Origin of the sequence: Catellatospora sichuanensis, from assembly GCF_007483665.1 — a bacterium.
Taxonomy (GTDB): Bacteria; Actinomycetota; Actinomycetes; order Mycobacteriales; family Micromonosporaceae; genus Catellatospora; species Catellatospora sichuanensis.
The window spans coordinates 55,597-111,141 of record NZ_VIQO01000033.1; the positions used below are offsets into that span (position 1 = coordinate 55,597).

The following is a 55,545-nucleotide window of genomic DNA, read 5'->3' on the forward strand; positions in this document are numbered from 1 at the left end:
GCCCGGTGCCGATCGTCATCGCCGAGAACGGGGTGGCCTCCCCTGACCAGGTGGGCCCCGACGGCCGGGTCGACGACGCGGGACGGGTCGCCTACCTGCACGCGCACCTGGCCGCGCTGCACGACGCCATCACCGACGGCGTGGACGTGCGCGGCTACGTGATGTGGTCCCTGATCGACAACTTCGAGTGGGTGTACGGCTACAGCCAGCGCTTCGGCCTCATCCACGTCGACCGGGACACCCAGCACCGCACCATCAAGAACAGCGGCCACTGGTTCCGGCAGGTCATCGCCGCGAACGCCATCCCACCCCTGGACCCGCCCGCAGCCGGCTGACGGGCGTAGCAAGGAGCGGACCCGGGGACGCCTGCGTCCGTATTGGTTCAAAAATGCGCATTAATCGAAGCACGTCGCGTTCGGGGCGCCCGGCCCCGGATGCGGCGCTCCCCCCAGAGCACCAGGAGAGACACAGGTAGGAGACCTGCATGAAAGCTCTTCGGCTCAACCGGCTCACCATCCCGTTCGTGATTGCGATGGTCCTCGCCGTGGTGTTACCACTGATGGTCGGCAACAAGGCGAACGCCGCCCCCGGCTTCGTCACCACGTCGGGCACGAAGTTCATGCTCGACGGCAAGCCCTTCTACGTCGCGGGCACCAACAGCCACTACCTCGGCTGGGGCACGCGCGGCGAGGTCGACTCGATGCTCGGCTACGCCGACGCGAGCAACTACAACGTCGTACGCGGCATCCTGCACTCGGTCACCGGGTCGCTGGACGGCACCACCAAGCCGCACATCTGGAACCCCGCCAGCACCGGTGACGCGTCCAACATGGGTATGCACGGGACGTACCTGATCTACTGGGACACCGCCACCAACACGTACGCCTTCAACCCGAGCACCACCAACGGGCTCGGCCGCTGGGACTACGTCATCGCCAGGGCCGCGCAGCTCGGCCTGAAGCTGAACATCGCGATGATGGACTTCTGGCAGTGGGCGGGCGGCACCCAGCAGATCAACTCGTGGTACATCCCGGGCTACAACGGGTCGAGCCACGCGCAGCGCTACACGTTCTTCTACAGCGACCCCCGCACCAAGCAGCTGTACAAGGACTGGGTCAGCTTCGTACTCAACCGCACCAACAGCATCACGGGCGTGAAGTACAAGGACGACCCGACCATCTTCGCCTGGGACCTGATGAACGAGCCCGAGGTCAGCTCGGTGTCCCTGGCGCAGGGCTGGTACCAGGAGATGGCGTCCTACATCAAGGCGCAGGGCGCCCAGCAGCTGGTCACCACCGGCAGCGAGGGCTTCTACGGCGGGCAGGCGGGCTCCGACCCGAACACCGAGGCCGCCAACGTGCCGGCGATCGACTTCCAGACCTGGCACACCTACCCGACGTACCACAACGTCTCCCCCGCGCAGGTCAACAACCTGATCAACCAGCACTGCGCGACTGCGGTGGCCAGCGGCAAACCTGTGCTCATGCAGGAGTTCGCCTACCCGGCACGCAGCGCGGCGGAGAAGGTCACCCGGTCGAACATCTACAGCGGCTGGGCCGACACGATCTACAACAACAACGACTGCGCCGGCTGGCTGTCCTGGCGGGTCGAGGGCAAGGTCGTGCCCCCGGCGACCAGGCCGCACCCGCAGGACGACAACGTCAACCCGGCCACGTTCATCTGGCCGCCCGACAACGGCGAGGGCTTCTCCATCTACGGCGAGCCCGACACGTCCAAGGTGCAGTACGACCCGGCGTACCAGATGTTCGCGACCCAGGCCGCACGCCTGATCGCGAAGAACGGCGGCGTCCTGCCGTCGTCGCCGCCGCCGGCCTCTCCCTCTCCCCCGGCCTCGCCGTCGCCGTCGGCCAGCCCGTCGCCACAGCCCCCGGGCACCGTCAACGTCGACGACTCGGTCCAGGGCACCGGGCAGAACCAGTGGAACTACAGCGGCTGGAACCACTGCACCGCCTGCAACGAGACCGCCCCGGCGGTCTACTACAACGCCAGCCAGAGCTGGAGCCTCAACGCCGGTGAGACCGCGACGCTGGCCTTCAACGGCACCCGGGTCGTCTACCGGGCCGTGACGGGCTCACACCACGGCATCGCCGCGGTGTCGATCGACGGCGGCACCGAGGTGAACGTCGACCTCTACGCCACGACCAAGACCGGCGACGTGGCGGTCTGGACCAGCCCGGTGCTGTCCGCGGGCAACCACACGCTGCGGATCCGCAACACCGGCACCAAGAACGCCAGCGCCGCCGGCACGGTCGTCACCCTTGACCGGGCCGTCGTCACCGGCGGGTCCACCACCTCCCCGTCGCCGTCCGCGCCGCCGGCCTCGCCGTCGCCGCAGCCGTCGACCAGCCCGCCGGCCACCGGTTTCGTCAAGGGCATCAACCTCAACGGGCCCGCGGTCGTCGTCGAGGGCAACCAGTGGGTCAGCCAGACCCAGGCCCAGTCCACCGGTTTCACCGTCTCCGGTGGCACGGCCCACACCAACACCGTCACGCCCAGCCCGCTGCCCGACGCCGCCACCGTGGACATGCTCCACACCGGGCTGCTCGGCACGGACCTGGGCACCATCACCATGAGCCAGACCGTGGCCAACGGCACCTACCAGGTGTACGTCTGGGAGATGGAGTCGGTGCAGGGCAACACCCGCCGGTTCAACGTCACCCTGGAAGGCATCCTCAAGGCCAGCAACCTCGGTGACCTGGCGCTGGGCCACTGGCGTGAGAACGGCGCGTACACCGTCACGGTGTCCGACGGCGTCCTCAACGTCAACGTGACCGGCGCGTACGGCAAGCCCGCCATCATGGGCCTGGCCATCTACCGCATCTGACCCCTCCCCGCCGGCCTGCTCCCGCAGGCCGGCGCCTACCCAGGATCGCCGTCTCGTATCGAAACCTGAGGTCCGACCTCGTTTTCGCCACGAGACGGCGATCTTTCTGGTCACCGGGGCGGGTCAGCCGCGCTCTCGCCGCGCGGTGCGGCAGAGGCCGCCAGCCATCGTCCGATGGCGGCGAAGTCCGCGCCGGTGAGGCCTCGGCCAGGGTCGACACGGTGCAGCAGCGCCCGGCCGCCGTGGTTCTCGGCCACCCACACCCGGTCCCGGTCGGTGAGCTCGTCGTCGACCCAGACGAACGCGCGTCCGGCGGCCCATTCGACCAGGCCACGGGTCTTCCAGTGCAGGCGCTCGTCCGGCTCGTCCTCGTCCGGCCAGTGCACGACCGGCAGGTCGGGCAGCCCGAGCCGTGGTGCGATCACCTCGTTGGCGTCGGCCATCCACGTCGTGGCCCAGACCAGGTCGCACGGCAGCGCCGACAGCAGACGGCCGTGCTCGGGATCCAGCCGGGCGAGCAGGGGGTGTGCATCGTCGTGCGGTGGCTCCGAGCGCGCGGGCTGCGGCGTGCTGCCGCCGAACGGGATCAGCGGTCCGTCGACGTCGAGGAACAGCAGCGGTCGGTCCACGGAACCCGGCATCAGCGCAGGATAACCGCTGTGGCGACCGAAGCGGTCGGCACCGGTGCGCGGTCGGTCTCCGTGCTGCGTCCCGCCCCGCGGACCGGCCCCCGGTCCGACGCAGCGCGGACCATTTCGGCCGCGCAGATCCGGAACGAGGACGTCGAGCCGGTATGCGGCATTAGGCTGAATGTGGTCCGCGACATCGGGAAATGCGTGGCATGGCGGGATGTGATGGGTCGCCACCTCAGCAAGGATGTCATCGATGACGTGACCGAGGTCGCGGCCGGCTGCGACTCGGTGGCACGCGCCTGCAACGCCGCGGTGTCCGTGCTGCACGGGCACACCGGCGCCGCGGTGGACGTCCTGCTGCTCAGCCCCGGCCAGCTCTCGGTCGTCGCGTTCAGCGGCGCCTGGCAGGCCCCCGCCGCGGTGCCGAGCCACTACGGCGTCGTGGGCCATGTGCTGGCCACCGGCAGGCCGGCGGCGATCGACGACGCCTCGATCGCGTATGCGGGCCTGCACACCGGACGCCCCGTCGGCTCCGTGGTCTGCGCCCCGCTCAGCGAGCCGTCCGACCTGCCCATCGGCGTGCTCAACATCGAGTTCGACCACGTCGTCACCGACCCCGTGCTGTGGGCGGACGAGCTCGCCGAGGTCGGCCGGCGGCTCCGGCAGCGCATCGACGAGCTCGGCGGCCCGCCCGCCGAATCGCGGGAGGAGCTGCTGCTACGGCATACGCTCGGCTTCGCCACCGCACACAGCGGCGTGCAGCTGGCCGGGATGGCCTGCCGCGCCGCGATCGAACTCACCGGCCTCGGCAGCGCGACGGTCCTGACGCGGCGCATCACGCCGCCGGGCCAGGCACAGCACCCGCTCCGGCAGACCGCCGCCCACACCGCCGCCGGGGCATGCGACCTCCCCGCGCAGGTCACCGAGCTGCCGACCCACCTGCTGTCGGCCCTGGTTGACGCGGTCTGCCGGCACGGGGCCTCGCGCACCCTGGGCGACCCGTCCGGGGAGGACGTCCGGGGCTTCGAACCTCTCGTGCAGGCCGGGGTGCGGACGCTGCTCGCCTTCCCGGTGCGGGGAACGGCGCCCGACCCGCGGCTGGAAGTGGCGATGCTGGTCATGGACGAGCTGGAGGTGCGCGTCGACCCGGGCACCGTCACCGTGCTGGAACTGCTCATGGCCAACGCCGCCGAGTGCTACGACCGCCTCGGGGCGCTGCACCAGATGCAGGCGCTGGCCGAGACGGATCCGCTGACCGGCCTGCGCCACGTCGGCCCGTTCACCGAGCAGCTCGCCGCGGCCCGGATCGGGCGCACCGCGCTGCTCGTCATCGACGTGGACAACTTCAAGCAGATCAACGACCGGCTCGGCCACGCCGCCGGCGACAAGGTGCTCGTCGACCTCGCCACCGGGATGCGCGAGTGCCTGCGAAAGGGCGACGAGCTGTTCCGGGTCGGCGGCGACGAGTTCGTCGCGATCGTCGACGTCCCCGACGACGCCGAGGCCGTGCGTGTCGCCGACCGGCTCGTCGCCGCGGCCCGCGACAACGGCAGCGCGGTCAGCGTCGGCGTCGCGTTGCGCCGGCCCGCCGAGCCCGCCGAAGCCACCCTGCGCCGCGCCGACCTGGCCATGTACAGCGCCAAGCAGGACACCCAGTACGCGGTGTGCTCGGCGGAGTGACCGCCGCCGCCCGAGTCCGCACCCGAGCGCGGGCCGACCGTGGAGACTGGATTCATGGCCGACGTCCCGTCCCCGACGCTGTATCACCGGTGGCTGGGCTGGCACGCCCCGGCGCTGCGGCGCGCTGCCGTGGTGGCGTGCCTCGGCATCGTCACGGGGGCCGCACTGGCCATGATCACATCCTGGGAGCTGGCCGCGATCGGCGGCTGGAACGTGATGGCACTGACCTTCCTGGTCGCGACCTGGCCGATGATCATCAGGGCGAACGGCGCCACCACCCGCAAGCTCGCCGTACGCGAGGACGAGAGCCGTGGCTCCGCCACGCTGCTGCTGCTCGCGGCGAGCGTGGCCAGCCTGACCGGTGTCTTCGTCGCGTTGCGGCTGGCCGGGCTGTCCAGCGGCTCGCTACGGGGACTGTTCGTCGCGGTCGCGGGGTCGACGGTCGTCGTCTCGTGGGTCGTGGTCAACACCGTGTTCACACTGCGCTACGCGCACCTGTACTTCCGCTCGCCGGGTGGCGCGATCCAGTTCGGAGCGCAGCAGCAGGAGCAGCCCGACTACCGCGACTTCGCGTACGTGGCCTTCACCATCGGGATGACGTACCAGGTGTCGGACACGACGTTGCGCGACCGGCGGGTACGGCGGACCGTGCTGGTGCATGCGCTGGTGGCGTACCTGTTCGGGGTGGTGATCGTCGCGGGGGCGATCAATCTCATCGCCGGGCTGGTCCGCTAGCCGAAGCAGCTCGAGCAGCAGGCAAGCCGCCAAGATACGCCCCGTACCCGGACCTGCTGTCTCCCCGGAGTGCTGGTGCGCTATTCGGGCAAACGATGCGCTTTGGGATGGTATGTATGAAACGTGATGATCATCGAGGCGGGCAGAGCCCGTCCACACCATGTTCACAGCGCCCGGTGTCCCAACGGACGATCCAGGCCGGGCGCCGGACGTAGCCGGGTCGTCTGGACCGGCCTGGTCGCCGGACTGATCCTGTGGCCCGGCATTGCGGCGGCCGCCAGCCCGCTTGCGCCGGGGAGCACTCCCCAACGGTGGATCGCCGCGGTGGCGGCATCCGGTCATGGCGGTGCCGCCGGCCCCGCCGCGGGCGGCGACCACGGTGATGGTCGCGGCTGCGACCTCGACCCGCGGCCGGGGCATCCGTCCGGGCAGCCAGCCGCGGCCGGGGCCGCCCGGACACGGGCCAGTCAGGATCCGCCGGCTGCCGCACCGGGACGGCTGCTGCCGCCGACCGCCACGCGCGTGCAGGCCGGGCGCGTCTCCTACTGCCGGTACGACGGCATCTTCGAGGGACGGACGTCCACCGGCGCGTTCCGGGTGCCGTACCGGCTGTCGACCAGCGGGCACCCCCGCCACGGCGACGGGACCGTCATCGTGGAGCCTTCGCACTTCGCCATCGGGCTCGGGCTTCTCGAGCAGCGCCTGCAACCCGACCTGATCTTCGGCAACGGGTTCACCCATGCGGGGATCGGCTGGAGCACCGCATCGTTCGGGCCGGGCGCGGACCTGCGCATCCTCGATCCGACCGTGCCCGGAGTGTTCATCGAAGGCGGGTTCGTCGAGGAGAACGGGCGCACCGACCACGAGATCATCGCCGAGTTCGCCCGTACCCTCGCGGTCGACGATCAGGCGCGCGCCGTCCTGGGCTCCATCAAGCGGAGGTACCTGGCCGGGCTCTCCGACTCCACCATCCCCGTGCTCGACCTCGTCACGACCGGCCGCGCCACGGGAGTGTCCGATCTGGCCCTGGCGGTGACCACCGAGTTCACCGACCCGCAACTCGCGCTGCAGGCCGGCGCATACCCGGGCAAGGTCATCATCGTCAACTCCGAGATCGACGTCTCCGGCAACCTCATCGACAGGGGTGTCGTCCCCGGCCAGTACCGCTTCTACGCCGTGGCCGGCACGCCGCACATCCCTGACGACCTCGACGTGTCCGATGAACTCGACCGGACGACACCCGCGTCGTACGTGCCGGCGCTGCGGGCGCACTTCCTGCAGGCTGACCGGTGGGTGCGGCACGGCACGCCGCCGCCGGCGAGCTACCACCTGCAGAAGGACGGCAGCGAGGTGGTCCGCGACGCAAGCGGCAACGCGTTGGTCCTGGACACCCAGAACCGGCCCGTGCCACGGCTGCCGTTCCTCGAACTGGGCGAGGCCCGGTTCGTCGGCGACTTCATCGGCGGCTACGACAACGTGAGGTCCATCGCGGAGATCGGGTTCAGCTCGCACCGCGCATACCTCGACGCGTTCGCGCAACGGCTAGCCGACTACGCCGCGGCCGGGTACATCACCAAGAAGGACGCCGCCGACATGCGCGCCCGTGCGGCGCTGTGCGCGCCGTCGACGTTCACGCAGACCTACCGCGACCACTACGACAACTTCGTCACGATCACGCGCTGCCCATACGGCGACGGACGCTGATCGACGTCTCGGGGTCATGAGCTGCGGTCGACCGCAGCTCATGACCCCGACGGCAGCGCCTACAGGTAGTACGTCTGATCATTGACCGATCTGTCAGCCCCAGATCGCGGTGGCCCACTCCGGGTGGTCGATGAACGGGTTCCGGTTGCGCTGCCAGCTGTCGTAGATGACCTGGTTGCGGCGCTTCTCGAAGGCGTCCGGCGGGTCCTGCAGGTTCCACTGCAGCAGCACTGACAGCTTGCCGATGTAGGGCACCGACCCGTTGCTGGTGGAGTTGTTCAGCTCCAGGTTGGGCCAGCCGTCCTCGCCCTCGTACCGGATGGCCATGTACATCAGCATCCGTGCGACGTCGCCCTTGACCGCGTTGCGCGGCTCCCACGAGTCGGTGTCGGTGTAGTTGCCCGGCGCCTCGCCGACGGACGAGCCGCCCAGGTCGAAGTCCTTGTTGCCACGCGTCGAGTTGACCGTCACGTCCTCGGGGCGCAGGTGGTGCAGGTCGGTGCCGGGGCCGGTGGCGGTGCCGAAGTCACCGTGCGACTGCGCCCAGACGTGCTCGCGGTTCCAGTCATTGACCCCGCCGCCGTTGGTGGTCTTGCTCTGCGAGCGCCCGCTGTAGATCAGGATGACGTTGGCCGAATTGTTGGGATCCTGGTCGGTCGCCTTCAACCCCTCCCACACCTGCGCGTAAGTGATCTTCGTCTGCACCTTGATGATGCTGTGCAGCGCGGTCCGCAGCGCAGGGCCGGTCTTGCCGAGCGCACTCGCGTAGTACGTGGGGTCGTATGGTCCGCTCGACGAGCTGGGCGCGGGCGATGGCGTCGAGCCGCCGCCGAGGCTCATCGCGGTCGGGTCCTTGAGCCCGCCGTGTGAGAAGTACGCCGTCAGCGTGCCGGTGACGGTCACCTGCCGCCCCATCAGCCCGGGGTTGCTCTGCAACCCGAAGGTGCTGCGGTATGCCGCGGTGACCTGCACGTACAGCATGCGCGAGGTGCTCGACTCGGCCGCCGAATCGGCGATGGCGATCGCGGTGTCACCGGTGAACCCGGACTTGATCACCGTGTTCGTCGCGGTCGGCTGGCCGACGATGTAGCCGGCGACCGTGGCGGACCGGCCGTCCTGAGCGGACAGTGCTGCGGCGACCGTCAGCGGGGCCGCCGCCGAAGCTGACATGGTGGCGACGCCGGTGGCGACCGCGACCGCGGCGGCCAGCGCCACGGCGAGCCGCTTGCCGCCGACGGCAGTCAGCTTCGATGCATTCATGGCCAGAATGCTATGGGTCGCGGCGCGCGGACAGAAGAGGCGTGCTGTCGCATCGCGACAGTTCACTCTCCCGGAGCGCGTCCGCCCTGCCCAGCACGGTATTCCAGTTTGGTCATAACACCACGACCGGACCCTGCGGTATGGCGTCCGCCCGCTAGGGCAAGTGCTGGCTCCAACTGCCGTTGACCACGTCCAACGTCAGCCCATAGGGCATGAGATCGGGCAACCGGTCCGCCAGGCGCCAGCGGGTGTCCGTGGCCGCGAGCGCCAGCTCGACACACCCGCCCGCCTGCACGTGCGCGACCTTGCCCACCCAGCTGCCGCCGATTCGCAGCAGCTCGGCGGCGAGCGCCGTCGGAGGTTGCGGCACCGTGAGAACGGCGTCCGCCTCCGTCCCCTCCGGGTCCGCGGCCTCGATCAGCGCCGCGCCGGCCTGACATGCGAGCAGTCTGGCCAACAGCAGCGGCGGGAGGTCGGCCGACGTCGCCTCCAGGCTGAGGTAGCAGTCGTCGTGTCCGCTGAACCAGAGGCCCGCACCCGTCAGCGCCGGCAAAATCGGCGCCTTCCCGACATCGTGGGTGTTGACGGCCAGCGCCAGCTCCTCGACCTCGGCCGACGTCAGCGGCCCGGCCACATCCAGGACCTCGATGTCGTACGGATACCAGCCGTCGAGGAACCGCGGCATCCGCGACCACGGCATCACCAGCAGATCGTCGGACCGGTACCGGGAGGCCGCCCACCGGATGTCGTGCACCTCGGCGGTCACGCCCTGCTCCCCGGCGATCCGCCCGAGCGGCAGATCCTCGTCGTCACCGTCCCGCCAGTCGTTCGTGCCCACGTTCAGCACGACGGCTTGGCCTCGGGCAAACGCCGCCAGCAGGTCCACGAGCTCGGAGATGCTCGCGGCGGTCGCGTCGACGCAGTGCACGCCGCCCGTGGACGTGGCGTGGAAAGACAGCGGGAACGGGAGCGTGCCCTCCCGGCTCCACACGCCGTTGGCCCGGAACGCCGCACTCCGGTCCACCCGGACCGTGCCGCCCGTCTGGTCATTCATTGGCGAACACGTGCGGGAACCGCACCCACCTGCCGTCGTTCTGCTGCCAGGACTGGGTGCCGAGGGGCAGGTCGCCGAGCGCCACGACGTGCGGCTGCCGCTCGACCACGTGCCGCAGGTGGACCAGGACCGCGTCCCCGTCCTCGGTGCTGCCGCCGTCGAGGAACTGCCAGTCGCCGTCCGTGTCGTGCACGACGCCCGTCACCGTCGCCTCCCCGGCCATGACGCGTTTCGTCGTGTACACCATGTCGTCCGGACAGCCGCCGCTGAACAGCCACGGCTCCCTGTCGCGCAACCGCCGCCACGGTCCGTCCGGATGCTCGTCGTACGGCAGCCACAGCTGCGGCTGGACGTCGCGGCAGTGCTCGTCGACGCCGTCGTCCCAGGGGAATCTGTGCTGCTTGTCCGGCCACACCAACTGCAGGAACGCCAGCGGTGGCTGCTGGTAGAAGTCGAGCGCCTGCCCGAACAGGTCGCCGTACCAGCTGTTGTGGATGTACCTGACGGCCACCGGGTAGTTGTTGATCACGTCGTCGACCCGGTCGCCGGGGTGGAACTCGCGGCCGTCCTTGACGAGGTCACCGGCCGCGTTGATCAGCTGCATGCAGGTCTGCGCACGCAGGCCGAAGACGGCGAGCTCCAGGCTGCGGTGCGTGTGCCAGAGGCCGATCGAGTATCCCCATGCCGGCAGGGGCTCCTCTTCCCGGACGCCGACCACGTGCCAGCCGTGGGCGCTCACGTCACGGGTGATGCGGGCTTGGCGCTCGCTCGTCTGCGCGGGCGGGTCGCAGACGTGGCAGTGGCACGGAAGGTCGCGCAGGTCGCGGGGCATCGGTGCAGTGTAGGCGGGGCATCGGCGGGGCGGGCACCGAGCTAGGCGACCTTCAACTGCTCGTCGCCGAAGTCGGCGATCAGCTTCAGGGTGCCGCCCAGCGCGGCCACGTACCGATTCAGGACCTCACGAGTCGAAACGTCACCGCTCTCGATCTGCGAGACCCGCGCCGTCGACACGCCCATGCGCTCGGCCACCTGTTCCTGCGTCAGGCCGCGACGCCTGCGCATCTCGGCCAACCGCCAGCCGCGCACCTCGTCGAGCATCGCGCCCATGGCCGCGTCGAAGGCGTCCCGCCCGCCGGCCGACTCCACCGCGCGCTCGAGATGATCGGTGTCGCGCCAACGCCTAGCTTCTGTCATCACGGCTCTCCTGTTCACGTTCCTTCAGGTAGGTCGCATAGGAAGATTCGGCATCAGGTATCGCCGATCGATACCACCCGGCCCATTCGCCGGACTTGTCACCTGCGATGAGCAGGATGGCCGAGCGCCATGGGTCGAACACGAACAAAATCCGAATCTCCGACCGGCCGGCCGAGGGCGGTCGCAACTCCTTCATGTTGGCGATCCTCGACGACGTCACCGTATCGACCAGTGGGCGCCCTTCTGCCGGACCGTTGCGTTCCAGCACGAGAATGGCCTGATTCACGAGACGATGGCTCTCCCGGTCACTCGAATATAGATCATCCAGAAATCCTTCGACCTGCAAGGTCATCAGAATCTCCCACTGCATACGCCCTCCCCAGGGTTAAGGAAATTCTAAACCCCGGTTGCTGTCGCGTCCAGGCGACCGAGCGTCGGCGTACGAGGTGAAGGGCGGCTCCGAAACTGGTGGTGGTGGCCGGTGGGTTGCCGTACCTTGCCGCGGTGACGGATTTCCCCGGCAGGTTCAGGCGCCGCACCCGCTTGCGCAGGCGGCTGCCCTGGTTGATGGTCAACCTGGGAGTCGCCGGGAAGCCGAACGACGACTGCGGTGACCACGAGTGGTACAACTCCGACAACGTGGTCGAGCACTGCTACCACTGCGCGGCCGGACAGCGCCCCTACGATGCCGCGCACTTTCACGATCCGGCTACCGGCTGAAGCCGCACTCCGAATACCCGGTGTCTGCGGGTACGCGAAGCCGGAGACCTCTATTTTGACACCATTAGCCAGGTGCGCCTCGACACCTGGTCCCGAGGGCGCATCGGGCTGCTCGGCGACGCCGCGTCCTCGGTGTCGCCGTTCGGCGAGGGGTCGAGCCTGGCGATGGCGGGGGGCGTACACGCTCGCGCGGACGCCGGCCGAGCACCGCGACCACCCCGAGCAGGGCCTGAAGGCCTACGAGTACGAGCATCGCAAGCTCACCGCGCCCAAGCAGAAAGGGTTTGCGACGGCCGCGACGCTCATGGTGCCGGCCACCCGGTTCGGCGTGACCCTGCGCGACAACGGCGCCCGGCTGATCGCGCAGTCCGGAGTCTCCTATGAGGCGCTGGCACGGTCGGTGTGCCACATCGCCGCGGAGAACGGGGACCACAGCCTCAGGGCCGACAAGTCGTCGGTGGCGCACTGGGTCGCCGGGACACGTCCCCAGCCGCGCACTGCCGGCTACCTCGCCGAAGCGCTGTCGCGGCGGCTCGCGCGTCCACTCACGGCGGCGGATCTCGGGCTACGCTCAGGCGATGAACCGATCTACGACCCGGCAGCCCTGCCCGGCGATCCGGTCGCAGCCGTCGCGCAACTCGGGCGGGCGGACGTGGACCGCCGCATGCTGATCTCGGGCGCCGCGTACTCGGTCGCCGCGCTCGTGCTGCCGTTGCAGCAGCCGGAGATCGCCGCACGCCCTGACGCTGCACGCACCCGTCCGGCTGTCGCGGTCGGGCAGGGCGAGATCGACGCGGCACGGCAGATGACGGTCGCATTCAACACCGCCGACGAACGCCTCGGAGGGGGTCACGCCCGAAGCGCCGTCGTCGAGTACCTGACAACCGATGTGACGGCCTACCTGCGCAGCTCGTTCGCCACCGAGGCCCTGCGCAAGTCGATGTTCGGCGCAGCCGCGCAGCTTTCGTACCTGGCCGGTTGGAAAGCCCACGACCTAGGGCTCTCGGGCCTGGCGCAGCGCTACTACCTGTACTCCTAACAGTTGGCGTCCGAGGCCGACCCGCATGCGCACGCCGCGTACGGGCTGCGCATCCTCGCCCACCAAGCGATGGACCTCGGACTGCGGGAACACTGCGTGGACCTGGCCGATGCAGCACTCGACCGGGTGAAAGATCGCGTCGACCCCGACACCGAGAGTCTGTTCCGGCTGACCGCCGCCCGCGCTCACGCCGCCGACGGCAGCAGCCGCGAAGCACGCTCGGCGCTGTCGACGGCCGAGCGGCTGCTCGACCGCAGCCTCGGCGACGCCACTCCGGAGTGGGCGTCACTGGGCGGACCCGCCGAAGCACGCCTGGCCAACCAGTCGGGCAAGGCACTGCAGGCGATGGGCGACCTGAAAGCCGCCGAGGAGCAGCTACGACGCTCGGCCCGGTGCTGGAACCCAGCCACCCACCCGCGCATCCACGCCCTCACCCTGGCCGACCTCGCCGAAACCCAATGCGCCCAAGGCAAGGTCGAAGCCGCCTGCCAGACATGGAACACCGCCTTGGACGGCATGACCGGCATCCACTCCGCCCGCACCCGCGATGCGATCACCTCCATGCGAGTCAACCTCGCCATCTATCGCCGACGCGGACTCACCGCAGCCCAGCGGCTGGAGACCCGTGCCGCCAGCCTCCGCTGAACAGGCTCCGCCCGAGTTCCGACAAAGACGGTGCCGGTGCTATAACCCCAGCGGCGCTGCACCGCATAAGTAGGATGGCCCGATGCAGATCACGCACGAGCCCACCGGATACCAGTGTCCGTTCTGCAATCTTCTGGCAGGCCAGGGCGATGGGATCAATGCCCCTGAGGACATCGTGCGGCGCACCGAGTACGCGGCGGCCCTGATCGCGCCACGTTGGTGGCCAAACAACCTCGGGCATGTGCTCGTCGTCCCGACAGGCCACCACGAGAATCTCTATTCCATTCCAGCCGACGCCTACCGCGCCGTAGGTGATCTCGTGTGCGAGGTGGCTATCGCGATCCGGGAGACCTACGACTGCGAGGGCGTCTCCACCCGGCAGCACAACGAACCTGCCGGATATCAGGACGTTTGGCATCTGCACGTGCACGTGTTCCCCCGCTATGAGGGAGACGAACTCTACCAATCGCGGGCACTGGCCGGCTGGGCGTCGTTTGAGGAGCGTCAGGTCTACGCCAAGCGGCTGACTGCATTCTTCGGTCAGCTGACCGCCGCGTAGTGCCGGCTGGAGGCGTGATCTACCCCAAGAAGCAGGACACCCCGCGCGCGCTACCGGGTCGGGAGCTGAGTCAGCAGAGGGTCAGGGAACCGGCTGACTGCAGTCCGGTCCGAGCGCTTCCAATCGGTAGGAAGCACACCCAGATCCAGCCGCGTTGACGGCCCGGCACCAGCTCCTCATCGACAACCGCGACCAAACTCGCCCGAGCTGCTCCGCTGGTCTGCAGAGCTTCCGGATCTGTTCAGATCAGTGCATCAGCGCCCAGGCATGTTCGGCGTCAAGATCTACGCCGAGACGACCTCGTTCGTGACCGGCTGCGACGCCGGCACCGGGTGGATGCTGCTCGAAGGCTTCCGAGAGTGGCTTCAGGTCCGCCTCGATGAGCGTAGTTCGTTCGCTTGGCCGGCGTTGGTTCTACAGCTCGCCTCGGGCTCCGCGCTCCAATCGATCCGACACCTGCCGGCGGAAGCCGAAGTCGCCGCTCATGACGAGCTGTTCGACCTGCTCGACCAGTTCCTTGTCCTCAGGGAGCAGCATGACGGCCTCCGCCAAATCTTCGCTGAGTACGCGGACCGTCAGGCGGATTGGGATGCACAGCTGATGGCTGACTTGGACGCAGACACCATCCCGTAGCGTGCCCGATCCGTGCCCGTTGCCGAGGGAAAGCGGCGGGAACGGCGGGTGCCATCAGCCATGGCCGCACGCCCGTTGAGCTGCGCAGGAAGATCAGGCGGCAGGCCGATCGCGACGGGATCCGGCTTTCCGAGCTGATGCCACTGGCTGCGCCTTCACGCATCCACGCCGACGCCGCGGGCGACGAGGTTACGCCGTAGCAGAGCGCGTCCCAGCCCAGCCGCGTAGGCCATGCCGACCGCAAGGAACGGCAACGCGATCCACCGGCCGTCCACCACGAGGGTGAAGGCTACAGGGCCGGCGCACCCAAAAATCCCGAGCGGCCATGCCCAGAACGGGGTCTTGTCGATCGACTTCATGCCACGGTTATACGGGAGTGCGCGCATCGAATCTAGGCCATGTGGCGGGCCGTCCACGGGCCATGAGCCCGGGTGAAGGAGAGGGCACCCAGGCCGCTCGGGACCACGTTCATCCAGGCGAACCGAGGTCAAGCGCGTTGATCTGCCCGATTCCCGAGCTGACGGCCAGTCAGCCGTTGGTCACCTCGACCTGGTCCTCACGCACCCGGAACTCGTCCAGCCCGTCACCGGTCTCGACACCATCGATGGCGGTCGAGACGATCAGTACGGCGCGTCCGTCCTCAAGCAGTTCCCTACGAAGCACATGACAGCGGACCATAGCCGGCACGGGCAACGTCGTGCTCGACGTCGGCACGTCTCCGGCGAAGAAGATCGGAAGCTTGCCCTCGAAGATCCTCGGCACACCGTCCGCGTCGACCAGGCGCACACGTACCCATCCCGGCCAGTCTTCCTCGATCAGTTCGATGGCTTCGACATTCAGTGAAGACCAGGTCTGCGCACTCGCGTTCATGCGGTGCATGATGCCGGAATCCCGGGCCATCAGCGGGCCATTAAGCGGTGCCGTGGATGGGCACGAGCAGGAATCAGCGGGCGCGCGGTCAGGAGTAGGCCGCGCCTTGCTGGTCCGGGCGGGTCTGCACATCCCTCGTGATTCGAGCCCGGTGCGAACTTCTTCCCGCGTCCACGGGTCCGGGCTGTAGCGACGTGCAGGACGTGGTCTCATACACGCTGTGAACCTCACCGCGGCCGAATTCCGCGAGCGGCTCAGCGGGTTGCGGTCCGCGGACGGCTCGCTGCCCATGCGCGAGATCTTCAAACTCGCCAAGGAGTACGCCCACCTGCCACCGACCGAGATCGAGAAACTCCTCGACGGGGCGACCCACGAGGAGCGGGTCGGCGCGGTCAGCGTCATGGGCCACCAGGCGCAGCGCAAGCAGACCACGCCGGACCGCCTGCGCGAGTTGTACGAGCTCTACCTGCGCCGCACCGACCGGATCGCGACCTGGGACCTGGTGGACGTGAGCGCCCACCACGTCGTCGGCCGCCACCTGTTCGACAAGCCCCGCGACGTGCTCTACGGGCTGGCCCGGTCGCCGCTGCCGCAGGAGCGCCGGATCGCGATCTTCTGCACGCTGCACTTTCTGCGCCACGGGCAGGTCGACGACACCTTCGCGCTCGCCGAGATCCTGGCGGACGACGACCATCTGATGCTCGCCTCGACCACCGGAGGCATGCTGCGTGAGGCCGGCAAGACCGACCGCGCCCGGCTGCTGTACTACCTCGACCGGTACGCCGCTACGGCGCCGCGCGTCCTGCTGCGCGCGGCGATCGAGCACCTGGAGCCCGAGCAGCGACGCCACTACCTGGCCTTCGGTCGCTGAGCCGCGACGAAGTGGCCTGCGAAAGAGCGGCTCGGACCTGGCTGGCTTTGGCGCGCTCGCATCACCTCAGGTCGACAGCGACCGGATGAGGCCTCGTGCGCCGATGATCTCGATACCCACGAGGAAGCCGTCCCCGTCGAAGTCCAGGACGACGTCGCCTCTGCCCTTCCTCTCCACGACGACGTTCTCCCGCACGCCACCGGCCGGTACGGGAAGCAGCGACACGTAGGCGGCGTCCGCGTGGGCGTCATGGTCGAGTTCGAGCGCTCGGGCGCCCAGGTGAGGAATGGTCACGAACCCGTCGGTCCAGTGATCCTCGTCCAGCTCGTATGGCGTGACCAGGAAGCAGTCCGGCTCGTCGACGAACCCCGGAAGTCGACGTGCCCGCTCGATACGCTCTCGAGCACGCTGGTCGGATGAGTAGACGCCGAGAAGCGTGATTTCGTCGCCGCTCTGCTCATCCCAGATCAACTCGCCACCTTCGGTGTGCACGACCGTGCCATCAAGGTTCCTGGCGTGTCTGACGTGATGGAGGAGGCATACCCGCATGGCGCAGGACGCTAGTCCACGGCGCGGTCAGAGGACGGGTCTGCTGCACCGATAGGTGACAGGCGTAGTCACGCGGACTCACCGCTGCTCAACGCCTGGAGGCCCGCGCCGCCAACCTGAACTGAACATGCCACACGCGCCGACCAACGCCACGCGAATCAGGCCGCCTCCCTGGCTGATGCGGTAGTCGGCAGGGCGGCCTCACCGCGCTGACGACGACCCGCCGCTCCTGGGAGACGCCGCACCCCCGTTATGGATCTTCATTAAGCCGCATTCCGTGGTACGGCTGGGCCGGACGCTGGAAGCAGGCGCCAGAGGCCCGGCTGGCAACGGTACGGACGTGCTCGAATCCGAGCGCGGCGTAGTAGGCGTGCAGATCAGTGTTGGTGGTCCAGGCGTCGAGACGTAGCCAAAGGACTCCGGCATCGTAGGCACGGCCAGCGGCCCAGTCGAGTAGCTCGGAGCCCAGCCCGGCACCGGAGTGCGCAAGGGGAACCATCATCTTCGACGCGTAGAGTGCGTTGGCGGGATCGTCGGCGGGGTGCCAGAGGGTGTCGGCATCCGGTGTGCGGTCGGACTTCCACAACCCTTCGAGATCGGTGTGTGCGGTCAGCGTTATCGACGCCGCCGCATTGTCACCCTCGCAGGCCAGCCAGGTCTGCCCGGCTTGGATAGCAGCGGCGACGGCCCAGCGCGGCCATGGTGTCTGCCACTGGGCCTTGCCGCGTCCAGCCAGCCAGGCCGCGCGCTGGGTGCGCCAGTCGAGGATGGTGTCGATGTCAGCCACCCTCGCGCGCCGAATGTTCATCGACGGAACCGGGTGATCTTCTCGATGTCGCCGTGGGCCGAGACGAGCCGGACCTTGTCCGCGGCGAACGCAGCGGCGGAGATGCGCAGCGGCCGGTCGGCGGTGTAGCCGGTCAGCACGTTGTGCAGCACAGGCGTGCCTGCCGCGACGGGGATCTGCAGCAGGGCGGCTTCGACGGGCGTGGGCATGCGGGCACTGGTGGTGGTCAGGGCGGCAACCTGGTGGTAGCCACGCTCCCTGAGGAGTTTGGTCGTGCCCTGGGCGATGTTGTGCGGGCTGAACAGTTCCGGGACCTTCTCACACAGCCACTGCGGGTACCACGAGTCCTGGATCGAGTGCGGCACGCTGTCGACGAAACGCAGGCAGCGACGCACCGCAGCCGCACTGCCCGTCTCGACGTGCAGCAGAGCGGCGAAGTCGGCCGGCATCGGCTCCACGCGAGTGGAGAACTCCTGGCTGGGCTCGTGGCCCTGCTCGCGCACGGTGCGGAAGAACAGGTCGGCCTCCGACGTGGTGCTCATCGGCTGGTCGTCGCGCCACGCGTACGCCTCGATCATCACCTGTTCGCGGACGAACACCCCGCCACCGCGGCCAGGGCGGCGCTCGACCAGCCCCGCTGCCTGGAGCACGTCGGTAGCGTCGCGCACGGTCGGCCGGGACACGCCGTATGCGGCCTGGAGCTCCTCCTCGGTGGGCAGTTTCGCGCCGGGCGGCAGGCCTCCGTCATCGATCTGACGGCGTAGTTGTTCGGCAATGCGCTGGTACTTCGGCTGGCCTGGCACGTCGACCTACCCCTCACGCGAAAACGTCCTAACCAATCTAGCGCCAACGCTTGACTCACCAAAGAGGACGATGAAAAGGTAATTACCAATCTGATGTCACAGTGTGTCGATCATCGGTCGACGAGGAGTCGTCATGAGCAACCCCGTGGACCTTGCCCACGAAATGCAGACAGTCCTTCGTGCCCTTGAACAAGCCCGGCTGCTCGTCGCTGGACTGGACCAGGCGGACACGGCTCGCAAGCTTGCGAGCAGGGTCGCGTACTCGCCGCTGCGGACCATGCTCGAACACGCCGAGCGGGCCGCTGCACGCGTCATCGCCCATCTCGGCGCGCAGACGCCGTCTCCTCTGGACCAGCCCTGCGTGGGCAGGGATGGCGGACCGCTGTAGGAGCCGGTGCCGGGACGGCCCATGGCTCGCATCCCACACCGTCCCGGCACCCCACATCTCGGGAAGGCAGGCACCACATGTTCGTCCTGGACACCATCGCCGGACTCATCGTCGGCCTCCTGGCCGGGGTGCTGTCCCGTCCATGCCGGTCCCGCGAACCCGACGGCGTTCCCATCACCTGGTGCGGCAACTGCGGCCAGCCGACCGCCGCCCTGTGCTACGAGCACAAGCAGCAGGCCGCGAAGGTACGCCACGACAGTTGAACGGAGAGACCCGATGTCGATGCACTTGCCGATCCGGCCCGATCCTACTCAACCGGAGAGCTGCACCCGGAAGCTCGCACCCGACAACACGGGCACCGACCGGCTTGCCCCGACCTCGGCCGCGATCGCGACATCCTGCGGGTACCCGTTCCCGATCAGCTCACGGCCGCTGGCGCAGTCGTGCAGTGCAGCGGGCAACCGGCCGGCCACCCGCTGGTACGCGGCAGCAGCGGCCTCCGCCTCCGGCGACAGTGCACCGAACCCGTGCGCGTCCAGCGCGTCCACGAACGCCCCGGCACCCCAGAAGTCCTCCACCGCCGGCCGCAGCGACTCGTCGGCACGCCACCGTTCGCCCGCCGCCACCACGGCCACCACCGTGTCCGGCTCGCCGGACAGCCGGGAGGCGGTCCACGCCGCGGCCGCAGCGGCATTGCGCAGCGATACCCCGATGACGGTCGCGCCTGCCTCGGCGAGGCGTTGCGCGATCGTCGAGCCGTTCGGCGACGGCAGCACCAGCCTGCTCACCCCGGACGCCGCCCGGATGGTCACCGGCGACAGGCTCACCGGATGCTCCGCGTCAACCTGGGAGCGCCCGACAGCCAGCACCGCGTCATGCCGGCGGGCGTACTCCTGAGCACTCGCATCGCGCCACCGGTAGGGGAAGACCTCGATTCCCTGGTCGGCGGCGACGGCGAGCGCAGTGGTGAACGACAGCACGTCGACGACCGCCACGACACTCGCGCCCGCGCCGACCACATCAGCGCCGCTCGGCCCCCAGTCGAAGCGCACGCGATGACCGGCCTGCGAATACGGGTTGATCATCAGCTGATTCTGCCGCAGCGCGAAGCCGTCTCAGGCATTGGGTGTCGGCTCAACCGGTCGTGCCGCGTTCGGCCGGGCGGCCGACGAGGGCGGCGAAGTCGGCCTCGTTGCGTTCGGCGAGCCGGGTGTAGACCAGGCCGGCCCCGGCCAGGAACGGAAACGACAGGACGCCGAGCAGCAGCCAGGGCAGCGGCATGCCGGCCACGGCCACGTGGGTGCCGGCAGGCCACAGGGTGAACAGCAGCGGCATCCCGCCGAGCGCGACCGCGACGACGGCGGCCAGCCGCAGGGCGAGGCCGAGCTGCACGCGCATCAGTTCACGCACCAGCGCGTCGCCCATCGGTGTCTGCTCGACCAGCTCGTCGTGCGCCCCCGGACGCGGCCGGACCCGGCGGTGTGCGGCGAGGTCGACCCGTACTCGATCACTCACGTCGGCCACGCTACAGCCGCGATGTTTCGGATTTGCGCTGCGTCTCCGGGGTGTGCAGGGTTTCCGGCGCGTGCAGCCGCAGCAGCATGGCGCCGACGGCCCCGGGCACGCGCCTTCGGGTGGCCAGTGACACCGACACCATGACCGCGAACGCCAGCGGCACCGTCCACGCGGCGGGCTGGGCCAGCAGGTCCGCCGTGAGGCCCGGCGAGGGCGGCACGAAGATCGTCCACAGTACGGCGACGACGGCGCTGCCGCCGCCGGCCAGGATGCCCGCGGCCGCGCCCGCGGCGGTCAGTCCCCGCCACCAGATGCCGAGCACCAGCATCGGGCAGAAACTCGACGCGGCCACGGCGAAGGCCAGCCCCACCACCTGCGACACGTTCAGCCCGTGCACGGCCAGGGCGAGCCCCATCGGCACCGCGCCCGCGAACAGCGCCGCCGTGCGGAACAGCGGCAGCGGCCCCCACGACGACAGGCGTCCCCGGCCGAGCACGTCGTTGGCGAGCACCCCGGCGACGCTGGTGAGCAGGCCGTTCGAGGTGGACAGGAAGGCGGCGAAGGCGCCCGCGGCGACCAGCGCGCCGAGCACGTCAGCGGCCAGGCCGGGCCCGAGTGCGGCCGCGGGCAGCAGCAGCACCACGGTGTCGTTGCGTCCGGTGGCCAGTTCCGGGGTGTAGACCCGGCCGAGCACCCCGTACACGGTCGGGAAGAGGTAGAACAGGCCGACCAGGCCGAGCACGATGGTGGTGGTGCGCCGGGCCGAGCCTCCGTCGGGATTGGTGTAGAAGCGGGCCAGCACGTGCGGCAGGCCCATGGTGCCCAGGAACGTCGCCAGGATCAGCGAGTACGTCGCGACCAGGCCACCGGCCGGGGCCAGCCACGCGTCGTCGACGGGTATCGCGGGCCGCCCGTCGTCGTTCCAGCGGGCCAGCAGGAAGAACGCGGGCACCGCGATCGCGAACAGTTTCAGCCAGTACTGGAACGCCTGCACGTAGGTGGCCGAGCGCATGCCGCCGAACGCGACGTTGCCGGTGACCACCGCGCCGACCAGCACCACGCCGACCCAGCTCGGCGCGCCGGTGACGATGCGGAACGTGAGGCCCGCGCCCTGCAGCTGCGGCAGCAGGTAGAACCAGCCGATGAACAGCACGAACGCGGTGGCCAGCCGCCTGAGCCTGGGCGAGGCGAGCCGGGCCTCGCAGAAGTCGGGCAGGGTGAACGCGCCCGAACGGCGCAGCGGCGCGGCCACGAACAGCAGCAGCGCCAGGTAACCGGCGGCGAATCCGACCGGGTACCAGAGCATCTGCGCGCCGTACGCCAGGATCAGCCCGGCCACCCCGAGGAAGCTCGCCGCCGACAGGTACTCCCCGCCGATCGCGGCGGCGTTCTGCGTCGGGCTGACCATCCGCGACGCGACCAGCAGGTCGGACGTGCCACGTACGAGCCGTATCCCCCACGCGCCGATGGCGACCGTCGCCACGGTGACGGTCGCGATCGCGAGCAGGGCGTAGGCATTCACGGCCGCTGGATCGTACCCGAACTCACTCCCCGGGTCAGCAGCTCAGTCGGCGGCATCGGGAATTACGCCAGGCCGGCTTCGATTCGGGAACGGAGCCAGCGCAGCGACGCCTCGCCCTGGGCGCGCTGGAAGGCGCGGACCGTCGGCAGTCCGGGCGGGGCGGGGTTACGGCAGGCGTCGAGGAAGTAGCCGGTCATCCCGGCGAGCAGGGCGGTCAGGTCCGCCGATCGCGCACCGAGCGGGTGGGCGTGCTCGGCCAGCAGCGCGTCCACGTCGTGGCCGCCGAACAGGTTCACGTTCACCATGATCATCGCAGTGTCCAGCCAGGCCGGGCCGACACAGGCCCACGGCCAGTCGACCACGGTGACCCTGCCGTCCGGCCCGACGAGCAGGTTGTCTGCGCGCAGGTCGGTATGCACGACGGTGTCACCCGCCAGCGCGGCCACCCCCGCGGCACCCAGCGCGACCAGCTCGGGCAGGCGCGCGGCGGCCCACGGGTCGAGGTCGCCGGGCGTATCGGCGGCCAGCCGCTCCCACCCGGACAGATCCCTGCCGATGGAGGCGGCCACCGTCGGCAGCTCCGGCATCGGGCACGGCGTCGTGCCCACCGCGAGCGCGCCCAGTGTGGCGAGCACGGCGTCGAGTTCGGACCGGATCCACGGCGTCGTCGGGTGACGGCCCTCGACATCCTCCAGCACCAGGGCGATCCACTCGCCGTCGTCGTGGCAGCCGAGCAGCCGCGGCGCGGGCACGTCCGGCGGCAGTGCGCCGCTGACCACCGCCTCCTGGCGGTGCAGCTGCACGGTGCGCTCGTTCTGTGCAGGGCTGACGGCCTTGACGAAGGCACGACGGCCCGCGGCGGTGCGGACCCGGTCGGCGGTGCCCGGCGAGAAGCCGCCCTGCTGCGAAACCGCTTCCACGACCCGGTCGCCGAGAATCGTCTCCACTTGCGTGCGGACGTGCTCCGGCACGTCCGCCTACCCGATGCGTACCCCGCTAGCCACTGCCATCGCAGGATCCTCGCACCGACCCGACCTGCACCGCAGCCCGTTATTCCCCCGTCGGGGGACGGCTGCGCGAGGCGCACTGATCATCGGACTTGTCAGGCGACCGGCCGTATCGCGGCTCGAGATACGCACAGCTGCCTGGCAGGTCCGATGGTCTCGCGGGAACCGGTGGGGTGGAGTGCGGCGGCGGGGCGTGGCACGATCGCAGCCATGTACCCAGCGCTGGGCGCCGCCGCCGTGGCGGCCGTCATCGCCGCGACCGCGGTGGTGATGATGCGCGGCCGGCGCAGGGTCGTCACGCCGGAGGAGCGCGCCACGTACCAGGTGCTGCACCTGGCGACGCTGGCCAGCGAGCCGCTGCGGCAGGGCCTGCGGGACGAGACCGCGGCGGCGGCGCTGAAGCATCTGCGCACCCTGGTCGGCGCGGCCGGGCTGGCGCTGGCCGACGGTACCGGTTTCCTGGCCCACGACGGGGCGGGCGGCCACCACCGCGAGGCGCTGCTGGCCGCGGCGCAGCGGGCGCTGTCCAGCGGGCGGCCGGTGCTGCTGCGGCCGCAGGAGCTGACGTGCGTGCGGCTGGACTGCCCGGTGCGCGGTGCGGTCGCGGCACCGGTGTCCAAACCCGACGGGGGTACGGGCGCCGCGCTGGTCGCCGTGACCGAGGCGCGACCGACACCCGGCCTGGTCCGGGTGGTGCTGGAGACCGCGCACTGGGTCGGGTTGCAGCTGGAGCTGGCCGAGTTGCAGGAGGAGCGGGCCCGGTCGGCGCGCGCCGAGGTGCGGGCGCTGCGGGCGCAGATCAGCCCCCATTTCGTCTACAACGCGCTGACCGCGATCGCCTCGTTCGTGCGCACCGACCCCGAGCGGGCCCGGGAGCTGATCCTGGAGTTCGCCGAGTTCACCCGGTACTCGTTCCGGGCGCACGGGGAGTTCACCACGCTCGCCGAGGAGCTGCGCTCGATCGACCGCTACCTGACCATCGAACGTGCCCGGTTCGGCGAGCGGCTGCAGGTGCGGCTGCGGGTCGCGCCCGAGGTGCTGCCGGTGGAGGTGCCGTTCCTGTGCCTGCAGCCGCTGGTGGAGAACGCGGTGCGGCACGGGCTGCACCCGAAGCCCGGGGTGGGCACGATCCGGATCATCGCCGCGGACGCGGGCGCGGACTGCGAGATCATCGTGGAGGACGACGGCGTGGGCATGGATCCTGCGGTGCTGCTGGACGGTGACGGCACGGCCGACGGCGACGGCGGGCAGCACGTCGGGCTGAGCAATGTGGACGACCGGCTGCGGGCGGTGTTCGGCGACGCGTACGGCCTGGTCGTGGAGACGGCGCCGCAGGCCGGCACGCGGGTGAGCCTGCGCATCCCCAAGTTCCGCGGTGGCGCGGTCATGAGCGAGCCGGCCACGAGCGCGCGCCCCGCCGCCGGGCGCGACGGGAGGCGGGCATGACCGGCCGTCCAGCCGTGCCGCCGCGGCTGCGGGTGCTGGCCGTCGACGACGAGCCCCCGGCCCTGGACGAGCTGCTCTACCTGCTGCGCAACGACCCGCGGGTGGAGTACGTGCACAGTGCCGCCGACGCCGCCGAGGCGCTGCGGGTGCTGCACGAGAACGACGTGGACGTGGCGTTCCTCGACATCCGCATGCCGGGCCTGGACGGCATGGACCTGGCCCGGGTGCTGCAGCGCTTCGCCCGCTCCCCCGCCGTCGTCTTCGTCACCGCGTACGACGACCGGGCCGCGGACGCCTTCGACCTGGGCGTCGTCGACTACGTACGCAAGCCCGTGCGCGCCGAGCGCATCGCCGAGTCGCTGCGCCGGGTGCTGTCGGAGCGCGCCGCCGTCGAGGACCGGCCCGCGACCCCGCCCGAGGCGAGCCCGGCCGGCGGGGATCCGATGATCCCGGTGGAGCTGGGCGGCGTGGTGCGGCTGCTGCCGCGCTCGACGGTGTGCTGGGTGGAGGCGCAGGGCGACTACGCCCGCCTGCACACCACCGACGGCTCGCACCTGGTGCGCGTGTCTCTGACGCAGCTCGAGGAGCGCTGGACCGACGCCGGTTTCCTGCGCATCCACCGCTCCTACCTGGTCCGCCTGGACCTGGTCACCGAGCTGCGGCTGACCGGCTCCGGATACGTCGTCACCATCGGCGGCCACCAGCTCCCGGTCGCCCGCCGCCACACCCGCGTCCTCAAGGACCGCCTCATCCGCCCGGCCAAGCAGCACTGGGGCTGACGGGGTCGAACTCCCTCGTGCAGTCCCTGCCGCGACCGGGAGTCAGGTGACCCGACAACGCCTGGATACCGGCTGTGGTGGTGCGCGTCTCAGGAGGGATTGCCCTGCTGGAGGATCCGGACAGGGTTGCCGAACGGGTCGCGGATGCCCATGTCGGTGCCGTAGAAGTGCTCGGTCGGCTCCTGGGTGAAATCGGTGAAGCCGCCCGCCTTGAGGTTCTCGTACAGTCCCCGCACGTCGTCGGTGCTGAGGACGAGGCCGGTCAGCGCCCCCTTCGTGATCAGCTCTCGAAGCTGCGCGGCCGTCGCTTCGTCGTGCAGTGGCGCACCCGGCTGCTCCAGGGCGATCTCGGTGCCCTCGGCGCCGGGGACGCGGACGGTCAGCCAGCGGTAGGAACCCTGCTGGACGTCATTGCCCTTCTCGAGGCCGAGCTTGTCGACGTAGAAATCCAGCGCCTCGTCCTTGTCGAGCACATAGATGGACGCGACGTTCAGCTTCGTGATCATATTCGGTTCCCCTCGGTGCGGTGATCGACGTTTCGCCAGGCTAGGCGAAAGGAGTCGGCCTCGGCTTATCCAGAACTGCTCGATCAGGCCGCGGCCGAGGCAGCTGCCGCCCGAGGTCGGGTGTTGGCCATCAGGGCACAGTTGGGCACGCCCACCGGTCCGTGGCCGCTGCGGTATTCCGACGGCGTCTGCCCGACGATCTCCCGGAACGTGCGGCTGAAGGTCCCCAGGCTGGCGAAGCCGACATCGAAGCAGACGTCGGTGACGCTGCGACCGGTCTCCCGCAGCAGGGACATCGAGCGCTCCACACGTCGCCGCTGCAGGTAGCGGTGCGGCGTCTCGCCGAACGTGTTGCGAAAGCAGCGGCTGAAGTGCGCCGGCGAGAGGTGGGCCACGGCCGCGACGGCACGAACGTCGAGGGGCTGGGCGTAGGCGCGGTCCATCGCATCGCGGGCCCGGAGCAGGCGCCGGTTCAGCTCCTCGACCTCTCGGCTCACCCCGCAATGCTATAAGGCCTGGTCCGGGGGCACTGGAGCCGGCACGAACGGCTACGGGAGGCGGCTCATGCAGGACGGGGCCGCCGCGCCGTTCTCGACGCCGGTCGGGGTGGGAGCGCTGCCGTTCGGCGCGCCGGCATGCGCCGCTGGGCGCGTACGGGCGACCGCTCGGCGCGAACGCCGCGCATGTCCGCTTCGGCCGGTTCACAGATCGACACACCGGTCCCTAGCCTGCGGGCAACCGCACTGTGGCGCGCCGCACACTCCCGGCGGCGCGCCAAGTCGCACCCTCCCCAAACCGAGGCTGGTGATATATGAGCACCGACGCTCCGGACCGCTACGAGCGCATCGCGGAAAGCCCCGAGTTCGCCGGGCTGCGCCGCTCGCTGCGGCGCTTCGTGTTCCCGATGACGATCGCGTTCTTCAGCTGGTACGCCCTGTACGTGATCCTGTCGGCGTACGCGCGCGACTTCATGGGCACGATCCTGTTCGGCAACATCAACGTGGCGCTCGTCTTCGGCCTGCTGCAGTTCGTGACGACGTTCCTCATCGCCTGGCTGTACGCCCGCTACGCCGACCGCAAGCTCGACCCGGTCGCCGAGGACCTCAACACGCGCATCCAGGCCGGCGAGTTCGACGCCGACCCGCAGCCCGAGGAGGTCAAGGCATGAACGAGCGCAGCGAGCGAATCATGTTGTCGGCCACTCGTGCCGCCGACGAGCGAAGCGAGGAGAAGGCATGAGCGCCCGTACCCTGACCATCGTCCTGTTCGTGGTCTTCGTGCTGTTCACGCTGGCCATCACGATCTGGGCCAGCCGGCAGACGAAGACGGCGACCGACTTCTACGCCGGTGGCCGGTCGTTCTCCGGCTTCTCCAACGGCATGGCGATCGGCGGCGACTACATGTCGGCGGCGAGCTTCCTCGGCATCGCCGGCATCATCGCGCTGTCGGGCTACGACGGCTTCCTGTACTCGATCGGCTTCCTGGTCGCCTGGCTCGTGGCCCTGCTGCTGGTCGCGGAGCTGCTGCGCAACTCGGGCAAGTACACGATGGCCGACGTACTGGCGTTCCGGATGCGCCAGACGCCGGTGCGCGTGGCCGCCTCGATCTCCACCATCGTGGTGTCGATCTTCTACCTGCTGGCCCAGATGGTCGGCGCGGGCGCGCTGGTGGCGCTGCTGCTGGGCATCAAACCCGGGGCGCACTTCCTGGGCATGGACGCCGACACCGCGAAGATCGCCACGATCATCTTCATCGGCATCCTGATGATCGTGTACGTGACCGTGGGCGGCATGAAGGGCACCACGTACGTCCAGATCGTCAAGGCGTTCCTGCTGATGGTCGGCGCCGCGGTGATGACGATCCTGGTGCTGGCGGCGTTCAAGTTCGACCTGTCCGGGCTGCTCGGCGAGGCCGCGGCGAAGTCCGGCAAGGGTGCGGCGTTCCTGGAACCCGGCCTGCGCTACGGCAAGGAAGTGGCCGGGGACGCGACGCAGACCTTCTACAACAAGATGGACCTGCTGTCGCTGGGCATCGCGCTGGTGCTGGGCACCGCCGGCCTGCCGCACATCCTGATCCGCTTCTACACGGTGCCCAACTCCAAGGCCGCGCGTAAGAGCGTGCTGTGGGCGATCGGCATCATCGGCACCTTCTACCTGATGACCCTCGCGCTGGGCTTCGGCGCGGCGGCGCTGGTCGGCGGCGAGGCGATCACCGCGCAGGACAAGGGCGGCAACACGGCGGCGCCGCAGCTGGCCCAGGTGCTCGGCGAGAAGTTCCTCGGCGGCGCGAACGGCGGCGCGGCGATGCTGGCGATCATCGCGGCGGTCGCGTTCGCCACCATCCTGGCCGTCGTCGCCGGTCTGACGCTGGCCTCGTCCAGCTCGCTGGCGCACGACATCTACGCCAGCGTCATCCGCAAGGGCCAGGTCAGCGAGGGCAGTGAGGTGCGGGTGGCCCGCATCTCGGCGTTCGCCATCGGCGCGGTCGCGATCGTGCTGGCCATCTTCGCGCAGAGCCTCAACGTGGCGTTCCTCGTCGCGCTGGCCTTCGCGGTGGCGGCCTCGGGCAACCTGCCCGCGATCCTGTACTCCCTGTTCTGGAAGCGGTTCACCACCGCGGGCGCGACCGCGGCCATCTACGGCGGCCTGATCACCGCCGTGGTGCTGGTGTTCTTCTCGCCGGTCGTGTCCGGTAGCCCGACCGCGATGTTCCCGAACTCGGACTGGCAGTGGTTCCCGCTGTCGAACCCGGGCATCATCTCGATCCCGGTCGGCTTCCTCTGCGGCTGGCTGGGCACCATCATGTCCCGCGAGCCCGCGGACCCGCAGAAGTACGCCGAGCTCGAGGTGCGTTCGCTGACCGGCGTCGGCGCGCACTGACCCGCGCGCATCACGAGGGGCGCCCCAGCCGGGGCGCCCCTTTCCCGTGCGTCAGCCGCGCGTCGGCGGCGCCGCCGTGATGGTGGAGACGAAATGCGCCAGCTTCTCGTTCGACAGGTGCTGGGCCAGGTCCGCCTCGCTGATCATGCCGATGATCTGGTGGTCCTCGATCACCGGTACGCGGCGGATCTTGTGCTGCTCCATCAACTTGAGCACCTCGTCCTCGTCGGCCTTGGCGTCGACCCAGATCGGCGTGCCCTTGGCCATCTCCTTGCAGGTCGTCGTGTTCGGGTCGCCGCCCGCCGCGATGCACTTGATGACGATGTCGCGGTCGGTGATGATGCCCCGCAGCTTGTCGTCGCTACCGCAGACCGGCAGCGAGCCGACGCCCATGTCGCGCATCAGCTGGGCCGCGCGAGCCAGTGTCTCGTTCTCGGGCACGCACTGCGCGCCCAGGTGCATGATCTGCTTAGCCGTGGTCATGATCTACCCCCTGTAGCCAGTCCCCTGGGGCCATCGTGCGCCCCAGCCTCGGGACGGCGCTGCCTAATCGACAGACATGATCGCGGGATGGCGCGGATCGTTGACCGTCACGACCACGTCGGCGAACGCCTGCGGGGCCACCTCTGCGGCATAGCGGGCGTACGCGGGCAGGGTCCAGGCCAGCTCGGGCGGGGTGTGCCGGGCCAGCGCCGCCGGAGACATCACCAGGTGCGCGGCCAGCTCGAACGGCAGCCCGGAGCCGAGCAGCAGGTCCCCGCTGAGCAGCAGGACCGCGCCCGGCGGCAGGGTGAGGTAGCCGGCCCGGGTGGCCCGGTCGCGGGTCGCGTCCCACAGGGTCGGCAGCACCCGTCCGGTGCCGCCCGGCCCCAGCGGGTCGAGCACCTCCCGCCGCAGCCCGGCCTCGTCGAACCAGCCCTCGTAGTAGGCGTCGGGGTCGGTGCGGCCGAACTCCAGCCGCACCGACTTCGGGCGCAGGAAGTCGGCAGTCCGCACGTGCAGCACCTCGTGCCCGAGCGCGCGGAGCGGGACGACCAGTGCTTCTGCCAGCCGGTCCGGCCCGGTCGCGGGTGCGCCGTCCAGCGCCACCCGGGTCCACCCGTCCGGTTCCGAGACCTTGGCGATCCGCTCGGCCAGCTCGCTCACCAGGCCCTCAGGCGTCACCGGCCGCACACGCATCCGCCCACCCTACCGACGGCCACTGTGGAGCATGGGACGATCACCGGCATGGAGATCACGCGCGAGGTCGTCCCCGTGTACGCAGGCGAGACGCCCCCGGACTCCTGGGAGGCGGCGCTGTTCCTGGCCGGGCCGACCCCCCGCTCACCCGACGTGGCGTCCTGGCGGCCGGAGGCCCTGCGCCTGCTGGCACAGCTGTGGACGGGCCCTGGGCGGCTGGTGGTGTTCGCGCCTGAGCGGCCCGAGGGCGGCATGCCGCACGGCTGGCTGCACCAGGTGCAGTGGGAGGACTCCTGCCTGCACCTGTCCGACACGGTGCTGTTCTGGGTGCCGCGCGACCTGGCCACACTGCCCGGATTCACCACGAACGTCGAGTGGGGGCGCTGGGAGTCCAGCGGCCGGGTGGTGCTCGGCGCACCCGCCGACGCCCCCGGCATGCGCTACCTGTCCCACTACGCGCAGCTGCACGGCGCGCCCGTCGCCGACACCCTCGACGAAGCCCTGGCCGCGGCGCTGGCGCAGCTGCGCGGCGGGGCCCACCGCGCGGGCGCGCACCGTGAGCTGCCGCTGGCCCTGTGGCGCGATGCAGGCGTGCGGACCTGGCTGGCCGGGCAGGAGGCGGCCGGCAACCGGCTGCGCTCGGCGCAGGTGGCGTGGACGTGGCCGGGCGTGGACGGGCGGCCGTTCTGGTGGGCGGCGCACGTCGGTGTCGAGGTTGCGGCGGAGGGTCGGGTCAAGGACAACGAGGTGGTGATCGGCCGCCCGGACGTCAGCGCGGTGGTCGCCTACCTGCCCGCCGACAGCATGTCCGAGACCCGGATCGTGCTGGTGCGCGAGTTCCGCTCCAGCGCGGTCACGAGTGACGGTCACGTGCACGAGTTGCCGGGCGGGTCGCAGCCGGGCGCGGCGGATCCGCGGCAGGTCGCGCTGGCGGAGCTGGCCGAGGAGACGGGCCTGCGGGTGGACGCGGCGCGGCTGCGCTCGCACGGTGTACGCCAGCCCGCGGCGACGGTGTCGGCGCACCGGGTGCACCTGTTCAGCGTGGAGCTGACCGGGGCCGAGCTGGCGGCGCTGGAGGCGGGCCCGCAGCGGCACGGCGTGGCCGCCGACGGCGAGCACACGGCGCTGGAGTTCACCACCTACGGGCGGCTGCTGGCCGACCCGGACGTCGACTGGACCACGGTCGGGCTGGTCACCGTGGCCCTGTCGGACCGCTGACCCGAACGGGGACTCGGCCGTGGCAGGCCCAAGGCCTCGCAGACCGGGAACGGCGGCTCGGGCCGAGGCCGCGTTGTCCGCGTCCGGGTCCGGCGGGTCACCCGGTCGGGCCGTCCGCGGCGGGAATCAGTGCCGACAGCACCAGCCTGGCCGTCTCGGCGTCAGGGGCGACCAGGAACGGCAGCGGGTTGCCGCCGCCGATGCGGAAGGGGCTGCCGTCGGCGGCCATGGCCACGCCGCCGGCCTCGGCGTGCAGCAGCAGCCCGGCCGCGTGGTCCCAGGGCAGCTCCCAGGTGAGCACCATCGCCGTGCGCCGCCCGCTGGCGAGCTGGATGTACTCCAGCCCCGAGGTGTCGAAGAAGGACAGCGCCACCCCGTGCCGGCTGAGCCGGTGGAAGCCGGCGCGCTGCGCGGGCTTCCACCAGATCGGCGGGGAGACGCTGACGTCGAGGTGGCGCAGCACGGGCTCGACGGGCCGCACCCGCACCCGCTGCCCGTCCACGTACGCCCCGCCGCCCGCGGTGGCCACCGCCATCAGGTCCATCACCGGCGCGTACGTCCACGACGCCAGGAGCCGCCCGCGGTGGGCCAGGGCCACCAGCGTGGTGAACCGGGGGCTGCCGCTGACGAAGTTGTGCGTGCCGTCGATCGGGTCCACGATCCACACCGGGGCGTCGCCGTCGATCGTGGCCAGCAGCGCCGGGTCGTCCGCGACGCCCTCCTCGCCCACCATGACCGAGCCGGGGACCAGCGCGGTCAGGTGCTTGGCCAGTTCCTCCTCGGCGGCGCGGTCGGCGACGGTGACCAGGTCCGTCTCCGAGGACTTGTGCGCGATGTCGGCCGCGGACAGCCGGCCGAACCTGGGCAGGATCTGCTCCTCGGCGACGCGCCGCACCGCGCGCTCGACCTCGGCCACCTCTGTCGCGTCAAGCATGGGCCCACCCTGCCATCCGGGTCGGCCCGGCCGCCGCCCGGCCCCGGCGCGCAGACCGCGGTCTGCGCGCTGCGCTCACAACGAACGCACAGGTTGGCCGTTCGGAGGAGTCGCTCTTTCAAGGTCACGATCGTTATTACGGCGTGATCTTCCAGGTGCCCCGACGCTCGGCCGCGATGGCGGCGCTCTCCCGCAGGTCGGTGGACCTGCTCCTGCCGCGTGCCGGACGCGCGGGCGGTCCGGCGCAACGGTGGGCGCGTTCGGCGGTGCGCTGGCATCTGACCAGCCGTTACGACACCACCGAGCTGCGGCTCGTGCCTACCGCGCACGGGCCCGTGCTGGCCCGGCCGCTGGCCGAGGCGACGCCGCTGGCCGCGCGCCGGCTCGCCCTGGAGACGGTGCTGACGGTGCTGCGCGACGCCGGCGTCGATCACTTCTGCGTGCGCGGATACGACGACAAGGCGTCCGCGGTGGCCATCGGGTCGGGCGGGCGGCGCGAGGCGTGGGCGGCGCTGCGCCGCGAGGCCCTGCGGCGGCCGCTGTTCGTCGCCGCGGTGACCGACCAGGGCGTGCAGACCCCGATGCCCGCCACCTCGAACCACGCCTGGCGCACGCTGGCCGGACACCGGGTGATCAGGCTGATCCAGTACGTCTGCGACCCGTCGGGGGCGCTGCTGCTGGGCGAGGCGCACGGCTGCGACCTGGAGGTGTGGTCACGCACCCCGGAGGGGCCGCTGCACGCGCCCCGGCCCAACCGCGTCGCCGACCGGGTCACCGCCACCGGCCCGTCGCTCCTGCTCGACGAGGCCGACTTCACCCGGATGACGTCGGCGCACGTTCCGGGGCAGCCGCAGCGCCCGACCCGGCCGGAGTTCGCGGGCACCCTGCTGGACGACATCACCTTCCCGGTCGACGTGGTCTACACCTGGGTCGACGACAGCGACCCGGCCTGGCAGGCCCGCCGCGACGCCGCGCTGGGCGAGCAGGACCGGCCGCTGACGGCCCAGGCGGCCGGGGAGTCGCGGTTCGCCAACCACGACGAGCTGCGCTACTCGATGCGCTCGCTGCACCTGTACGCGCCGTGGGTGCGCCGGATCTGGCTGGTCACCGACGATCAGGTGCCGGCCTGGCTGGACATCTGCCACGACCGGGTGCGGGTGGTCAGCCACAAGGAGCTGTTCGGCGACCACGGCAGGCTGCCGACGTTCAACTCGCACGCGATCGAGAGCCGGCTGCATCACCTCGACGGGCTGAGCGAGCAGTTCGTCTACTTCAACGACGACGTGTTCGTCGGCCGGCCGGTCAACGCGCTGAAGTTCTTCCAGCCCAACGGCCTGTCCAAGCTGTTCCCGTCGCGCGGGAAGGTCGACCCGGGCCCCGCGGACGCGGCCGACCTGGCGCCCACCGTGGCGGGCAAGAACAACCGCGCGCTCATCGCGCGCGACTTCGGCCGGCACCTGACCTACAAGATGAAGCACGTGCCGCACGCACTGCGCCGCGACGTGCTGGCCGAGATGTCCGAAAGGTACGCCGAGGAGCTGGAGCGCACCGCGGGCAACCGGTTCCGGGACCCGACCGACGTCTCGCTGGTGTCCTCGGCGTACCACTACTACGCGCTGGCCACCGGCCGGGCCGCCATCGACCGCATCACCAGCACGTACGTGAGCCTGGCCGCGTCGGACGCGAAGCGGCAGCTGGCGCAGGTGCTGGCCCGGCGCGCCCACGACGTCTTCTGCGTCAACGACGAGGACGGCACACCAGAGCAGCGGCAGGGCCAGCACCAGTTGCTGCACGACTTCCTGACGGCCTACTACCCGGTGGCGGCGCCGTGGGAGCTGCCGGAGCCGCCGGCCGCGCGACAGGACGGTTGACCTTGCACCGGCGCACGGCGCTCAGCGCCCTGCTGCTGGCCGGCGGCGGGGTGATCGGTCTGGGCCTGACCCGGCCCTGGGAACGGGTCTGGTCGGCGGGCGCACCGCCGCGCCCGGCCGCGTTCCTCAACATCTGCGCACACCCCGACGACGACCTGTACTTCCTCAACCCGGACGTGATGCAGGCGCTGGACAGCGGAAACGCTGTGACCAGCGTCTACCTCACCGCGGGCGAGGCCAACGGGATCAACGCGCCGCTCGGCGCCGGCCGCAAGCCGAAACCCGACTTCGAGGGGTACGCCGCGGCGCGGCAGTACGGCATCCGGTCGGCATACGCGGCGATGGCGACCGGGAACTCCGACAGCGCGTGGCGGCGCGAGGTCCGCCACGTCGGCGACGCGGTGTTCGAAACCGCGACGCTGGCCGCCGCCCCGCACGTCACGCTGGCGTTCCTGAACCTGCGGGCGCCGCTGAGCGGGGGCGGCGCGAACCGGCTGGAGTGGCTGTGGGACGGCCGCCGCGACGCGCAGCCCTACCTGCGGCCCACCGACAGCCCGCTGCCCGCGGCCGGGGAGCTGACCCGCGACGAGGTGCTCGCCATCCTGGCCTCGCTGCTGGACACGGCCGAGCCGACGGTGGTGCGCACCCTGGACCCGGCGCCGGAGCACCTGAACTACGCCGAGGGCGACGTCGACTACTCCGACCACACCGACCACCTGTACGCGGCATGGTTCGCGTTCGAGGCGGTGCGCCGCCACCGGCGGGCCGGCGAGGCGGTGCAGGTGCAGAGCTACCGCGGCTACTTCAACAAGTACTGGCCGCGCAACCTCAGCCCGGCCGTGTACGAGCGCAAATTCTCCTATCTGGACGTCTACGGCTGGGCCGACGAGCACCCCTGCGCGGTGCCCTACGGCTGCGGCGACCTGCAGGTGGGCACACGGGCGCGGGCCAAGCGCTACGGCCGCAGCCAGACCCACCGGCACCCGGGCGGCACCACGTGGCTGATCCCGTACGCCGACGGGCTGGCCGCCTTCGCGGTGTTCGGCGGGACGGCGCTGATGTGGCGGCGCGGCGCGGATCCCGGCGGCTGGTCCGCGCCGGAGCCCGTGGGCGGCGAGAACCTGCTCCCCCACCTGTGCGCGGTGCCCGCCCCGGACGGCCGGGTGCACCTGTTCGGCGTACGCCAGGACCTGGCCGTCGCCGGCCCGCGCCTGGCCGTGGTGCACGGCGAGCAGGCCGCCCCCGGCGGCCCGGTCACCTGGGCGGAGCTGGGCAACCCGGACGCGGGCGGCGACCCGGTGCGGGCCCGGGAGGTCGGCATGCCGGTCGCGGTGGCCGACGTCGGCGGCGGCCTGAGCGTGTTCACGCGCGATTTCGACCGCGGGGCCGCGTTGCGCACCCGGACCGCCGACGGGCGCTGGGGTCCGTGGATCCGCCTGGGCGGCAGAGGCATCCGTGACGCGCTGGTCGCGGTGACGGACGGCCCGCGCACCGAGCTGTACGCGGTGACCGACGACGAGCTGCTGTGCTGGCGGCGGGACAGCCCGGCGGGCCGCTTCGGCGAGCCGGAGGTGCTGCTGCGGGGGGTGATGGACGGCGCGTTGTCGGCGGCCCGCACCGCCACCGGCGCGGACGGCCCGGTGCTGGTCGGGCACGCCGACGGGGCGACGCTCACCGTGCTGCAGGGCGGTGCCGGAATCACCGTGCCCGCCGGAGGGGGCACCGGCGCGGTGGCCGGGCTGCTCCGCGACGGCCGCCTGCAACTGCTGCGCCGCGACGACACGGGCCGGGTCGGCATCACCGACGCGCACCGGCCCGGGGAGGCGGCGGCCTGGTCGGCCTCGGGGACGCTGTTCACCGGCGCACCCGCGGTCGCGGTGGACGCGCGGGGGCGGGCGTGGGCCGCGACCGTCGGCGCGGACGGCCGGCTGTGGACGTGTGCCCTGGACGGCACCGCGAAGGAAACCCGCTGGCAGAGCGCGCCTGCCCCGAGCACGCTGCGGGCTGCACAGGCATGAACGTCACCGGGTCGGGGCAGGATGCAGGCATGGACGGTTATCTGACCCTGGACGACCCGCCGGCCGCCTACGACACGATCACCGCCGAGGTCGGTGCGCTGGCGGGCACGGTCCCGCCGCAGCGGATGGACGACCCGACCCCGTGCGCGGACTGGACGGTCCGGCGGCTGCTGCGCCACCTGGCGTTCATCCACGACCGCTACGCCACCCTGGCCGAGGGCGCGCCACCGCCCGACGAGGAGCCGGACTACCCCGACCCGGTGGCCGCGTTCGGCGAACACGCGGCGCGGGCCCGTGTCGCGTTCCGCCGGCCGGGTTACCTGACCGAGGTCGCGCCGACGCCGATCGGGCCGCAGCCGGGCGCGGTCACCGTGCAGCACGTCGTCAACGAGCTCACCGTGCACGGCTGGGATCTGGCCCGCGCGCTGGGCGCGAGCACGGACCTGTCGCCCGAGCTCGCCCGCCGCGCGCTGGCGAGCTGGCGGTCCTTTCTGGACGACATGCCGCGCACCGGCGACCCGTTCGGGCCCGAACGACCGGCTCCGGCGGGCGCGACCGAGGCCGACCGGCTGGCCGCGTACCTGGGGCGCGACGCAGGCTGACCTTCGTTACCGGCGGGTATGCCGAGATTGTCCATTCTGCCCCAAGGGCCGCCGACGCTCTTCTAGCGTGGGCCGTGGGTGTCAGCAGGGCGCTGAGGCCCAGGCCCGAGGAGGCACGGCAGCATGGCGAAGAACAACCGACCCGACCGCGACCCGCGCGCAGCCCGTAACGAGGACGCCCCGCACGCGGGCGGCCAGCAGCACCAGCAGCACCAGCAGGCGGCCGGCGGCATCAACTCGCATTCCATGAACCACGCCGAGGACGAGCATGAACATGCGGCGGCCACCGCGACCATGCCACAGAAGAAGGAGCAGGCGGGCGGTTCGCCCACCTCCATGAAGTCCAAGAAGGGCAACCAGCCCAAGCACAACCAGCCCAAGCGCTGAAGTTGCCCTCGGTGGCGGGCCGCGACACGTTCGCGGCCCGCCACCGGCGTGCCCGCGGCCGCCAGCCGTCCGGGCCCTCCCACATCACTTCGCACCAGGTCGGGCCGCCTGACGGCAAGCTGCCACGCGGTCAGCTCGCCCATGGAGTGGCCCATCACCAGCGCCGGACCCAGGTCCAGCCAACGGTCATGTGCAGCCGGGTCCCGTATGCGCCCTCGATCTCCAAGACGCCTCCTCCATGTACTTCGTTTCGTGGTGCAGGTGGGCCCATACCTCGAAACGAGGCAAGGCAAAATGGGCGGTGTGATCGAACTCGCCATCCTGGGTTTCCTGGCCGAGCAGCCGCTGCACGGATACGAGCTGCGCACCCGGATCGCCCAGCTCGCCGGGCACGCCCGGCCGATCAGCGACGGCAGCCTCTACCCCGCGATCACCCGGCTGGAGAAGGCCGGGCTGCTGGTCCGCCGCCGCGAGGCGGGCAGCGCCGCGGCCCAGCGGCACACCCTCGAACTCACCGACGCCGGGCGCGCGGATCTGCTGCGGCGCTTGGCCGAACCCGGCGAACTGGACATCACCGACGGCACCCGGTTCAACGTGCTGCTCGCCTTCCTCGGGCGGCTCGGCAACCCGGCCACGCAGGGCCGCGTGCTGCAGCGCAGGCTGGACTTCCTGGAGACCCCGGCGAGTTTCTTCTACGCCGACGACCGGCCCCAGCGCGCCGACGAGCAGGCCGACCTGTTCCGCCGCGGCATGCTCACCGTGGCGCGCGCCACCAGCCGCGCGGAGAAGGCGTGGCTACGCGAGGCGCTGGCCGAGCTGGCGACGTGAGACGATTTACGGACCATGACGCTCACTGATCACCTCCCCCGCGACACCGATCCCGACTCCCTCTTCGACGCCTTCTCCGGCTGGGTGGCCGAACAGGGCATCACGCTGTACCCGGCGCAACAGGACGCGCTGATCGAGATCGTCTCCGGGGCGAACCTGATCCTGAGCACGCCGACCGGCTCCGGCAAGAGCCTGGTCGCGCTCGGTGCGCACTTCGCCGCGATGGCCGAGAACCGGCGCACCTTCTACACCGCGCCGATCAAGGCGCTGGTGTCGGAGAAGTTCTTCGCGCTGTGCGCGGCGCTGGGCCCGGAGAACGTGGGCATGATGACCGGCGACGCGGCGGTCAACCCGGACGCGCCCGTCATCTGCTGCACCGCGGAGATCCTGGCCAACCTGGCGCTGCGCGACGGCGCGGACGCCGACGTCGGCCAGGTCGTCATGGACGAGTTCCACTTCTACAGCGAGCCCGACCGGGGCTGGGCCTGGCAGGTGCCGCTGATCGAGCTGCCCGACGCGCAGTTCGTGCTCATGTCGGCCACCCTGGGCGATGTCACCCGGTTCGTCGACGACCTGTCCCGGCGCACCGGCCGGCCCACCGCCGTGGTCAGCTCCGGCGAGCGGCCCGTCCCGCTGTTCCACTCGTACGTCACCACGCCGCTGCACGAGACCATCGAGGAGCTGCTGTCCACCAAGCAGGCCCCGGTGTACATCGTGCACTTCACCCAGGCCGCGGCGCTGGAGCAGGCCAGCGCGCTGATGAGCATCAACATGTGCACGCGCGCGGAGAAGGACGCCATCGCCGAGCTGATCGGCACCTTCCGGTTCACTGCGGGCTTCGGCAAGACGCTGTCGCGCCTGGTGCGCCACGGCATCGGCGTGCACCACGCGGGCATGCTGCCCAAGTACCGCCGCCTGGTCGAGCAGCTGGCCCAGGCCGGCCTGCTGAAGGTCATCTGCGGCACGGACACCCTGGGCGTCGGCATCAACCTGCCCATCCGCACGGTGCTGTTCACCGGCCTGAACAAGTTCGACGGGCAGCGCATGCGGCTGCTCAAGGCACGCGAGTTCCACCAGATCGCGGGGCGCGCGGGCCGGGCCGGATACGACACCCTCGGCACCGTCATCGTGCAGGCCCCCGAGCACGTGGTCGAGAACGAGAAGGCCGCCGCGAAGGCCGCGGGCGACCCGAAGAAGCTCAAGAAGCTGGTGCGCAAGAAGCCGCCGGAGGGTTTCATCGGCTGGGCGCAGCCCACCTTCGAGCGCCTGGTCTCCGCCGAGCCTGAGCCGCTGACCTCCAGCTTCAACGTCAGCCACGCCATGGTGCTCAACGTGATCGAGCGCGGCGGCAACGCCTTCGCCAACATGCGCCACCTGCTCACCGACAACCACGAGACGCCGACCGCGCGCCGCAAGCACATCCGCCGCGCCATCATGATCTACCGGGCGCTGCGCACGGCGGGCATCGTGGAGCAGACCGAGGACGGCCGCATCCGGGTCACCGACGTGCTGCAGCTCGGCTTCGCGCTCAACCAGCCGCTGTCGCCGTTCGCCGTCGCCGCGATCGAGCTGCTCGGCATGGACGACCCCGGGTACGCCATGGACGTGGTGTCGATCATCGAGGCGGTGCTGGAGGACCCGCGGCAGATCCTCTACGCGCAGCAGGACCGGGCCAAGGGCGAGGCCGTCGCGCAGATGAAGGCCGACGGCATCGAGTACGAGGAGCGCATGGCGCTGCTCGAGAACGTGACCTGGCCCAAGCCCATGGAGGAGCTGCTCGAGGTCGCCTTCGAGTCATATCGCAAGGGCCACCCGTGGGTCGACGACCAGCGGCTGTCCCCGAAGGCCGTGGTCCGGGACATGTTCGAAAAGGGCATGACCTTCACCGAGTACGTCAGCTTCTACGGGCTGACCCGGTCCGAGGGACTGGTGCTGCGCTACCTCGCCGACGCGTACCGGACGCTGCGCCAGACCGTGCCCGAGGACAGCAAGACCGAGGAGCTGCACGATGTCATCGAGTGGCTCGGCGAGCTGGTCCGCCAGGTCGACTCCAGCCTGCTCGACGAGTGGGAGCAGCTGAGCAACCCCGGCGACGCCCCGGTGGAGGCCGCCCCGCCCGCGGTCACCCGCAACGTGCGGGCGTTCCGGGTCCAGGTGCGCAACGCCCTGTTCCGCCGGGTCGAGCTGGCCGCCCGTCGGCGCTGGGAGGCGCTCGGCGAGCTGGACGCCGCCGACGGCTGGGACAGCGAGGCGTGGCGCGACGCGCTGGAGCCGTACTACGAGCTCTACGACGAGATCGGCATCGGGCCGGACGCCCGCGGCCCCGCCCGGATCATCATCGAGCAGGGCAAGGACGTCTGGAAGGTGCGACAGATCCTGGACGACCCCGACGGCCACCACGACTGGGGCATCTCCGCCGAAGTCGACCTCGCCGCCTCCGACGAACACGGCCAGGCCATCCTCACCATCACCGACGTCGGCCAACTCGGCGCCTGACCCCTCTTTTCGCAACTCTTGAAGAGTCGCGGCCACCGGCACCCGCCGAGGCCGCGACTCTTCAAGAGTTGCGCCATGCGCGGGCGGGCGGCGGGGGTCAGGCGGAGCGGGAGGTGAGGAGGCGGGAGGTGGCGGTGACGTTGGAGAGGAGGCTGGAGCCGACCAGGACGCCGAGGGAGACCGCGACGACGGTCAGGAATGCGGTGACCAGGTTGGACCGGCCGGTGCCGGACAGCTCGACGAGGCCGGTCACGCCGGTGACCCCGACCAGGCTGAGCGCGCCGGGCACCAGCAGCCAGAACGACGGCAGGAAGACGACCTGGGCGGGCGGGCCGTGCAGCCGCTGCACCGCGTTGGCCAGCGGCACGATCACCAGGCCGCCCGCGAAGGCCGCGAACAGGCCGCCGGCCCACAGCCCGGCGAGGAACTGTCCGGCGTACGCGAGCACGAGCGTGACCAGCAGCCACGGCAGCGACCGGGGCGGGGCGGAGCTGTTGAGGTAGATGCCGACGCCGAACACCAGCACCCCGACCCACGGCGCCCACACGCCCAGCGGCTCGGTCTGCGCGATGCCCTGGGCGGGCCCGGCGATCTGCATCCCGGCGTAGATGCCGAAGGTGAGCAGCAGCAGCACGTACACGCTGGAGACCAGGCGGCTCGCGCCGCTGATGATGGACCGGGTGACCATCTCCTGCGCGCCCAGCGTCAGCGCCGCCCCGGGCAGGAACGTGGCCAGCGGCGGGATCAGCAGGCTGGCCGGATCCGCGCCCAGCTCCGGGCTGTACCGGTAGGCCAGCACCGTCACCGCCATCGCCGCCGCGACCGGCAGCGCCAGGGACAGCACCTGCACCCGGTCGGCGATCAGGCGCAGCACGCCGACCAGCAGTCCCAGCAGCGCGAGCCCGACCAGCGCCCGCTCGTCGCGGACGAACAGCAGGCCGATGCCGACGGTGAGCACGCCGTGGCCGAGCACCGTGATCACCGCGCCGAAGCGGGGCGGCGCGTCGAGGATCTCCTGGACCCGTTCGATGCCCTCCGCGGGCGGGATCGGGTCGGCCTTGACCTGCTCGAACAGTGTGTACAGCCGGGCCACCTGGTCCAGGCGCAGCGGCGGCCCGTCGGCGTTGGCGAAGTCGACGGTGACGCCGCCCTCCCCGCCGGCCCGGACGAACACGCCGGTCGGCACGACGAGGAACTCGACGTCGCCCACGCCGTAGGCGTCCGCGATCGCGACCAGCTCGTCCGGGATGCGGTTGGCCGTCTCCCCGGCGAGGCACAGGGCGACCCCGCACTTGCGGAGGAATGCGAGCAGGTTGTCGGGCGGCATGGTCACTGCGGCAGTATGGATCACCGCGGCGCGGCGGAGAAGGCCCGTTGCGGACCGTGGGACGGGGGCCGAGGACATGCAGGTGGTACGCGACGGAGTGCGGCTGGAATGCCACGACTCGGGCGGCGACGGCCCGGCGATCGTGCTGCTGCACGGCCTGGCGGGCCACGCCGGGGAGTTCGCCGACCTGCAACGGGCGCTGCCGGCCGGGCTGCGGTGCGTGGCGGTCGACCAGCGTGCGCACGTGCCCGGCGAGCCGGTGCCCGCGGACCTGTCGCGGGCGGCCTACGCGCGGGACGTCGCGTTCGTGATCGAACAGCTGGGACCGGGGAAGGCGGTGCTCGTCGGGCAGTCCCTGGGCGGGCACACCGCGATGCTGGCCGCGGCGGCGCGGCCCGACCTGGTCCGCGGGCTCGTCATGATCGAGGCCGGGCCGGAGGCGGACGGGCCGGAGCTGCCCGCGGAGATCGGTGGCTGGCTGGACTCGTGGCCGGTCCCGTTCAGCTCCCGGGCGCAGGCCGCGGAGTTCTTCGGCGGCGGGCCGGTCGGCGCGGGCTGGGCCGCGGGCCTGGTCGAGCGTGACGGCGGCCTGTGGCCGAGGTTCGCCCGCGACGCCATGGTCGACTCGATCGCCACGCTGGTCGGCGCGCCCGCGTGGACCGAGTGGGACAGCCTCACCGTTCCGGTGCTGGTGGTGCGCGGCGAGCGCGGCATCATGACCGACGCCGAGGTGGCGCGGATGACCGAGCGCCCGGACACGGGTCTGGTCACCGTGCTCGACGCAGGCCATGACGTGCACCTTGACCAGCCGGTGGCGACGGCGGCGGCGATCAGCGCCTACCTGGACAGCCGGGTGCCCGCCGCGTAACCCACGCCCGATGGCTTGAGCCCGGTCCGGGTCCCGACCAGGACAGCGGGCGCCAACCGGCCCCGCGGACGCCACTCGGGTGGCGCAGCCCGGACGATGTCGTGCAGCAGTCGGCCGTTGACAGCGGCCGGACCCGGCCCTAGAGTCATTCTCAGCTTGAGTTAATCTCATTTCGAGAAGGACATGACATGGTCACCGAGCGCGAGTTCCTCGACGACTACGACCCACGGGCCTACCCGGCGGTCGCGGTCACGGTCGACGTCGTCACGCTCACCATCCGCGACGGCGTGCTCCACGTGCTGCTGGTCGAGCGCGGCGAGCAACCCTTCGCCGGCTGCCTCGCGCTGCCGGGCGGTTTCGTCCGCGAGGAGACGCTCGACGAAGCGGCACTGCGCGAGCTCGCCGAGGAGACTGGGATCCTTCCCCGCGTCCACCTGGAACAACTCGCCACCTTCGGCGGCCCCGGCCGCGATCCGCGCATGCGGGTGGTGTCGGTCGCCTACCTCGCCTTCGCGCCGCGCCTGCCCGATCCCACCGTCGGCGGCGACGCAGCCGCGGCCCGCTGGGTCCCGGTCGACGACGCGACCGACCTCGCGTTCGACCACGACGCGATCCTCGCCGCCGGGCTCGAACGCGCACGCGCCAAGCTCGAATACACGCCGCTGGCGACCGCGTTCGTCGGCGAGGAGTTCACGATCGCGCAGCTGCGCGGCGTCTACACGGCGGTCTGGGGTGAGGAGCCGCACGCGGGCAACTTCCACCGCAAGGTGCTGTCCGTGCCGGGCTTCATCGAAGCAACCGGCTCCACCACCCAGCGCGGCGGCGAGCGCGGCGGCCCCCGGTCCAAGCTCTACCGGGCAGGCGACGCCCGCATCCTGCACCCGGCACTACTGCGGCCCTCCTCGGAGGAACGGCGATGAGCGAGCGCAGCGAGCGAATCATGTGGCACGGGTCAGCTCAGGCACGTGACGAGCGCAGCGAGGAGCGGGCATGAGCGACTTCGACGACGCGGTCACCCGCGTGACGGCAGCGCGCTCCCCCGGTGACCTGTTCGGTGACGGCGACAGCGGGCACGCATACCGCACCCTTGCCAAGATCCTGCACCCGGACGCGGCGCCGACCGGCGCCACCGCGACCGCGACGCAGGTCTTCGCCCGGCTGGCGGGCCTGTGGGCCGCGCACCGCGGCGGCACCACCATGACCACGCGTCGCGGCACCTACCGCATCGGGCCGCCGGCCTACGCGGGCGACATCGCCGACCTGTACCTGGTCGACGGCGGCGCCGCACTGCTGAAGCTGCCCCGGCACCCCGCCGACAGCGACCTGATGCGCCGGGAGGTACACGCCCTGACCCGGCTGCGCAGCCACGGTGAGGCACGCCATGGCGCGTACGCCCCGAGACTGATCGAGTCGTTCACACACCGCGACCCCGCGAGCGGCGCTCAGCGCACCGCCACGATCCTCGCCCACCAGGACGGGTTCGTGACCCTGGCGCGGGTGAAGCAGTCCTACCCGGACGGCGTCGACCCGCGGGATGCGGCCTGGATGTGGCGGCGGCTGCTCGTCGCCGTCGGCTACGCCCACCGCGCCGGTGTCGTCCACGGCGCCGTCGTCCCCGATCACGTACTGATCCACCCGGGCGAGCACGGCCTCGTCCTCGTCGACTGGTGCTACAGCGTCACCGAACCCGGTCAGACGGTCCCGGCGCTCGCCACCGAGTACCGCGACCTCTACCCGCCGGAAGTCCCCGGCAAGCGCCCCGCCGGCGAGGCGACCGACATCCACCTCGCCACCCGGTGCATGACCTGGCTCATGGGCGACCGGACACCGCCGGCGCTGGCCCGGTTCGCGCACGGCTGCACCCTGCCCAACCCGAACGCCCGCCCGCACGACGCGTGGCGGCTGCTCGCCGAACTCGACGAGCTGCTGGACACGCTCTACGGGCCCCGCACCTTCCGGCCCTTCACCCTCTAAGGAGCAGATCATGGGAAGCGGACGATGGTCCACCGACGTCTACGCCGCCGCGGCCGGCTACCGCGCGGCGACCGGCGCCAGCGCCTTCGCCTACAGCGACTCCGGCGCGCGTACCGTGCACGACGCACTCGACCCGCACGGCGTCCCGGTGCGGGAGAGCCGCGACAGCGATCAGCACCCGCGGTCGACCCCGATCGCGATCCTCTTCGACGTCACCGGGTCGATGGGCTCGGTGCCGCGCGTACTGCAGACCAAACTGCCGGAACTGTTCGGCCTGCTGATCCGCAAGGGCTACTGCACCGACCCGCAGATCCTCTTCGGCGCGATCGGTGACGCCACCTGCGATCGGGCGCCGCTGCAGATCGGGCAGTTCGAGTCCGACAACCGCATGGACGACGACCTCGGCCGGATCCTGCTCGAAGGCGGCGGAGGCGGACAGCGCACCGAGTCCTACGAGCTCGCCATGTACTTCATGGCCCGCCACACCGAGCTCGACACCGTCGCGCGGGGACGGCGCGGCTACCTGTTCATCATCGGCGACGAGATGGCCTACCAGCGGGTCAAGCCCGACGAGGTGCGCCGCGTCATCGGCGACACGATCGCCGAACCGATCAGCACCGAGGCGATCGTCGCCGAGCTGCAGCGCAGCTACGACGTGTACTTCATCATGCCCGCGCAGGCCAGCTACACCGGCGACGCCGAGATCCTCGGACACTGGCGCAAGCTACTCGGCCAGAACGTCATCGAACTCGACGACCTCGACGCCGTCTGCGAGACCATCGCCCTCACCATCGGGCTCGGCGAGGACGCCACCGACCTGGACTCCGGGCTGGTCGACCTCGCCGAGGCGGGGTCGGCCGCCGGCCCGACCGTCGGCAAGGCGCTCGCCCCGCTCGGCAACACCCGCGGCGTACTGGTCCGCTCGGCGCTGCCGGCCGGTTTCGGCGACGGCCGAGCCACCCCGGTGACCCGGCTGTGACCGAACCCCGCCACGTCATCGTCGTCGACCTCGGCTACGGCGACGCAGGCAAGGGCACGATCGTGGACTGGCTCTGCGCGACCCGACCGGTCAGCACCGTGATCCGGTTCAACGGGGGCGCGCAGGCCGCCCACAACGTGGTGACGCCCGACGGGCGTCACCACACGTTCGCCCAGTTCGGCTCCGGCACCCTGCACGGGGTCCGCACCCACCTGTCCCGGTTCATGATGGTCGACCCGCTGGCTCTCGCCGCCGAAGCCGGGCACCTGGCCGAACTGGGCGTGGCGGCGCCGTTCGAGCTGCTCACCATCGACCGCCGGGCGCTGCTGACGACGCCCTGGCACCGGGCCGCCAACCAGGCCCGGGAAGCCGCACGCGGCGACGACCGGCACGGGTCCTGCGGCATGGGCGTCGGCGAGACCGCGGCGTTCGCGCTCGCCCACCCCGACCTCGCCGTCCGCGCCGGTGACACCGAGTCCCCGGCCACGCTCGCGCGTAAGCTGCGCGCGGTCCGAGACGCGCTCACCGCCGAACTCGGCCCCCTCGACGCGCCACCCGTCGCCACCGTGGCCGAAGCATTCCGATGGTTCGGGACCGCGGTCCGGTTCGTCTCCACATCCCGGCACGCGCTGCGCGGGCCCTGCGTCTTCGAAGGCGCCCAGGGCGTCCTGCTGGACGAATGGCGCGGCTTTCACCCCTACACGACCTGGTCCACGACCACGTTCGACAACGCCGAGACCCTGCTGGCCGAAGCCGGCGACGGTGACGCCCTGCGCCTCGGCGTCGTGCGCACCTACACGACCCGCCACGGCGCCGGACCCCTGGTCACCGAGGACCCGCGGCTCACGGCGGCGCTACCGGAACGGCACAACGCCCACGGCCCGTGGCAGGGCGCGTGGCGGGCCGGGCACTTCGACGCCGTCGCCCACCGCTACGCGGTCGACGTGTGCGGCGGCGTCGACGCCCTCGCCGTCACCCACCTCGACGTCGCCGCACACCACGACCTGAAGATGTGCCTGTCATACGAGCAGCTCGACCGGATCGTGCCCGGCGCGCGCGGCGATCTGGCATACCAGGAGAAGCTCACCCAGACCCTGACCACCGCCACCCCGGTCTACACCGGACTCGCCGACATAGGCGAGGTGCTCGGCACTCCGATCGCGGTCACCTCGCACGGCCCGACGTGGCGAGACAAGCGCCGATGTCGCACACCCGTCCGGCCAGGGGCCAGCTGACCTGTTCGGCCTAGGACGTGAGGCCGATGGCCCAACCGCGCGATGCTCGTCACAGTAAATGAATGCTGCGGATGCTTCGCCGAATCGGCCAGTACATGTTCTGCCTGATGTTCGTCGGCATCGGGCTCGTCGTGTCCGTCGTGTTCGATCGCGACGACGAGCGCTGGTGGGCGGGTCCCGGCTTCGTGGGCGTGGGTGTGCTTCTCATCGTGGTGTTCTCGATGGTCAACCGCTGGCGCGATCGGCGCAACGCGATCCTCAAGCATGGGGTCGATGGCCGTGGCCTGGTCACCGAGGTGAATCCCACCGCCCAGTGGGAGAGCAACGACGTGCGCTACTTCCGCATGACCATGACGATCGAGGTGCCGGGCTGGGCGCCGTATACGGCAACCGCGCGGCAGCCGTACCACCGGACGCGCTGGGACCGCATCCGCCCGGGCATCGTGGTGCCCGTCCGGGTCCACCCGCAGGATCCCCGCCGCGTCATGGTGGCGGCCGACGCGCTGAACAACCCGAGCCTGAAGCCCGAACCGAACTGAGAGTCGGCACGGGTCACCTGGGGCATCCCGCGAGCGGTGCAAGCAGGATGCCCCTGTCGCCGGCGCTCAGTCCAGGGTCAGGCCGGACGGCAGTCCGGTGACGGTCGGCCGGCCCGTGCCGTCGACCGCCACGGTGACCGGCTTGCCGCCGATACGGAGGCCGCGGGCGGTGACGGCACCCAGGGGCGCGCCCGCCAGCGGTCGGACGCTCACCCGGCCGGCCGGCACGTCCGGGCGTACGCCGAGCATCGCGTGCAGCACCGCGACCACCGCGGTCGCCGACCACGCCTGGGGCCGGCAGGCCGCCGGGTACGGCACGGGCCGGCGTGACGTGCTGCGGGCGTCGCCGGAGTGCAGTTCCGGCAGCCGGTAGTCGAACGCCTCCGCGGCGGCGAGCAGGCCCTCGGCCAGCTGCGCCGCGACCTCGGCGTGACCGTCGGCGGCCAGGCCGCTGATCGCGATGGCCGTGTCGTGCGCCCATACCGTGCCGCAGTGGTACGACAGCGGGCTGTACCCGTGCTCGTCGGCGGCCATGGTGCGCAGCCCGAACGCGTCGGCGTTGCCCGGCGCGGCCAGCAGCGCGGCCACGGACGCGGACTCCGCTTCGGACAGGATGCCGGTGCCCAGCAGATGACCGATGTTGCTGGTCAGTGAGTTGACGGGCCGCTTGTACCGGTCGAGCGCGAGCGCGGGGTGCGCGCCCTGCGGCCCGTCGACCCAGTATGCCGCACGGAACCGCTCGGCCAGCCGGCCCGCATGGTCGCGCCAACGCTCGGCGCCGGCCAGGCCGTACGCGTCGAGCAGTGCCGCGCCGTGCACGGCCGCCTGGTAGGCGTAGCCCTGCACCTCGACCAGCGCGATCGGCGCGCCGGCCTGGCGCCCGTCCCGGAAGCGCACGGCGTCGCCGGAGTCCTTCCAGCCCTGGTTGGCCAGCCCGTGGCCATGGGTGTCGACGTACTCGACGAAGCCGTCGCCGTCGGGGTCGGCGTACTTGTCCAGCCAGCCGAGCGCGGCTTCCAGGTGTGGCAACAGCTCGGCGACCCGGTCGTCGGGCATGCCCCAGCGCCACGCGTCGTGCAGCAGGCTGATCCACAGCAGGGTCGCGTCGACGGTGCCGTAGTAGACGTCGGGCAGGTCCAGTTCGCCGACGGCGCCGCTGAAGTGGAACGGGCGGCGGCGCAGCTCGTGCATGATCTTGCCGGGTTCCTCGCAGGTGGCGGGGTCGAGTGCCCGGCCCTGGCGGCGGGCCAGCGCGCGCAGCGTGCCGGCGGCCAGTCCGGTGCCCAGCGGCAGCATCATCCGGGCCGCCCAGATGCTGTCCCGCCCGAACAGGGTGAGGAACCACGGCACCCCGGCCGCCAGGAAGGTGTCGTCCGGCTGCGCGGTCTCGGCCAAGCGCAGGGTCTGCAGGTCGTCCAGCGACTGGTCGAGCAGCCGGGTGAGCCGGTGGTCGGCGGCGGAGACCTGCGGGCGGGCCCAGTCCGCGGCGTGGCGGGGCGTGGCCACGATCGAGCGCGGGTCGCGGACCTCGGCGTGCCAGCGGTGGCTGACCTGCTCACGCGGGCCGAGGGCGACCTGCCAGCGCAGGCCCGCGGCGATGCCGTCGATCAGCTCGGCGCCGGGGGCGGTGACGCGGACCTCGGTCTCGCCGTCGCGCCACCGCAGCGCGCCGTCGTGTTCGCCCGCGGAGTGGTCCAGGCGTCCGCCGCCGGACTTCACCTCCTCGATCGGCGCGAAGTCGCAGCCCAGAGCGATGCTGAGAGTGAACATGACGGGGACCGCGGCGGTCGAGGTGACCGTGAGGTGTTCGTCCATACCGGATGGTCCGGCGGTCCGCAGGCGCTCGACACGCACGGTCGGGTCGGGGCCCGGGTCGCCGAGCCACCGCACGAGAGCGGTGAACCGCGTCGCGCCCGGCCCGTCGGGCTGGAACGCCACCTGTTCCGGCTCGCGCCCGTCGATCAGCAGGTGCGCCCGGGACAGCACCCGGCTGTCTGCGTAGAACAGGCCTTGCACACCAGCCTCCCGGATCTGCCCATCGGTGCCACTCAACGCGCTCGCGGGAGCGAAGACGGTGCTGACCAGGTCGTGCAGCAGGGGTTGCAGGGGCCGGGCTTCGGATGGGTTGGACTGGTTGAGCAAGGGGTAACTCCTTGATGCCGAACCGTCTCTTGACAGTCGGTTCGTCGGGATGCAAAGTGATCATGCTTCCGGCAGTTGAACGTTCAAATTATGCGGTCTCGTTTTTAGAACGATCAAGAGGGGCAAGGGCGGCGAGAATGGCTGACAGGGTGACAATCACCACAGTTGCTCGTCATGCCCAGGTTTCCGTACAGACCGTATCCAATGTGCTCAATTCACCGCATCTGGTCCGGCCCGAGACCCGGCAGCGGGTGCAGGACGCCATCGACGCCCTGGGCTACCGCGCCAACCAGGCCGCCCGCCAGATGCGCACCGGCCGCTCCCGGCTGATCGCGGCCCGCATCGAGCCCGCACAGGACGGCATCAACGGTTCGATCCTGGACCGCTTCCTGCACGGACTCGCCGAGGCCGCCGCCCCCGCCCGCTACCGCGTGCTGCTCTACACCGCAGCCGACGACGCCGCGGAGATCGCCACCTACGAGGACATGCTCAGCGCGTACGACATCGACGCGTTCGTGCTCACCAGCACGCACCATGCCGACACCCGCACCACCTGGCTCGCCGAACGCGGCGTGCCGTTCGTGACGTTCGGCCGACCATGGGACGCCCCGGGCAGCCATCCGTGGGTCGACGTGGACGGCGCCGCCGGCACCGCCGAGGCCACCCGGCACCTGCTGCGCGCCGGGCACCGCCGGATCGGCTTCATCGGCTGGCCACCCGGTTCCGGCGTCGGCGACGACCGCCGCTCCGGCTGGGCCGCCGCGCTGGCCGAGGCCGGCATCGACTGCCACGGCCTCGACGCCGTCACCGCCGACGGGGTGGCCGAGGGCGTGGCCGCAGCACGCGACCTGCTCACCCGTGCCGAGCCGGTCACCGCGATCGTGTGCTGCAGCGACTCGCTCGCCCTGGGCGCCCTGCACGCCACCGGCGGCGCCGAACCGGCCGTGCCGGGCCCGCCCGCGCCCGGCCGGATCGCCGTCATCGGCTTCGACGACACCCCCGTCGCGCAGGCCGTCGGGCTCACCAGCATCGCGCAACCGCTCGGCGAAGCGGCCACGCACTGCCTGCGGCTGCTGGCCACACAGCTCGACGCGCCCGGCAGCCGCCCACCGGGAGACGGGCAGATCCTGCTCACCCCGGCCCTGGTGCCCCGCCGCACCGCCTGACCACACCCCGCACCCTGTCCCGTCCCCACCCCGATGAACAGGAGACAAAAGAAAATGTTCCACGGCAGACTCCGCAAGACCGCCATCGCGGTCGCGGCGGCCGGTGCGCTGGCGGTCACCTCCGCCTGCGGCAGCGGCTTCGACGACGGCGCCACCCCCCAGCAGAGCAGCGGCCCGGCTGCCCTGCAGGTGCTCATCGGATCCTCCGGCGACGCCGAGACCAAGGCCGTCAACGACGCCGCCGCCAAGTGGGCCACCGCCACCGGCAACACGGCGACCGTCACCCCCGCCCAGGACCTGAGCCAGCAGCTCGGCCAGGCCTTCGCCGGCGACTCCCCGCCCGACGTGTTCTACGTCGACGCCTCCCGCTTCGCCGACTACGCCAGCGTCGGCGCGCTGGAGCCGTACGGCGACAAGCTCGCCAACAAGGGCGACTTCTACGACAGCCTCAAGCAGACCTTCACCTACGACGGCAAGTTCTACTGCGCGCCGAAAGACTTCTCGACGCTCGCCCTGCAGGTCAACACCGACCTGTGGACCAAGGCCGGGCTGACCGACGCGGACCTGCCCACCACCTGGGAGCAGCTGCAGGCCACCGCCGAGAAGATCAAGGCCAAGGGCCTCACCCCGCTGGTCGTCGGCGACACCCGCGACCGGATCGGCGCCTTCCTGGTGCAGGCCGGCGGCTGGCTGATCAGCACCGACGGCAAGCAGGCCACCGCGGACAGCCCGGAGAACCTGCAGGCGCTGACGTACTTCCAGGGCCTGCAGAAGAAGGGCCTGGCCGTCTTCCCCAAGCAGGTCGACGCGGGCTGGGGCGGCGAGGCCTTCGGCAAGGGCAAGGCCGTCATGACGATCGAGGGCAACTGGATCAAGGGCGCCATGTCCAACGACTTCCCGAACGTCAAGTACACGGTGCACGAACTGCCCGCCGGCCCGAAGGGCAAGGGCACCCTGTCGTTCACCAACTGCTGGGGCATCTCCGCCAAGAGCAAGTTCAAGGACCAGGCGATCAAGTTCGTCGAGGCCATGACCAGCGTCGACCAGCAGCTCGCGTACGCCAAGGCGTTCGGCGTCATGCCGTCGCTGAAGACCGCGAAAGACGGCTACTCCCAGCAGTTCCCGGCCGACGGACCGTTCGTGACCGGCGCCGACTACGCCCACGGCCCGGTGAACGCCCCGAAGATGGACAGCGTCCTGTCCGACTTCGACACCCAGCTGCAGAAGCTCGCCACCGGTGACCCGAAGGCGGTCCTGGAGCGGGTGCAGAAGAACATCGCCGCCGCGCTCGGCAGCTGATCCCGACCGGTGCAGGGTGCGCGGCCGCGACCGCGGCCGCGCACCCCGACTTCGCAGAAGGCAGGTGACTCGTGTCCGGCAGCAGGCGCCGCGGCGGCATCCGCGGCAACGAGGCGGTGGCGGGCTGGCTGTTCGTCGCCCCGGTGGTGGTGATCCTCGGCCTGTTCCTCCTGCTGCCCATCCTGATGGCGCTGTGGGTCAGCCTCAGCGGCTGGAACGGCCAGGGCAGCCCCTTCCGCGCCGACGTGCCGTTCGTGGGCGCGGACAACTACACCCGCCTGTTCACCCAGGACGGGCTGGCCCGCGAGAACTTCATGACCAGCATCCGCAACAACGCGTACTACGTGCTGCTGGTCGTGCCCGCACAGACGGTCCTGGCGCTGGGCCTGGCGCTGGTCGTCAACCGGCGGGTGCTGCGCGGCAGGTCGTTCTTCCGCACCGCGTTCTACTTCCCGTCGGTGACCAGCTCCGTGGCGATCAGCGTCATGTTCCTGTTCCTGTTCGCCAACACCGGCGCGGTCAACTCGCTGCTGAGCGTGTTCGGCCTCGACGGCCCGCAGTGGTTCGCCGACCCGCGCGGGCTGCTGCACCTGAGCCTGTCCGGACTCGGCCTGGTGGACCTCGCCCACCCGCCCGCGGCGTTGACCGACGGCGGGCTGCTGGGCCTGTCCTGGTGGGAGTGGCTTTCCGGGCCGAGCGTGGCCATGAGCACCATCATCATCCTCGTGGTCTGGACGACCAGCGGCACCTTCATGCTGATGTTCCTCGCCGCGCTGCAGGACGTGCCGGTGCAGCTGGAGGAGGCCAGCCTGATCGACGGGGCCGGACCCTGGCAGCGGCTGCGCTATGTGACCCTGCCGCTGCTCAAGCCGACGATGTTCCTCGTCATCACGCTCGGCCTCATCAGTACCTGGCAGGTGTTCGACCAGATCTACGTGATGAGCCAGGGCAACCCGGCCAAGACCACGCTGACCCCCGCCTACCTGTCCTACCGCACCGCGTTCAAGGACTTCGAGTACGGCAGCGGCGCGGCGATCTCGTTCGTGCTGTTCCTGCTCATCGTGGTGCTGACGCTGGTGCAGCGCTGGGTCATGCGTGACCGCGACCGCGTGCCGCGCACCCGCGCGCGCCTGCTCCCGACCCGTACGCGGAGGTCCTGATCATGTCCGTGGCGGCCGACCGACCGCGCTCCCCCGCCCGCCGCGACGGCGGCCGCACCCTGGCGAGCCACTTCGTCGGGTACGCGGTGCTGATCTTCTTCGCGCTGGTGTTCCTCTACCCGTTCGTGATCCAGCTGGCCAACGCGTTCAAGTCCGAGCCGGACGCGGCGGCCAACCCGCTGGCGCCGCTGCCGGACCCGGTGACCACCGCCGCGTTCACGCGGATCTTCGAGGGCACCGGCTTCCCCCGGTGGGTGGGCAACTCGCTCGTCGTCACCACCGTCGTCACCGCCGGCCGGGTGTTCCTGGACTCGCTCGCCGGGTATGCCCTGGCCCGGCTGCATTTCCGCGGCCGCGCGGCGGTCACCGGCGCGGTCGTCGCGGTCATGGCGGTGCCCGGCGTCGTGCTGCTGATCCCGAAGTTCCTGGTGCTCAACCAGCTCGGCATCTACAACAGCTACACCGCGCTGATCCTGCCCGTCATCGTGGACGCGGCCGGCGTGTTCATCATGCGGCAGTTCTTCGTCTCCGTGCCGGTCAGCGTCGAGGAGGCGGCCCGCATCGACGGGGCGGGCGTGTTCCGCACGTTCTGGTCGGTGGTGCTGCCGATGGCGCGCCCCGCGCTGATCACGCTGACCATCCTGTCGTTCCAGGGCTCGTGGAACGAGTTCCCGCACACCCTGGTCGCGGTGCAGAGCCCCGAGCTGTTCACGTTGCCGCGCGGCGTCGCCGACCTGGTGAGCGGGTCGCTGGGCGCGGGCAGCCAGTACCCGCTCAAGCTCGGCGCCGCCCTGCTGGCGACCATCCCGGTCGCCGTCATCTTCCTGGTGTTCCAGCGCCACTTCGTCCGCGGCGCCGCCGAGGGCGCCAGCAAGGAGTAGACCCCGGCGGCGGCGGGAACCGCACCCCTTCTTCCCCCGCCGCCGGCCTTCGCCACCCCGGTAGGCGGAACGTGTACCAGCCGGCTGTCCCGAAGCCGACAATGTACCCATGACGGACGAGCATGCGATGCAGCGTGAACTGGAGCAGGTCGACGTGATGATCGCCGAGTTGCGCAGCCAGGCCGAGCAGATCCGGAAGGAGGTCGGCAACCGTGAGGACGGGCCCGGCGACCCCGGCGACACCACGCTGCTGATCAGTAGCGCGGAGGAGCAGGAGGCGCTGGTCGCGGTGCTGGAGGACCGCCGCGGCAAACTCCGCGAACGACTCGGCCTGGGTGCGCAGGGTTAGCTTCCCCGCGGCGACACCTCGCCCCGAACGACCGCAGGGGCGCTCAGGCCACGTTGACCGGGCGGAACTGCACGCTCACCCGTGGCCCCACGTGGCGGGCCGTCTTCGGGATGCAGTGCTCCCAGGTCCGCTGGCAGGAGCCGCCCATCACGACCAGGTCGCCGTGGCCGAGCGGGAAGCGGATGCTCTGCTCACCGCCGCCGCGCGGGCGCAGCAGCAGCGGCCGGGGCTCGCCGAAGGACACGATGGCGACCATGGTGTCGGTGTGCGAACCGCGGCCGATGGTGTCGCCGTGCCAGGCCACGCTGTCGCGGCCGTCGCGGTAGAGGCACATGCCCGCGGACACGAACGGCTCGCCCAGTTCGGGGGCGTAATACTCGGTGAGCGCGGCGCGGGCCTGGGTGAGCACCGGGTGCGGCAGCGTCTCGTCGGGGCCGTACCAGCGCAGCAGCCGGGGCACGTCGACCTCGCGCTCGTACATCTCCCGCCGCTCGGCCCGCCAGTCGACCTGCTCCAGCAGCGCCTCGAGCACGTCTTCGGAGCCGTGCACCCAGCCGGTCAGGTGGTCGACCCAGGCCCCGCGGGTGAGCGGATGCCGGTTCACCGCCCCGGCCAGCGGGCCCAGGGTCGCCCGCTCATCAAGATCAAAGATTGACGGTTGGTGTACGTGCGCCATGACCAGGGATTCTATACCCGCTTCGAACACGGGTACCAATCCACGGGATTCGCTACCCTGACTGGGTGGCCGACCGGACGGCAGGGCATGATGACTGCCGAAGCGCTCCCAGAGGGCATATCCAATCACGACTGTTGTATGTGGTGTCGAACCGCCTGTCGGGGATGGACGAGGATAGTATGCCGCCCGGGAGCGCAACTGAAAGTCGACTGAGGGTGTCGTATGAGGCCGCTGGGAACCACCGACCCGCACTCCGTAGCAACCTACCGGCTGGTCGGCGTACTCGGCGGCGGCGGCATGGGACGCGTCTACCTGGGACAGTCACCGGCCGGGCGATACGTCGCGATCAAGGTGATCCGCCCGGAGCTGGCCGCCGACCCGATGTTCCGCCGCCGGTTCGGCCGTGAGGTGGCCGCGGCGCGCCTGGTGAACCCGCTGTTCACCGCCGCGGTCGTCGACGCCGACACCGAGGCCGAGTCGCCCTGGCTCGCCACCACCTACATCGAGGGACCCAGCGTGGAGCAGCGGGTGCGCTCCAGCGGCCCGCTGTCGGTCACCGCCGTGCTCACCCTCGCCACCGGCCTTGCCGAGGCGCTGGCCTCCATCCACCGCGCCGGGCTGGTGCACCGCGACCTCAAGCCGGCCAACATCCTGCTCGACGACACCGGCCCGCACATCATCGACTTCGGCATCGCGCTGTCCTCCGACGCCGAGCGCATGACCACCGGCGTCAACGTCGGCACCCCGTCGTACATGGCTCCCGAGCGCATCCAGGGTGAGGACGCCGGATCGCCG

General features: G+C 71.0%; 57 protein-coding genes and 1 pseudogene (2 of these 58 cut by a window edge). 35 read left to right on the top strand and 23 right to left on the bottom strand.

Going from position 1 to position 55,545, the window contains the following annotated elements; genetic code table 11:
• Window positions 1-335, top strand: the final stretch of a protein-coding gene (locus tag FLL47_RS36110; protein WP_144127155.1) for a GH1 family beta-glucosidase. It extends 1,096 nt beyond the left edge of the window; only the last 335 of its 1,431 coding nucleotides appear in the window; its start codon lies off the left edge, out of view; it ends in the stop codon at window positions 333-335.
• A 149-nt stretch (window positions 336-484) separates the two neighbouring features.
• Window positions 485-2,845 (top strand): glycoside hydrolase 5 family protein, encoded by a 2,361-nt coding sequence (locus FLL47_RS36115; protein ID WP_144127156.1) that lies wholly within the window; start codon window positions 485-487, stop codon window positions 2,843-2,845.
• 110 nt (window positions 2,846-2,955) lie between these two features.
• Here the strand turns inward: FLL47_RS36115 and FLL47_RS36120 are convergent, their stop codons facing one another.
• Window positions 2,956-3,486, bottom strand: a complete 531-nt coding sequence (locus FLL47_RS36120; protein ID WP_144127157.1) for an HAD domain-containing protein — start codon at window positions 3,484-3,486, stop codon at window positions 2,956-2,958.
• Between the two features lie 249 nt (window positions 3,487-3,735).
• On the opposite strand from FLL47_RS36120, the gene FLL47_RS36125 reads away from it, so the two are divergent.
• From FLL47_RS36125 to FLL47_RS36135, 3 genes are all read left to right on the top strand, one after another.
• On the top strand, window positions 3,736-5,157 hold the full coding sequence (locus FLL47_RS36125) for a GGDEF domain-containing protein (protein WP_144127158.1): 1,422 nt from the start codon (window positions 3,736-3,738) through the stop codon (window positions 5,155-5,157).
• Window positions 5,158-5,211: 54 nt separating this feature from the next.
• The gene (locus tag FLL47_RS36130; protein WP_144127159.1) at window positions 5,212-5,892 is read left to right on the top strand and encodes a DUF1345 domain-containing protein; all 681 of its coding nucleotides are present in this window, start codon (window positions 5,212-5,214) and stop codon (window positions 5,890-5,892) included.
• A gap of 324 nt (window positions 5,893-6,216) precedes the next feature.
• Entirely contained in the window at window positions 6,217-7,596 is a 1,380-nt protein-coding gene (locus FLL47_RS36135) for an alpha/beta hydrolase domain-containing protein (RefSeq protein ID WP_144127160.1), read from the top strand.
• Window positions 7,597-7,689: 93 nt separating this feature from the next.
• Here FLL47_RS36135 and FLL47_RS36140 read toward each other — a convergent pair whose 3' ends face one another.
• From FLL47_RS36140 to FLL47_RS36160, 5 genes are all read right to left on the bottom strand, one after another.
• Entirely contained in the window at window positions 7,690-8,856 is a 1,167-nt protein-coding gene (locus FLL47_RS36140; protein ID WP_144127161.1) for an endonuclease, read from the bottom strand.
• 154 nt (window positions 8,857-9,010) lie between these two features.
• Complete coding sequence (locus FLL47_RS36145) at window positions 9,011-9,910, bottom strand: hypothetical protein (RefSeq protein ID WP_144127162.1); 900 nt, start codon at window positions 9,908-9,910, stop codon at window positions 9,011-9,013.
• On the bottom strand, window positions 9,903-10,742 hold the full coding sequence (locus FLL47_RS36150; protein WP_144127163.1) for a DUF4262 domain-containing protein: 840 nt from the start codon (window positions 10,740-10,742) through the stop codon (window positions 9,903-9,905). Before FLL47_RS36150 ends, FLL47_RS36145 begins: the two co-directional genes overlap by 8 nt.
• 41 nt (window positions 10,743-10,783) lie before the next feature.
• Window positions 10,784-11,104 carry a helix-turn-helix domain-containing protein gene (locus tag FLL47_RS36155; protein ID WP_144127164.1) on the bottom strand — a complete coding sequence of 107 codons (321 nt, stop codon included), beginning with the start codon at window positions 11,102-11,104 and terminating at the stop codon, window positions 10,784-10,786.
• A complete protein-coding gene (locus FLL47_RS36160; protein WP_144127165.1) occupies window positions 11,091-11,474 on the bottom strand; it encodes a type II toxin-antitoxin system RelE/ParE family toxin in 384 nt (127 codons plus the stop codon). Before FLL47_RS36160 ends, FLL47_RS36155 begins: the two co-directional genes overlap by 14 nt.
• 134 nt (window positions 11,475-11,608) lie before the next feature.
• On the opposite strand from FLL47_RS36160, the gene FLL47_RS36165 reads away from it, so the two are divergent.
• From FLL47_RS36165 to FLL47_RS36185, 4 genes and pseudogenes are all read left to right on the top strand, one after another.
• On the top strand, window positions 11,609-11,824 hold the full coding sequence (locus tag FLL47_RS36165; protein WP_144127166.1) for a hypothetical protein: 216 nt from the start codon (window positions 11,609-11,611) through the stop codon (window positions 11,822-11,824).
• A 328-nt stretch (window positions 11,825-12,152) separates the two neighbouring features.
• A pseudogene (locus FLL47_RS45370) lies at window positions 12,153-13,508 on the top strand (NsdA family TPR-like regulatory protein).
• A gap of 82 nt (window positions 13,509-13,590) precedes the next feature.
• Window positions 13,591-14,067, top strand: coding sequence for an HIT family protein (locus FLL47_RS36180; RefSeq protein WP_144127169.1), 477 nt, complete (start codon window positions 13,591-13,593; stop codon window positions 14,065-14,067).
• A 267-nt stretch (window positions 14,068-14,334) separates the two neighbouring features.
• On the top strand, window positions 14,335-14,700 hold the full coding sequence (locus tag FLL47_RS36185; RefSeq protein WP_144127170.1) for a hypothetical protein: 366 nt from the start codon (window positions 14,335-14,337) through the stop codon (window positions 14,698-14,700).
• Between the two features lie 155 nt (window positions 14,701-14,855).
• On the opposite strand, the gene FLL47_RS36190 is transcribed toward FLL47_RS36185, so the two are convergent.
• Window positions 14,856-15,059, bottom strand: a complete 204-nt coding sequence (locus FLL47_RS36190) for a hypothetical protein (RefSeq protein ID WP_144127171.1) — start codon at window positions 15,057-15,059, stop codon at window positions 14,856-14,858.
• Between the two features lie 169 nt (window positions 15,060-15,228).
• Window positions 15,229-15,570, bottom strand: coding sequence for a hypothetical protein (locus tag FLL47_RS36195; RefSeq protein WP_144127172.1), 342 nt, complete (start codon window positions 15,568-15,570; stop codon window positions 15,229-15,231).
• Window positions 15,571-15,790: 220 nt separating this feature from the next.
• Here FLL47_RS36195 and FLL47_RS36200 point away from each other — a divergent pair, with 220 nt between their 5' ends.
• A complete protein-coding gene (locus FLL47_RS36200) occupies window positions 15,791-16,441 on the top strand; it encodes a DNA alkylation repair protein (RefSeq protein WP_246159115.1) in 651 nt (216 codons plus the stop codon).
• Window positions 16,442-16,507: 66 nt separating this feature from the next.
• Here the strand turns inward: FLL47_RS36200 and FLL47_RS36205 are convergent, their stop codons facing one another.
• The 3 genes from FLL47_RS36205 to FLL47_RS36215 all read right to left on the bottom strand — a co-directional run bounded on the left by FLL47_RS36205 (window position 16,508) and on the right by FLL47_RS36215 (window position 18,580).
• Window positions 16,508-16,912 carry a DUF2283 domain-containing protein gene (locus FLL47_RS36205; RefSeq protein WP_222106365.1) on the bottom strand — a complete coding sequence of 135 codons (405 nt, stop codon included), beginning with the start codon at window positions 16,910-16,912 and terminating at the stop codon, window positions 16,508-16,510.
• Between the two features lie 328 nt (window positions 16,913-17,240).
• Complete coding sequence (locus tag FLL47_RS36210; RefSeq protein WP_246159117.1) at window positions 17,241-17,777, bottom strand: GNAT family N-acetyltransferase; 537 nt, start codon at window positions 17,775-17,777, stop codon at window positions 17,241-17,243.
• A gap of 17 nt (window positions 17,778-17,794) precedes the next feature.
• Window positions 17,795-18,580: a GntR family transcriptional regulator gene (locus FLL47_RS36215; RefSeq protein WP_144127174.1), complete on the bottom strand. Its 786-nt coding sequence runs from the start codon at window positions 18,578-18,580 to the stop codon at window positions 17,795-17,797.
• Between the two features lie 133 nt (window positions 18,581-18,713).
• Between FLL47_RS36215 and FLL47_RS36220 the strand changes: the two genes are divergently transcribed.
• On the top strand, window positions 18,714-18,968 hold the full coding sequence (locus FLL47_RS36220; protein ID WP_186316121.1) for a hypothetical protein: 255 nt from the start codon (window positions 18,714-18,716) through the stop codon (window positions 18,966-18,968).
• Window positions 18,969-19,045: 77 nt separating this feature from the next.
• Window positions 19,046-19,231 carry a hypothetical protein gene (locus FLL47_RS36225; RefSeq protein WP_144127175.1) on the top strand — a complete coding sequence of 62 codons (186 nt, stop codon included), beginning with the start codon at window positions 19,046-19,048 and terminating at the stop codon, window positions 19,229-19,231.
• A 48-nt stretch (window positions 19,232-19,279) separates the two neighbouring features.
• Here the strand turns inward: FLL47_RS36225 and FLL47_RS36230 are convergent, their stop codons facing one another.
• The 4 genes from FLL47_RS36230 to FLL47_RS36245 form a co-directional block, all read right to left on the bottom strand.
• On the bottom strand, window positions 19,280-20,053 hold the full coding sequence (locus FLL47_RS36230; RefSeq protein WP_144127176.1) for a 2-phosphosulfolactate phosphatase: 774 nt from the start codon (window positions 20,051-20,053) through the stop codon (window positions 19,280-19,282).
• Window positions 20,054-20,102: 49 nt separating this feature from the next.
• Complete coding sequence (locus FLL47_RS36235; protein WP_144127177.1) at window positions 20,103-20,483, bottom strand: hypothetical protein; 381 nt, start codon at window positions 20,481-20,483, stop codon at window positions 20,103-20,105.
• Between the two features lie 10 nt (window positions 20,484-20,493).
• Window positions 20,494-22,005: a sodium/solute symporter gene (locus FLL47_RS36240; protein ID WP_144127178.1), complete on the bottom strand. Its 1,512-nt coding sequence runs from the start codon at window positions 22,003-22,005 to the stop codon at window positions 20,494-20,496.
• A gap of 62 nt (window positions 22,006-22,067) precedes the next feature.
• On the bottom strand, window positions 22,068-22,976 hold the full coding sequence (locus FLL47_RS36245; RefSeq protein ID WP_144127179.1) for a phosphotransferase: 909 nt from the start codon (window positions 22,974-22,976) through the stop codon (window positions 22,068-22,070).
• Window positions 22,977-23,222: 246 nt separating this feature from the next.
• Here FLL47_RS36245 and FLL47_RS36250 point away from each other — a divergent pair, with 246 nt between their 5' ends.
• Both FLL47_RS36250 and FLL47_RS36255 read left to right on the top strand, forming a co-directional pair.
• Window positions 23,223-24,458 (top strand): sensor histidine kinase, encoded by a 1,236-nt coding sequence (locus FLL47_RS36250; RefSeq protein WP_144127180.1) that lies wholly within the window; start codon window positions 23,223-23,225, stop codon window positions 24,456-24,458.
• A complete protein-coding gene (locus FLL47_RS36255; protein ID WP_144127181.1) occupies window positions 24,455-25,237 on the top strand; it encodes a LytR/AlgR family response regulator transcription factor in 783 nt (260 codons plus the stop codon). Before FLL47_RS36250 ends, FLL47_RS36255 begins: the two co-directional genes overlap by 4 nt.
• 89 nt (window positions 25,238-25,326) lie before the next feature.
• Here FLL47_RS36255 and FLL47_RS36260 read toward each other — a convergent pair whose 3' ends face one another.
• Complete coding sequence (locus FLL47_RS36260) at window positions 25,327-25,743, bottom strand: VOC family protein (protein ID WP_144127182.1); 417 nt, start codon at window positions 25,741-25,743, stop codon at window positions 25,327-25,329.
• Between the two features lie 83 nt (window positions 25,744-25,826).
• The gene (locus tag FLL47_RS36265; protein WP_144127183.1) at window positions 25,827-26,240 is read right to left on the bottom strand and encodes a helix-turn-helix transcriptional regulator; all 414 of its coding nucleotides are present in this window, start codon (window positions 26,238-26,240) and stop codon (window positions 25,827-25,829) included.
• 314 nt (window positions 26,241-26,554) lie between these two features.
• Between FLL47_RS36265 and FLL47_RS36270 the strand changes: the two genes are divergently transcribed.
• Window positions 26,555-26,911, top strand: a complete 357-nt coding sequence (locus FLL47_RS36270) for a DUF485 domain-containing protein (protein ID WP_144127184.1) — start codon at window positions 26,555-26,557, stop codon at window positions 26,909-26,911.
• Window positions 26,912-26,978: 67 nt separating this feature from the next.
• Complete coding sequence (locus tag FLL47_RS36275; RefSeq protein WP_144127185.1) at window positions 26,979-28,622, top strand: solute symporter family protein; 1,644 nt, start codon at window positions 26,979-26,981, stop codon at window positions 28,620-28,622.
• Between the two features lie 51 nt (window positions 28,623-28,673).
• On the opposite strand, the gene FLL47_RS36280 is transcribed toward FLL47_RS36275, so the two are convergent.
• Both FLL47_RS36280 and FLL47_RS36285 read right to left on the bottom strand, forming a co-directional pair.
• The gene (locus FLL47_RS36280; RefSeq protein WP_144127186.1) at window positions 28,674-29,105 is read right to left on the bottom strand and encodes a CBS domain-containing protein; all 432 of its coding nucleotides are present in this window, start codon (window positions 29,103-29,105) and stop codon (window positions 28,674-28,676) included.
• A 63-nt stretch (window positions 29,106-29,168) separates the two neighbouring features.
• Window positions 29,169-29,801 (bottom strand): nucleoside/nucleotide kinase family protein, encoded by a 633-nt coding sequence (locus FLL47_RS36285; protein ID WP_144127187.1) that lies wholly within the window; start codon window positions 29,799-29,801, stop codon window positions 29,169-29,171.
• A 48-nt stretch (window positions 29,802-29,849) separates the two neighbouring features.
• Between FLL47_RS36285 and FLL47_RS43765 the strand changes: the two genes are divergently transcribed.
• Window positions 29,850-31,019 (top strand): nucleoside 2-deoxyribosyltransferase domain-containing protein, encoded by a 1,170-nt coding sequence (locus FLL47_RS43765; RefSeq protein ID WP_222106366.1) that lies wholly within the window; start codon window positions 29,850-29,852, stop codon window positions 31,017-31,019.
• 97 nt (window positions 31,020-31,116) lie between these two features.
• On the opposite strand, the gene FLL47_RS36295 is transcribed toward FLL47_RS43765, so the two are convergent.
• The gene (locus FLL47_RS36295) at window positions 31,117-31,953 is read right to left on the bottom strand and encodes an inositol monophosphatase family protein (RefSeq protein ID WP_144127188.1); all 837 of its coding nucleotides are present in this window, start codon (window positions 31,951-31,953) and stop codon (window positions 31,117-31,119) included.
• A 143-nt stretch (window positions 31,954-32,096) separates the two neighbouring features.
• On the opposite strand from FLL47_RS36295, the gene FLL47_RS36300 reads away from it, so the two are divergent.
• The 6 genes from FLL47_RS36300 (at window position 32,097) to FLL47_RS36325 (ending at window position 40,155) form a co-directional block, all read left to right on the top strand.
• Window positions 32,097-33,824, top strand: coding sequence for a stealth family protein (locus FLL47_RS36300; protein WP_144127189.1), 1,728 nt, complete (start codon window positions 32,097-32,099; stop codon window positions 33,822-33,824).
• A 2-nt stretch (window positions 33,825-33,826) separates the two neighbouring features.
• Window positions 33,827-35,842: a PIG-L family deacetylase gene (locus FLL47_RS36305; RefSeq protein WP_186316122.1), complete on the top strand. Its 2,016-nt coding sequence runs from the start codon at window positions 33,827-33,829 to the stop codon at window positions 35,840-35,842.
• Window positions 35,843-35,871: 29 nt separating this feature from the next.
• Window positions 35,872-36,444 (top strand): TIGR03086 family metal-binding protein, encoded by a 573-nt coding sequence (locus FLL47_RS36310; RefSeq protein ID WP_186316123.1) that lies wholly within the window; start codon window positions 35,872-35,874, stop codon window positions 36,442-36,444.
• Between the two features lie 123 nt (window positions 36,445-36,567).
• Entirely contained in the window at window positions 36,568-36,831 is a 264-nt protein-coding gene (locus FLL47_RS43330) for a hypothetical protein (RefSeq protein ID WP_186316124.1), read from the top strand.
• A 303-nt stretch (window positions 36,832-37,134) separates the two neighbouring features.
• On the top strand, window positions 37,135-37,659 hold the full coding sequence (locus FLL47_RS36320; protein WP_144127192.1) for a PadR family transcriptional regulator: 525 nt from the start codon (window positions 37,135-37,137) through the stop codon (window positions 37,657-37,659).
• 15 nt (window positions 37,660-37,674) lie between these two features.
• Window positions 37,675-40,155 carry a DEAD/DEAH box helicase gene (locus tag FLL47_RS36325; protein WP_144127193.1) on the top strand — a complete coding sequence of 827 codons (2,481 nt, stop codon included), beginning with the start codon at window positions 37,675-37,677 and terminating at the stop codon, window positions 40,153-40,155.
• Window positions 40,156-40,252: 97 nt separating this feature from the next.
• On the opposite strand, the gene FLL47_RS36330 is transcribed toward FLL47_RS36325, so the two are convergent.
• Entirely contained in the window at window positions 40,253-41,482 is a 1,230-nt protein-coding gene (locus FLL47_RS36330; RefSeq protein WP_246159130.1) for a threonine/serine exporter family protein, read from the bottom strand.
• 76 nt (window positions 41,483-41,558) lie between these two features.
• Here FLL47_RS36330 and FLL47_RS36335 point away from each other — a divergent pair, with 76 nt between their 5' ends.
• The 6 genes from FLL47_RS36335 to FLL47_RS36360 all read left to right on the top strand — a co-directional run bounded on the left by FLL47_RS36335 (window position 41,559) and on the right by FLL47_RS36360 (window position 47,077).
• Window positions 41,559-42,350, top strand: coding sequence for an alpha/beta fold hydrolase (locus tag FLL47_RS36335; protein WP_144127195.1), 792 nt, complete (start codon window positions 41,559-41,561; stop codon window positions 42,348-42,350).
• A 188-nt stretch (window positions 42,351-42,538) separates the two neighbouring features.
• On the top strand, window positions 42,539-43,270 hold the full coding sequence (locus tag FLL47_RS36340) for an NUDIX hydrolase (protein ID WP_144127196.1): 732 nt from the start codon (window positions 42,539-42,541) through the stop codon (window positions 43,268-43,270).
• Between the two features lie 70 nt (window positions 43,271-43,340).
• The gene (locus FLL47_RS36345) at window positions 43,341-44,324 is read left to right on the top strand and encodes a lipopolysaccharide kinase InaA family protein (RefSeq protein ID WP_144127197.1); all 984 of its coding nucleotides are present in this window, start codon (window positions 43,341-43,343) and stop codon (window positions 44,322-44,324) included.
• Between the two features lie 10 nt (window positions 44,325-44,334).
• Entirely contained in the window at window positions 44,335-45,303 is a 969-nt protein-coding gene (locus tag FLL47_RS36350) for a hypothetical protein (RefSeq protein ID WP_144127198.1), read from the top strand.
• Window positions 45,300-46,538 carry an adenylosuccinate synthetase gene (locus tag FLL47_RS36355; RefSeq protein ID WP_246159118.1) on the top strand — a complete coding sequence of 413 codons (1,239 nt, stop codon included), beginning with the start codon at window positions 45,300-45,302 and terminating at the stop codon, window positions 46,536-46,538. The genes FLL47_RS36350 and FLL47_RS36355 overlap by 4 nt, the downstream gene beginning before the upstream one ends.
• Window positions 46,539-46,645: 107 nt before the next feature.
• Window positions 46,646-47,077 (top strand): hypothetical protein, encoded by a 432-nt coding sequence (locus FLL47_RS36360; RefSeq protein ID WP_144127199.1) that lies wholly within the window; start codon window positions 46,646-46,648, stop codon window positions 47,075-47,077.
• 66 nt (window positions 47,078-47,143) lie between these two features.
• Here the strand turns inward: FLL47_RS36360 and FLL47_RS36365 are convergent, their stop codons facing one another.
• On the bottom strand, window positions 47,144-49,219 hold the full coding sequence (locus FLL47_RS36365) for an amylo-alpha-1,6-glucosidase (protein ID WP_144127200.1): 2,076 nt from the start codon (window positions 49,217-49,219) through the stop codon (window positions 47,144-47,146).
• Window positions 49,220-49,356: 137 nt separating this feature from the next.
• Here FLL47_RS36365 and FLL47_RS36370 point away from each other — a divergent pair, with 137 nt between their 5' ends.
• The 5 genes from FLL47_RS36370 to FLL47_RS36390 all read left to right on the top strand — a co-directional run bounded on the left by FLL47_RS36370 (window position 49,357) and on the right by FLL47_RS36390 (window position 54,074).
• Entirely contained in the window at window positions 49,357-50,385 is a 1,029-nt protein-coding gene (locus FLL47_RS36370; RefSeq protein WP_144127201.1) for a LacI family DNA-binding transcriptional regulator, read from the top strand.
• A 54-nt stretch (window positions 50,386-50,439) separates the two neighbouring features.
• Window positions 50,440-51,684 (top strand): sugar ABC transporter substrate-binding protein, encoded by a 1,245-nt coding sequence (locus FLL47_RS36375; protein WP_144127202.1) that lies wholly within the window; start codon window positions 50,440-50,442, stop codon window positions 51,682-51,684.
• 71 nt (window positions 51,685-51,755) lie between these two features.
• A complete protein-coding gene (locus FLL47_RS36380; RefSeq protein WP_222106367.1) occupies window positions 51,756-52,844 on the top strand; it encodes a carbohydrate ABC transporter permease in 1,089 nt (362 codons plus the stop codon).
• A 2-nt stretch (window positions 52,845-52,846) separates the two neighbouring features.
• Window positions 52,847-53,725, top strand: coding sequence for a carbohydrate ABC transporter permease (locus FLL47_RS36385; RefSeq protein WP_144127203.1), 879 nt, complete (start codon window positions 52,847-52,849; stop codon window positions 53,723-53,725).
• A 109-nt stretch (window positions 53,726-53,834) separates the two neighbouring features.
• On the top strand, window positions 53,835-54,074 hold the full coding sequence (locus FLL47_RS36390) for a hypothetical protein (RefSeq protein WP_144127204.1): 240 nt from the start codon (window positions 53,835-53,837) through the stop codon (window positions 54,072-54,074).
• A 43-nt stretch (window positions 54,075-54,117) separates the two neighbouring features.
• On the opposite strand, the gene FLL47_RS36395 is transcribed toward FLL47_RS36390, so the two are convergent.
• Window positions 54,118-54,750, bottom strand: coding sequence for an alpha-ketoglutarate-dependent dioxygenase AlkB (locus tag FLL47_RS36395; protein WP_144127205.1), 633 nt, complete (start codon window positions 54,748-54,750; stop codon window positions 54,118-54,120).
• Window positions 54,751-54,972: 222 nt separating this feature from the next.
• Here FLL47_RS36395 and FLL47_RS36400 point away from each other — a divergent pair, with 222 nt between their 5' ends.
• Window positions 54,973-55,545, top strand: partial view of a protein kinase domain-containing protein gene (locus FLL47_RS36400; RefSeq protein ID WP_144127206.1) — the start only. 1,575 nt of this gene lie beyond the right edge of the window; only the first 573 of its 2,148 coding nucleotides appear in the window; the start codon lies at window positions 54,973-54,975; its stop codon lies beyond the right edge, outside the window.

Coding starts and splice junctions, on each gene's coding strand:
- FLL47_RS36115 (WP_144127156.1), top strand. CDS start 485: ATGAAAGCTCTTCGGCTCAACCGGCTCACCATCCCGTTCGTGATTGCG.
- FLL47_RS36120 (WP_144127157.1), bottom strand. CDS start 3,486: ATGCCGGGTTCCGTGGACCGACCGCTGCTGTTCCTCGACGTCGACGGA.
- FLL47_RS36130 (WP_144127159.1), top strand. CDS start 5,212: ATGGCCGACGTCCCGTCCCCGACGCTGTATCACCGGTGGCTGGGCTGG.
- FLL47_RS36140 (WP_144127161.1), bottom strand. CDS start 8,856: ATGAATGCATCGAAGCTGACTGCCGTCGGCGGCAAGCGGCTCGCCGTG.
- FLL47_RS36145 (WP_144127162.1), bottom strand. CDS start 9,910: ATGAATGACCAGACGGGCGGCACGGTCCGGGTGGACCGGAGTGCGGCG.
- FLL47_RS36150 (WP_144127163.1), bottom strand. CDS start 10,742: ATGCCCCGCGACCTGCGCGACCTTCCGTGCCACTGCCACGTCTGCGAC.
- FLL47_RS36155 (WP_144127164.1), bottom strand. CDS start 11,104: ATGACAGAAGCTAGGCGTTGGCGCGACACCGATCATCTCGAGCGCGCG.
- FLL47_RS36160 (WP_144127165.1), bottom strand. CDS start 11,474: ATGCAGTGGGAGATTCTGATGACCTTGCAGGTCGAAGGATTTCTGGAT.
- FLL47_RS36180 (WP_144127169.1), top strand. CDS start 13,591: ATGCAGATCACGCACGAGCCCACCGGATACCAGTGTCCGTTCTGCAAT.
- FLL47_RS36185 (WP_144127170.1), top strand. CDS start 14,335: ATGTTCGGCGTCAAGATCTACGCCGAGACGACCTCGTTCGTGACCGGC.
- FLL47_RS36190 (WP_144127171.1), bottom strand. CDS start 15,059: ATGAAGTCGATCGACAAGACCCCGTTCTGGGCATGGCCGCTCGGGATT.
- FLL47_RS36195 (WP_144127172.1), bottom strand. CDS start 15,570: ATGAACGCGAGTGCGCAGACCTGGTCTTCACTGAATGTCGAAGCCATC.
- FLL47_RS36220 (WP_186316121.1), top strand. CDS start 18,714: ATGAGCAACCCCGTGGACCTTGCCCACGAAATGCAGACAGTCCTTCGT.
- FLL47_RS36225 (WP_144127175.1), top strand. CDS start 19,046: ATGTTCGTCCTGGACACCATCGCCGGACTCATCGTCGGCCTCCTGGCC.
- FLL47_RS36230 (WP_144127176.1), bottom strand. CDS start 20,053: ATGATCAACCCGTATTCGCAGGCCGGTCATCGCGTGCGCTTCGACTGG.
- FLL47_RS36250 (WP_144127180.1), top strand. CDS start 23,223: ATGTACCCAGCGCTGGGCGCCGCCGCCGTGGCGGCCGTCATCGCCGCG.
- FLL47_RS36255 (WP_144127181.1), top strand. CDS start 24,455: ATGACCGGCCGTCCAGCCGTGCCGCCGCGGCTGCGGGTGCTGGCCGTC.
- FLL47_RS36260 (WP_144127182.1), bottom strand. CDS start 25,743: ATGATCACGAAGCTGAACGTCGCGTCCATCTATGTGCTCGACAAGGAC.
- FLL47_RS36270 (WP_144127184.1), top strand. CDS start 26,555: ATGAGCACCGACGCTCCGGACCGCTACGAGCGCATCGCGGAAAGCCCC.
- FLL47_RS36275 (WP_144127185.1), top strand. CDS start 26,979: ATGAGCGCCCGTACCCTGACCATCGTCCTGTTCGTGGTCTTCGTGCTG.
- FLL47_RS36280 (WP_144127186.1), bottom strand. CDS start 29,105: ATGACCACGGCTAAGCAGATCATGCACCTGGGCGCGCAGTGCGTGCCC.
- FLL47_RS36285 (WP_144127187.1), bottom strand. CDS start 29,801: ATGCGTGTGCGGCCGGTGACGCCTGAGGGCCTGGTGAGCGAGCTGGCC.
- FLL47_RS43765 (WP_222106366.1), top strand. CDS start 29,850: ATGGAGATCACGCGCGAGGTCGTCCCCGTGTACGCAGGCGAGACGCCC.
- FLL47_RS36295 (WP_144127188.1), bottom strand. CDS start 31,953: ATGCTTGACGCGACAGAGGTGGCCGAGGTCGAGCGCGCGGTGCGGCGC.
- FLL47_RS36310 (WP_186316123.1), top strand. CDS start 35,872: ATGGACGGTTATCTGACCCTGGACGACCCGCCGGCCGCCTACGACACG.
- FLL47_RS43330 (WP_186316124.1), top strand. CDS start 36,568: ATGGCGAAGAACAACCGACCCGACCGCGACCCGCGCGCAGCCCGTAAC.
- FLL47_RS36325 (WP_144127193.1), top strand. CDS start 37,675: ATGACGCTCACTGATCACCTCCCCCGCGACACCGATCCCGACTCCCTC.
- FLL47_RS36330 (WP_246159130.1), bottom strand. CDS start 41,482: ATGCCGCCCGACAACCTGCTCGCATTCCTCCGCAAGTGCGGGGTCGCC.
- FLL47_RS36335 (WP_144127195.1), top strand. CDS start 41,559: ATGCAGGTGGTACGCGACGGAGTGCGGCTGGAATGCCACGACTCGGGC.
- FLL47_RS36340 (WP_144127196.1), top strand. CDS start 42,539: ATGGTCACCGAGCGCGAGTTCCTCGACGACTACGACCCACGGGCCTAC.
- FLL47_RS36345 (WP_144127197.1), top strand. CDS start 43,341: ATGAGCGACTTCGACGACGCGGTCACCCGCGTGACGGCAGCGCGCTCC.
- FLL47_RS36350 (WP_144127198.1), top strand. CDS start 44,335: ATGGGAAGCGGACGATGGTCCACCGACGTCTACGCCGCCGCGGCCGGC.
- FLL47_RS36360 (WP_144127199.1), top strand. CDS start 46,646: ATGTTCGTCGGCATCGGGCTCGTCGTGTCCGTCGTGTTCGATCGCGAC.
- FLL47_RS36370 (WP_144127201.1), top strand. CDS start 49,357: ATGGCTGACAGGGTGACAATCACCACAGTTGCTCGTCATGCCCAGGTT.
- FLL47_RS36375 (WP_144127202.1), top strand. CDS start 50,440: ATGTTCCACGGCAGACTCCGCAAGACCGCCATCGCGGTCGCGGCGGCC.
- FLL47_RS36385 (WP_144127203.1), top strand. CDS start 52,847: ATGTCCGTGGCGGCCGACCGACCGCGCTCCCCCGCCCGCCGCGACGGC.
- FLL47_RS36390 (WP_144127204.1), top strand. CDS start 53,835: ATGACGGACGAGCATGCGATGCAGCGTGAACTGGAGCAGGTCGACGTG.
- FLL47_RS36395 (WP_144127205.1), bottom strand. CDS start 54,750: ATGGCGCACGTACACCAACCGTCAATCTTTGATCTTGATGAGCGGGCG.